This window comes from Pantoea agglomerans NBRC 102470, assembly GCF_001598475.1.
Lineage (GTDB): Bacteria > Pseudomonadota > Gammaproteobacteria > Enterobacterales > Enterobacteriaceae > Pantoea > Pantoea agglomerans.
Map to the genome: position 1 here is coordinate 1 of NZ_BCZA01000006.1, position 57,671 is coordinate 57,671.

The window sequence follows — 57,671 nt, forward strand, 5'->3', positions numbered from 1 at the left end:
AGCTGCATTGGGTATTGATTCTGCCGGGTGTGGTTCCTCACTTCTTCTGTGGCGCTACGGCTGGCGTGTTTGGTAATGCGACCGGCGGCAAGCGTGGTGCGATTTGCGGTGCCTTTGCTCATGGCCTGTTAATCACCTTCCTGCCTGTCGCCCTGCTGCCGGTACTCGGACAGATAGGGCTGACCAACACCACCTTCTCGGATACCGACTTCGGCGTCACCGGCATCCTGCTGGGTAATATGGCTCACTTTATGGATAAGGGAACCATTACTATGATTATCACCGGCATTTTTGGCTTGTTAGTGATTTATAACTTTACGGCTAAAAAGAAGGTGCCTGTAGAAACGAATGCAGGGTAATAGTAACGCTTAATGGCAACCAGAAAGGGCAATGAGCGCTTTCTGGTTGTTTGCGGAATACCTTCATCATTCAGTTTCCAGAAAAAAAACCGCACTCATATAAGTTCAGGCTAAGTTATTCAGCGAATGCTTCAAACGGCAGGTTAAAACGCGCTGCCAGTCGGGCTTTATGTTTATCCGTCAAAGGACGATCACCACGCAGGATACGACTGACATAAGAGCGCTGCCCTATTTCATCCGCAAAAGAGGATTGAGTCAGGCCGTGCTGATCCATGATGACTCGCAAAAGTGCTACTCCGCGCGGAATAGCATCAGTACGCGCGTTAAACGCAGCGAACTCAGGGGCGCTGTTTTCGTATCGGGCGACTTTATCAGACAGTATCTCTACTAACGGGCTGTCCGGCTGGTGCTCAACCAGATATTCAACCAGTTCCAGCGCCTGCTCGTAGTCCCTTTTATCGGTACTGCCTCCCAGAAAGGGAACAATTCTGACCAGGTCATTGGTCGCCTGGATTGCTTCGGTAATCATTCTTTACTCTCCCGGTACTTCTTCACCAGCTTGTCATATTCCGCATGCGTCACGATGTGTTTGATAAAAATTTTGCCGCGATCAAAGTCAGCATAAAACATGATTCTCAGGCTGTTTCCGCCCACATCGATTACCCACCACTTTTCCCGGTACTTCATGCGGTCAAGGCTCTGAAAGCGAATTTTCAGCGCATCTGGCGTGGCAAAGTTTTCGTCCCTTAGGACCAGATAAGCCGCATCCAGTGCGGAGGCATGATTTGGATAAATTATTGCCGCTTCCCTGAACGGCCCTCTTGAGATGATATGCATTTTTCTCTCAAACTTTCCATGTTGGAAACATTCTAACCCACAAAGCTAATGTTTCCAACATAGAACACATGCAGATGAGTTCTGAATGAATTGCTGGCGCTAAACCTAGTAAAAAAAGGACTATTCCGATCCAGAAAAGTGATCAACATCACATTTTCAACATTAGACATACTAATAAATAAAATTTAACAACAAAACATTTGAATGATAATGATTAACATTTACACTCTCATCCGCATATAACAAAGCGTTTAACGCTGCCAAATCCACAAATAATATGCGGTATTTACTCTTTTTAAGGTGAAAACACTAATCCATTTAATGGTCAGGGTTTTTATCTGGTTAGTTAGTTTTATGTTTACTGGAGTTGTTGAGCGGACATCCAACGCTGCTGACCTTACGTCGGCAGGGTCACTGGTATTAACGCACAGGAACTGAACATGCTTTTACGCTCATCCACTCAGGCGGCACAGGATCTCGCGCCAGCATCCAATGCCAGCGGTGCCGAAACGGCTATTTTTAACGATCAGCAACTGGCGGCCTGGTCGCAGCAGACTCAGGAGGTGCTGGCGCTGATGACCCGTTCCGTTACCGGCGTTGAGAAGCCTTTCAGCGGTATCCTGCCCCATGAACTGGCGGCGGAATTCAGTGAGGTCGATCTCGATCGTCCGCTGGGTAACAACGATGACGCCCTGACAGAGCTGAGTCAGCTCTATCTGCGTGACGCCGTCTGGTTTCACCACCCTAAATATCTGGCGCACCTGAACTGCCCGGTCGTGCTGCCCTCTCTGATGGCTGAGCAGATTATGGCGGCAGTGAATAGCTCGGTCGACACCTGGGATCAGAGCGCAGGCGGTACGCTGATTGAGCAGAAGGTGATCGACTGGACGCTTGGCCGCATCGGCCTGCCTGCCGGATCTGATGGGATTTTCACCAGCGGCGGCACCCAATCCAACCTGATGGCAATGCTGCTGGCGCGTGATAGCTGGTGCGCGGCACATCATCCGGGGCATCTGATTAAGCATCGCGGCCTGCCTGAGACCGCGTCGAAATGGCGAGTGTTTACCTCAAAACTCAGCCACTTCAGCATCCAGAAATCGATGGCGATTTTAGGGCTGGGCTATGACGCAGTTATCGCCGTTGATCACGACGCCCACTACCGTATGGATGCAGCGTGCCTGGCGCAGGAGATCGAAAAATGTCGCAGTGAAGGGCTGATCCCGATTGCTGTGGTTGCCACCAGCGGCACCACGGACTTTGGCAGCATCGATCCGCTGCCGGAGATTGCCCGTCTCTGTGACAATTATGGTTTGTGGATGCACGTTGACGCCGCTTACGGCTGTGGGCTGCTGGTCTCTGAGAATCATCGCTCACGCCTGAATGGCATTGAACGGGCTGATTCCGTCACCGTCGATTATCACAAATCTTTCTTCCAGACCGTCAGCTGCGGTGCGTTCTTTGTGCGGGACAGCCACAACCTGAAGCATGTCACGCACCATGCAGATTACCTGAATCCGCTCAGTGCCCAGCAGGAAGGCACACCGAATCTGGTCAACAAAAGCATTCAGACCACCCGCCGATTTGATGCGTTGAAAATGTGGCTGACCCTGCGCGTGATGGGTCCGGCGGCGCTGGGTGACGCTTTCGATACGCTGATAGAGCTGACACAGGCGGCTCATGAGCGGTTAACTGCGCATTCTGCTATCGAAGTGCTGCACGCGCCTGAGCTGACCACCCAGATTTTCCGCTACGTGCCCGGCAAAAACGCCAGCGACGCACAGATCGACGAAATCAACGCCGCTATCCGTAAAGCGCTCTTCCGCTCCGGCAACGCAGTGATTGCCGGAACCAAAGTCGATGGGCGTCAGTACCTGAAATTCACCCTGTTAAATCCCACCACGACCATCGCCGACATCGAAGATGTGCTGAGCCTGATCGCGCACTATGGCCGCGAGCAGGTACGTGCGTCTGCGCTGAACGCGGCGAAACAGTGAGAGCTCTGAAATGAATAATTCCGTTTACGATTTTATTGGTATCGGTATCGGCCCTTTCAACCTGAGTCTGGCCTGTCTGAGTGAGCCGGTTGAGGGACTGAACGGTCTTTTCCTGGATGAGAACCCGGGCTTTGACTGGCACACCGGCATGATGCTGGAAAATGCCCATCTGCAGACGCCGTTTATGGCCGATCTGGTGACGCTCGCCGATCCGACCAGCCCTTACAGCCTGCTTAACTACATGAAGGAAAAGGGGAAATTATACTCTTTTTATATCCGTGAAGACTTCTTCCTGATGCGCAAAGAGTATAATCAGTACTGCCAGTGGGCCAGTTCGCGGCTCTCTAATCTGCGCTGGAACAGCCACGTTGAGTATGTCAGCTACGATGAGGCGGCTGGCGTCTATCACCTTCAGGTGACCGACATCCGGAATGGTCAGAAACAGAACTATCTGGCACGACATCTGATCCTCGGCACCGGGCCTAAAGCCTGGATGCCGGAGTGCAGCCAGCCGCACCGCCAGCGCCTGACGCACTCAAGCCACTATCTGGTCAACAAAGCGGAACTGCAGCAGAAGCGTTCCATCTCCGTGCTGGGCAGCGGCCAGAGCGCGGCAGAAATCTATTACGACCTGCTGACCGATATCGACCGCTTTGGCTATCAGCTCAACTGGATCACCCGCGCGCCGCGCTTCTATCCGCTGGAGTACACCAAGCTCACGCTGGAGATGACTTCGCCGGAGTGGGTCGACTATTTCCACGCGCTGCCCGCCAGCACCCGCGACGAACTGAATGCGCGCCACAAGAATCTCTACAAAGGCATCAACAGCAGCCTGATTAACGACATTTATGACCTGATGTATGTCAAACAGCTCGACGGCGATCTGAACGTTAACCTGTTTACTCACTCGGCGCTGACCGCTATGCGCTGGCTGCCGCAGGGAGAGTTTGAGCTGACGCTGCATCAGGAGGAGCAGGATTGCACCTTCACCCGTCGCACCGAAGGACTGGTGATGGCGACCGGCTATCACTACCAGCCACCGATGTTTTTAGAGGGCATAAACGCCCGCCTGCGCTGGGATGACAAAGGCCGCTACGACGTGCAGCGCAACTACAGCATCGATTATCACAATCAGATCTTCGTGCAGAACGCCGAACTGCACACCCACGGCTTTGTTACGCCGGATCTCGGCATGGCCTGCTACCGCAACTCGGTGCTGCTGCGCGAACTGACCGGACGCGAGGTCTACCCGATCGAGCGTCAGATTGCCTTCCAGACCTTCCCGGCTAAATCGGAGCACTGAGATGAGTTCACAAACACTGTTCAGCGCCGCCCGCCCCGCAGGCCAGTTCACCCTGAGGCCCATGCTCGCCAGCGATGCGCCGCTGATTCATAGCTGGGTCACCCGCGATTACGCCCGCTTCTGGGGTATGCAGCAGCAGAGCCTGAATCAGGTCGCTGAGTTCTATCAGACGCTGAGTGCAGCCGATCCCCATGCTGCGCTGATTGGTTGCTGCAACGACCAGCCGGTCTGCCTGATTGAGTGCTATCGCGCCTGCGACGATGAGGTCGGCAAATTTTATCCTGCCGCACCCGATGATTACGGCATGCATATTCTGATTGCCCCCGCCAGCCAGCCGATCAGAGCCTTCAGCTGGCAGGTCTTCACGCTGGTGATGGACTACATGTTCAGCCGCCCCGAGGTGCGCCGCGTGGTGGTAGAGCCAGATGTGTGCAATGAGAAGATTCACGTGCTGAATAAGCGTGCCGGGTTCCGCTATCAGCACACCATCGACATGGGTCATAAAACCGCCTGGCTGGCCTTTTGCCAGCGGAAAAATTATCAACACGCGTTACTGCAGGAGTCGCAGACTATGAACACCCCCTCTTCGCTGATGAACGGTACACATCTGACGGGCGACCACTGGGCGCAGGCAAACCGCATGCTAATCCGTAAAGCGATTGCCGAGTTCGCGCATGAGAAAATCATTACGCCACAGGAGTCGGGCAACGGCAGCTATCAGCTTGCGGTGCCAGGCGGTGAAGCGAGCTACCATTTCCGGGCGTCGCGGCTGGCGCTGGATCACTGGGAAATCGACGCCGACTCACTGCGCAAGCAGGAGAACGGTCGTGATCTGCCGCTGGATGCGCTGAAATTTATCGTGGAGTTTAACGGGGAGATCGGTATTACACAGGCACTGCTGGCGACCTACATGGAAGAGATCAGCAGCACGCTGTGCAGCAGCGTTTATAAGCTGCAGAAGAATAATCCTGACAGCCAGGCGCTGGTCTCAGCCGATTTCCAGACGGTGGAAGCGGCGATGACCGAAGGCCATCCCTGCTTTGTTGCCAACAACGGGCGTATTGGCTTCGATGCCCATGATTATCTGGCGTATGCGCCCGAGGCCGCCGCGCCCGTTCACCTCATCTGGGTCGCGGTCCATCGCCGCAACGCCCATTTCTCCAGCCTCAGCGAGCTGAGCTATGAGCAGTTGATGCGTGATGAACTGGGCGACACCACCCTGGAGCAGTTTACTGCGCAGCTGGTGAATAAAGGGCTGGCGGTTGAGGAGTATATCCTGATGCCGGTGCATCCGTGGCAGTGGCAGAACAAGCTGCTGACCGTGTTTGCGGCAGACATCGCCAGTCACGATATTGTTTATCTCGGCACCGGAGACGATGCTTACCAGGCGCAGCAGTCGATCCGCACCTTCTTTAACCGCAGCCAGCCCGCGAAGCGCTACGTGAAAACCGCCCTGTCGGTGCTGAACATGGGCTTTATGCGCGGACTGTCCCCCTACTATATGGCGACAACGCCTGCGATAAACGGCTGGCTGGAACAACTGGTTGCTGGCGATGCGTGGCTGAATCGCTGTGATTTCCGCATCCTGCGCGAAGTCGCGGCGGTCGGCTATCACAACCGCTACTATGAGCAGGCGATCAAAGGCGACTCCGCCTATAAAAAGATGTTCGCTGCGCTGTGGCGGGATAATCCTGCGGCCAGCCTGCAACCCGGCCAGCGTCTGATGACCATGGCCTCTTTCCTGCACGTCGATCATCATCAGCAGGCACTGCTGCCAGCGCTGATAGCGGATTCTGGTTTGCCCGCGAAGCAGTGGATAGAACGCTACCTGACCTGCTATCTCAGCCCGCTGCTGCACTGCTTCTATCAGCATGACCTGGTGTTTATGCCGCACGGTGAAAACCTCATCATGCTGCTGGAGAACAACGTGCCGGTCAGTGCATACATGAAGGATATCGGCGAAGAGATCGCCGTGATGAATCCGGATGCGGTGCTGCCGGAAGGCGTGCAGCGTCTGGCCGTGGATGTGCCGGAGAACCTGAAGCTGCTCTCAATCTTCACCGATGTGTTTGACTGCATCTTCCGCTTTATCAGCGCGATTCTGCATCAGTCAGGAACGCTGCCGGAGGAAGAGTTCTGGCAGGCGGTGGCGCAGTGCGTGAAGGATTACCAGCAGGCGCACCCGGAGCATGCCACTAAGTTCGCGCGCTATGACATGTTCGCGCCGGAGTTTACCCGCTCCTGTCTGAACCGCCTGCAGCTGGCGAATAACCAGCAGATGATAAACCTCGCCGATCCCGCTGAGAACCTCAAGTTCGCCGGAACGCTGAATAACCCGATCGCCCGCTGGCGATAAGCGTTACACCGTCACGCTGAAATTATGCGGTCACCCTGGTGGCCGCTTTTTTAATGGCTTTATCGCAGGTATCCGTAATGGTTTCTTTTGAACCGGTCGCGCAACTGACCCGACGACATCTGATCTTCCCGCTGTCGCTGGTGTTGTTTGAGTTCGCTACCTATATCGCTCACGACATGATCCAGCCCGGCATGCTGCTGGTGACTCAGGAATTTAAGGTTGGGCCGGAGTGGGTCTCTACTTCGCTCACCGCCTATCTGGCCGGTGGCATTATGCTGCAATGGCTGCTTGGCCCCCTCTCTGACCGTATCGGGCGGCGTCCGGTGCTGCTCAGCGGCGTGGCCTTTTTTATGCTCTCGTGTGTGGCGACGCACTGGGTGCAAAGCATTGAGCAGTTCGTCCTGCTGCGTTTTCTGCAGGGCGTCAGCCTCTGTTTTATTGGCGCGGTAGGCTACGCGGCGGTGCAGGAGGCGTTTACGGAATCGCTCAGCATCAAAATGATGGCGCTGATGGCCAACGTCGCCCTGCTGGCCCCGCTGGCCGGTCCGCTGGCGGGCGCGGCTTTTCTTACCGTGGGTGAATGGCGCACCCTGTTCTGGCTGATTGGCGCTATTGCGGCGCTGGCGCTGGCAGGTCTGTGGTATGCGATGCCCGAAACCGCAGGTGACCGGCAGAAACCGCTGTCGCTGCGATCGATTATCAGCGGTTACGCGGCATTGCTGAAGGATCGTCAGGTGATGCGCGGCTCGCTGGCCATCGGACTGGTCACTGTGCCCTGCATCGCCTGGGTCGCATTGTCGCCGGTGATATTAATCCACGATGCGGGACTCAGCCGCATCGACTATGCGTTATTACAGCTGCCGGTCTTCGCCGCCATGATTGCGGGCAACCTGACGCTGGGACGCTTATCCAGCCGTCTGCCCATTGAACAGCCGTTACGGCTCGGGGCCTGGCCGGTGGTCTGCGGGCTGGCAATCGCAGTAACCGCTACCGTGCTAAATCCGCAAAGCTATCTGTGGCTGACTGCCGGAATTAGCCTCTACGGCTTCGGCGCCGGGCTGGTCAGCGCCGGACTCTATCGCATGACGCTTTTTTCCAGCAGCGCCGGAAAAGGCAGCGTGGCAGCGATGCTCGGCATGGTGAGTATTCTGATCATCGCGCTGGGCATTGAAGCAGCCAAAACCGCCTATTTTAGTTACGGCACCGGCGGCTTCAGTGTGGTGAACCTGATCTGCGGTCTGCTGTGGCTGGTTCTGGTCAGCGCTTTTCTACGAGCAGACCAGCGGAAATTGTGCACGGAATAATCGAATATATTTAGCAGTGCGATATAGTACTTGCCCGCACTGCTAACCATAAAGAATCCGATTACGGCATCATTAAAGCGTGATCGCCGCACCATACCCTTACAATATCCATGGTTATAATCTTTCTGATTTGAGGATTCTTAAGAGTGCTTCCTGGTTTTTATAACAGGAATGCCACTTTTGTGACATCGGTGTCAGAAGCATTGTCTCGCTAAGCTGTTGAGCGGTAAGTATGACCAGAAAAATGACAAAACAACTATCGGCCTTCTGAACCGCCCATTTCAGATCTGGAATTTTTAACATCAATAAGGAGAAGTAATGCGACAGAGAGTCATTGTGTGCCCGGTCATTCAAAATGAGGGTAAATATTTGCTATGTAAAATGGCATCTGACAGGGGTGTTTTTCCTGGACAGTGGGCTTTGCCAGGCGGCGGAATGGAGCCAGGTGAAACAATCGAAGAAGCATTAAAGCGGGAAATCAGGGAAGAATTAGGCGAGGCGCTCAAGATAACAAATATCACACCCTGGACGTTTCGGGATGATGTCAGAATCAAAACCTATTCTGATGGAATGACTGAAGAAATTTATATGATCTATCTTATCTTTGATTGTCTGAGCGCAAACCGAACAATAACCTTCAATGAAGAGTTTCAGGAGATTATCTGGGTAGAACCTGAGGCTTTAAAAAACATTGATCTGAATGAAGCCACCCGGATTACGTTTAGCCAAAAAGGACTTATCTGAATATGCATTGCAGGATCTCCTTAAAAGTCTATCGATAACTTAAGTACGATTTTAGCTAAACGGGGCAGTGCTTATGCAATGGAAAACTTCAGCGTTTTCTGGCATGTCCAGTGTTTCAACACTGCCTCATCTTACACTCTATTCATGGGCTCCCTGCTCTGGCAATGGATGCCGATTTACACTTTGAACGTTTATCTTAGGTCATCCCATTCAGACTAATATCAACCACCCAATCCCGCATTTATTTTTTTCAGATAAGCTTTGACCAAATCGTTACTTTATCTGTGTGTTGCGTCATTCGATGATGATTCCGCCTGCTGAGGCAATTGATAACAAAGGAATTCACCATGAAGACGTTATTTCCCCTTAAACCACGCGCACAAACGCTGGTTTTTACTTTACTTGCCGGGACTCTGACCTTTAACGCGGTGGCTGCACCGGTCAAAGGCGGTACGCTGATTTATCTTGAACAGCAGGCACATACCAACCTCTATCCGCCTGCCGGTGGCTTTTACCCTAATGGCGGCATTCTCAATCAGATCACCGATAAATTAACCTGGCAGAATCCCGAAACGCTGCAGGTTGAACCCTGGATTGCAGAAAGCTGGACTACCAACGCCGACAAAACCGAATACACATTTAAATTACGGCCTGGCGTGACTTTTTCCGATGGCACACCATTAGATGCGAACGCGGTGGCGAAAAACTTTGATACCTACGGGCTGGGAAATAAAGCGCTGCGCCTGCCGGTATCGGAAGTGATTAATAACTATGAACGCAGCGAAGTGATCGACCCGCTGACGGTGAAATTCTATTTTAAAAAACCCTCGCCCGGATTTTTACAGGGCACCGCCACCATTGGCTCTGGCCTGGTCTCGCTGAGTACCCTGGCGCGCAGTTTCGATCAGCTGGGCGATGCGCGTCACATTGTCGGCTCCGGCCCGTTTGTGGTCAGTGATGAGAAGCTCGGTCGGGAGGTGGATCTGGTAGCGCGTAAAGATTATCAGTGGGGACCGAAAAACATTCAGCAGCAAGGTCCGGCCAATCTGGATGCGATAAAAGTGATCGTGACGCCGGAAGACAGCGTGCGTATCGGTGCACTGCTGGCGGGCCAGGCAGGCCTGATCCGTCAGGTGCAGGCCTACGACGAGAAGCAGGCTAAAGATCAGAACTTCCCGGTTTATGCCGCGCCGACCCGTGGTGTAAACGACAGCCTCAGCTTCCGTCCGGATAATCCGCTGGTCAGCGATATCCGGGTGCGTCAGGCGCTGCTGCACGCCACCAATGCGAAACAGGTGGTTGATACGCTCTTCTCGCCGAACTATCCGCAGGCAACCTCGGTCGTGGCCACCACCGCCGCCGGCTACGTCAATCTGGCGGACAAACTCACTTTTGATCTGACAAAAGCGAAGGCACTGCTGGACCAGGCGGGCTGGCAACCGGGTGCCGATGGCATCCGTGAAAAAGCAGGCCAGCGACTGGCGCTAACCGTCTATGAATCACTGCCGCAGCCGCAAAACAAAGAGGTGCTGCAACTGGTGGCACAGCAGTGGCGCCAGGCGGGCGTCGCCCTCAGCGTTAAAGCGGGCGATGCCGGCAGCAAAACGCTGGATAATCTCGACCCCCTTAAGACCCCGCTGAACGTCACCGAAGTCGGCCGCGCCGATCCCGACGTGATCAAAAGCAGTTTCTATCCGGCTAACCGCGACAACCTGCTGCAGAAAGGCGGCTCCAGCGACAAAGTGAAAAACTTCCGTGATGACAAGCTGAACCAGCTGCTGGTCGCCATCTCCGCTGAAGTTGACCCGGCAAAACGATTACAGCTGACCGGTGACGTTCAGCGGTATCTGCTGGACCAGGCCTATGTGATTCCGATCTTTGAAGAGCCGCAGGTCTATGCCGGTGCGCCCTGGCTGAAAGGGGTCAGTTTTGAAGCGGTGGGCCGTCCGGCACTCTATGGCGCCTGGCTGGAAAAACAGTAACCGGAGGTGAGGATGCGTCATTATCTGCTGCAACGCGCTGGCCTGGGGGTATTGGTCCTGTGGGCCGCGTTTACCCTGTCGTTTGTGCTGCTGCAGGTGCTGCCAGGCGATGCGGTCCTGATCAAATTTCAGAATCCGGATCTCGGCCTGAGTCCGCAGCAGATTGCTGAGATGCGTCAGGCCTATGGCGCGGACAGCCCGCTGTGGCAGCAATATCTGCACACGCTGGTGGCGATGCTGCACGGCGACTTCGGCTATTCGGTGCAGGCGGGCGTGCCGGTCAGTGAACTGCTGACCAGCAATCTGCCTGGCACGCTGCGACTGGCCCTGTGCGGCTTTTTGCTGGCGACACTGCTGGCATTCGTGCTGGCGACACTGTCGCGGCTGCCTGCCCTGCGCGGCCTGCGTAATCTGCTGCAGTCACTGCCCGCGCTGTTTATCTCAGTGCCGACCTTCTGGCTCGGCATAGCCCTGATTCAGCTCTTCTCATTCCAGCTGCGCTGGATCCCGGTAATCAATCCCTCACCGTGGCAGGGACTGATTCTGCCCATTATTACGGTCGCCGTTCCGATCTCAGCGCCGCTGGCTCAGATTCTGTTGCGCAGCATCGATGAGGTTTCAACCCGGCCTTTTGTGGCGGTGGCGCGCGCCAAAGGAGCCAGCGAGCACTATGTGCTGTGGCGGCACATCCTGCGCAACGCCATGCTGCCGGTGCTCACCGTGGCGGGCCTGCTGCTGGGAGAACTGATTGCCGGTGCGCTGATTACCGAAACGGTGTTTGGCCTGGGCGGTCTCGGTCAGCTGACGCAGCAGGCGGTGAACAATCAGGATGTGGCGGTGTTGCAGGCGGTAGTGATGATCTCCGCGCTGGGTTTTGTGGTGATCAACCTGCTGGTGGATCTGCTGATGCCGCTGTTTGACCCGCGCTTACAGCTGTTACGAGGTGCAACATGAGTCTGGTTGATTACGCTGCCGCGCGGCAACCCGTGGCGGCAAAGAGGCGCACTTTACAGTTTTCGCCGGGCCTGTGGCTTGCCGTTTCAGTCATGCTGCTGGCCGTACTGGCGGCCCTGTTCCCGGCCCTCTTTACCCAGGCCAGCCCGATTGAAGGCGTTGCGGGTGCACAGCGACTCGCACCGCAGGCCGGACACTGGCTCGGCACCGATCAGCTCGGCCGCGATCTCTTTGCCCGCATCGTTTACGGCGCGTCCCATTCGCTCTCCGCCGCCGTCATGGCGGTGGCGATCGGACTGCTGGCAGGTACCGCGCTGGGTCTGGTGGCAGGGTCTATCGGTGGCAAAACTGAATCAATTGTGATGCGCGCAGTGGATGTCCTGCTGGCGATTCCGGCGCTGCTGCTCTCTCTGAGCGTGCTGATTTTACTCGGCTTCGGCACCCTGAATGCCGCATTAGCAGTGGGCATCGCCTCCATCGCCAGCTTCGCCCGACTGGCACGCGCCGAAGTGGTGCGCATCCGTCACAGCGAGTATGTCGAAGCGGCTTACGGCAGCGGCGGCCGCTTTTTCAGCGTGCTGTGGCGTCACATTCTGCCCAATGCGCTGACGCCGGTGATCGCCTATGCCGCCCTGCAATTTGGTCAGGCGATTCTGGCGCTGTCGACTCTGAGCTTCCTCGGCTACGGCACCCCACCGCCGGTGCCGGAATGGGGTCTGTTAATCGCTGAAGGGCGTAATTATCTGGCTACCGCCTGGTGGCTGACCACTTTTCCTGGTGTGGTGGTGGTCGCTGTGGTGCTCGCAGCCAACCGCATCAGCCAGCAACTTTCTGGAGGACGCCGATGAGCGCTCAGCCGTTACTCGCGGTCAATAATCTGACGCTAAGCTATCACAGCGGCAACCGTTGGCAGCCGGTGGTACATAACGTCAGCTTCGAGCTGCAGCCCGGTGAGATGGTGGCGCTGGTCGGGGAGTCCGGCTCCGGTAAAACCACTACCGCACAGGCGATAATGGGTCTGATGGCGGAAAATGGCCGCCGCGAAGGGGGCGAAATCCTGCTCAACGGCGTGGATATCAGCCAGTGGTCGCAAAAGCGCTTCGATACCCTGCGCGGTGCGCGCATCAGTCTGGTACCGCAGGATCCCGGTAATTCCCTGAATCCGGTGAAAACGGTCGGCGAACAGGTGGAAGAGATCCTGCGACTGCACCTGAAATTACCGTCAGCGCAGCGCCAGCAGCGGGTGGTTGACCTGCTGAATCGCGTCGGCCTTAGCCATCCGGAACAGCGGGTTAAGCAGTATCCGCATCAGCTGTCGGGTGGCATGAAGCAGCGGGTATTGATCGCCATTGCTCTCGCCCTGCAGCCGGAGATCATTATTGCGGATGAGCCGACCAGCGCGCTGGATGTCACGGTGCAAAAGCGCATTCTCGATCTGCTGGACAACCTGCGGCAGGAATCCCGCACCGCCGTGCTGTTTGTCACCCACGACCTGGCGCTGGCGGCGCAACGCGCAGATCGTATTATCGTGTTTCGTCACGGCGAGATTCAGGAATCGGGCCGCACTGAACAGGTTATCAGCGCGCCTGCTCATCCTTATACCCGTCAGTTACTGAATGATGCGGCACCACAGCGACCCGCCAGAGTTAAATCTGCAACCGCCCGTTTTTCTGCCCCCGCCATCCGGGCAACCGGCGTGATGAAAAGCTTTTCGCTGGGCAAACAGCAGCGTTTGCAGGCGCTGAACCAGGTCAGCTTTCAGGTTGCGCGCGGCACTACGCATGCACTGGTAGGCGAATCCGGCTCAGGCAAAACCACGCTGGCGCGCATCGTTATGGGTTTTGAAACCGCAGACAGCGGCGAGGTGACGCTGGATGGCATCGTGGTCAACGGATTACGCGGCGAGGCGCTGCGTCAGCTGCGGCGGAAGATCCAGTTTGTCTATCAGAACCCATTTGCCTCGCTCGATCCGCGTCAGACGCTATATGCAATTATTGAAGAGCCACTGCGTAATTTTGAGCGACTGAGCCGCAGTCAGCGCCGTGAGCGCGTAGAAGGGATGACCACGCGGGTGGCGCTGCCGCTCTCTCTTCTGTCACGTCATCCTCACGAACTTTCCGGCGGACAGCGGCAGCGTGTGGCGCTTGCGCGGGCACTGATCTGCAAGCCGGAGATTCTGGTACTGGATGAGGCGACCTCGGCGCTGGATGTCACGGTGCAGGCGCAAATCCTCGACCTGTTGCAGCAGCTCCAGGCCGAACTGGGTCTGACCTATCTGTTTATCACGCACGACCTGGCGACGGTGCGGCAGATTGCCGACAGCGTCACGGTGTTAAAAGCGGGCGAAGTCGCAGAGCAAGGTGACGTTGTCACTATTTTCAGTGCGCCACAGCATCCTTATACCCGGGAATTAATGGCTGCCATTCCTCCGCTTATTCCCTTAACCCACAAGGAGTCAGCATGAGCCGACGTCTCGGATTTTTTACCCGACTGCTGGATAAGGTGCCGGCGAAACAGCGCTATCAGCTGGCCACCGAACAGATTCAGCATGCCGAACGCTGCGGATTTGATAATGCGTGGATTGCTCAGCACCATTTTCATCAGGATGAGGGGGGTCTGCCGTCGCCGCTGCTCTTCCTGGCGCATGTCGCCGCGCAGACCCGCACCATCCGGCTCGGCACCGCCATCATCACCCTGCCGATGGAAAATGCGCTGCGGGTGGCTGAAGATGCCGCAGTACTGGATCTGCTGGCAGATGGGCGGCTGGAGATCGGGCTGGGCTCCGGTGGCACGCCGGATTCGTTTTTGCCGTTTGGTCTGACCTTTGCCGAGCGCGGTGCCGCTTTTGCCGACCATCTGCATACGCTGCTCAGTGCCTGGCGCGGGGATTCACTGGGGCATCCTGATAATCATCTCTATCCCGCCGCGCCGCAGCTTGCCGGACGGGTGTGGATCGCCACCTTCTCGGTTGAGGGCGCGATCCGTGCCGCTCAGGGCGGCCATGGCCTGATGCTGTCCCGCACCCAGCCGCGTCCGGCGGGCCAGCCTGAGCTGCCGCTGGATGCATTGCAGAATCCGCTGATCGATGCCTATCTTGCGGCACTTCCTGCGGGAACCACTCCGCGCATCCTCGCCTCCCGTACCGCATTCGTGGCCGATTCTGACCGCTATGCCCGTCAGGTAGCTGAACCGGGAATTCGTCAGCAGGCTGCGCAGTATCGTGGCGAATTACGCGGTGAACGCTTTGATGACCTGCTGGCGCAGTTTGATGCCCATGTTGGCGGCATCGATCAGGTGCAGCACTCGCTGGCGCAGGATAGCGCACTGGCGCGCGTCACCGACATCTCATTTCAGGTGCATTCGGTTGAGCCTTCGCATGCCGACACGCTGCGCTCGATTGAACTGATTGCCCAACATCTTGCGCCCGCGCTTCGTGCCGCTGGCGAACCTCACAGGAGAATTTCATGAATCAACCTGACGATTTGATCGCCACACTGGCAGATATCAATCCCGATTCCGAACTGGCCCATGCGCGCCAGACACGTCACGCCGCCACACAACATGCTCAGGGTAGCTACACCCTGTTGTTTAGCCAGGGTGATGAAGATTTTCCGCTGGCGGAGCGCCGTCTGCTGGCCGCTCAGGTTGCCGGCTGGCATGCACAACCCGGCCTGCAGGCGCACTACCAGCCACAGGAGAGTCTGGCCGGGAGTGATCGGATCAACGCGGCACAGGCTTTTGCCCATCGCCTGACCTTTGAGCCGGTTACTGCTGCTCCCGCGCATCTGGAGCCTTTGAAACAGGCGGGCTGGAGCCTGCGCGGCATTGTCACACTGGCACAGCTGGTGGCGTTTGTCAGTTTTCAGAGCCGGTTGCTGGCGGGTCTGCGCAGCTTACAGGGCGATGAGGCGTCGGGTGAGGTTGCCCCGGTAGTCGCCGGTCACTGGCACGAGGCCTTACATACCGCCAGCGGCAAAACTGCCCTGACCGCGTTTACGCAACAGGAACTCGGCTGGGAGCCCTGGCTGCCGGCAAAACCGCTGTCGGAATTCAGCGAGGAAGAGCAGGCGACACTGGCAAAATTCGGTCACACCCACTCCGACTATTTTCGCCTGCTGGCGCGCAATCTGCCGTTGCTGGAGCAGCGCACCCTGACCGATAAAGGCATTTTTTATACCGCAGGAGGGCTGCCACGCGCCGAGCGCGAACTGGCTGCCACCGTGGTGAGTAAGGTCAACGGCTGCATTTACTGCGCCTCAGTCCATGCGCGTAAAGCCAGCCAGCTCTCAAAGCAGGATGAAGCGGTACAGAAGCTGCTGAATGTCGCACCCGGCGCGGTGTTATCTCACGGACACACCGCGCGCTGGCAGGCGATCATCGCATTCTCAGCAGCACTGTCGCTGACACCTGCCCAGCCGACACAGTCGCAGCTCTCTGCACTGCGTGAACAGGGTCTGGATACGCTCGCCCTGCTCGATCTGATTCAATCAACCGCCTTTTTTGCCTGGGCTAATCGCCTGATGCTGACGCTGGGCGAACCTTTTCTGCCGGAACAACAGGGATAATCATGACTTTGCCTTTAACCGACCAACTGGTGCAGTGGCGTCGCGAACTGCATCAGCATCCGGAACTTTCGAATCATGAATTTGCCACCACGGAACGTATTACCCGCTGGCTGGAGCAGGCCGGGATCCGGCTGTTGCCGCTGGGGCTGAAAACCGGCGTCGTGGCAGAAATCGGTCATGGCGAACCCCTGATCGCCCTGCGCGCGGATATCGATGCGTTACCGATTGAAGAAACCACCGAACGCCCGTGGCGATCACAGCAGCCGGGCGTTATGCACGCCTGTGGTCACGACGTTCACAGCGCCGTGATGCTCGGCGTGGCGTTGCAGCTGAAACAGCAGGAAGACACGCTGCAAGGCCGGGTACGGATTCTGTTTCAGCCCGCTGAAGAGACCTTTAATGGCGCACGTCAGCTGATTGATGCCGGTGCGCTGGAAGGCGTTCAGGCGATATTCGGCCTGCACAACGCGCCCGACCTGCCGCTGGGCACGCTGCGTAGTCGGGCGGGTGCGTTTTATGCCAACGTAGACCGCTTTGTTATCCGCATTGAGGGCAAAGGCGCCCATGCCGCACGACCGCAGGAGGGCATCGATTCGATTGTGATTGCCAGCCATATCGTAACGGCTCTGCAGACCCTGCCGAGCCGGGTATTCAGCTCGCTGGAAACGGTGGTGCTGAGCGTGACGCGCTTTACCGCCGGAAATACCTGGAACGTGCTGCCACAAAGCGTTGAGCTGGAGGGCACCGTGCGCACCCACAACGGCGAAATTCGGGCGCAGATCCCGCACCGAATGCGATCCCTGATTCAGGGTATTGCCGCCGGGTTTGGTGCGACCGCCGAACTGGAGTGGACTGAAGGACCGCCGGCCCTGATTAACACGCCAGGCTGGGTGGATGTTGCGCTGGACGTTGCCCAACAGAGTGGCTATCTCGCGGAGCACGTTGAGTCGCCGCAGATGGGCGGAGAAGATTTTGCCTTCTATCTGCAGCAGGTGCCGGGGGCGTTTGTCAGCATCGGCAGTGCCAGCGAGTTTGGTCTGCATCACGCCGCCTTCGATCCTGATGAAGCGTTAATTGGCCCGGCGGTGGACTACTTCACGCAGCTGGTGCCGCGCGCGTTGCAGATTGTGGCGGCGCAATGACGAAAAAAAGGAGTGCTGCTATGTCAGTTCAGGTTCCACAACCGATTCTTGATCATGCTGTGATTAACGTGGCCGACCAGCTCGACAGCGCCAGCGCGCGCTTCCGAAGGCTCGGCTTTCAGCTCACTGAACGGGGTCATCACTCGCTGGGATCGAGTAATCACCTGGCTATTTTTGGTGAGAACTACCTGGAACTGCTGGGCTATGAGACGGGCAAAGGGAGCCAGCGCGCCGATCTCTGGCAATCGCCGCTGGGATTGAGCGGTCTGGTGTGGAAAAGCAGCGATGCAGAGAGTGAGTTTCAGCATCTGCAACGGCAGGATCTGGATGGCGATCCGCCAGCGGCTTTTCATCGTCCGGTTACCCTGCCCGACGGTTCGGTGAGTGAAGCGCACTTTAGGACCGTACGGATTCGCCCTTCGCTGGTACCCAATGGCCGCAGCTTTTTTTGCCAGCATCTGACGCCCGAAGCAGTATGGCAGCCGGCATGGCAGCGTCACCCCAATGGCGTGCGTAATATCAGTGAGTTTGTGATTGTCGCGCAGGATCCGGCGCTTTCAGCGCTGGTCTATAGCCGCCTGTTTGGGGCCGCTAAAGTGCTCGCCTGTCCCGAAGGCGCCTTTGTCCTGCGCGCGGGTGCTGCCACGGTTCGTTTTGCTTCGGCAGACTATGCGCAGCAGCGATTTGGCCCGCTGCCGGAAGACTATGATGGCAGCGCCCGGATGGTCGCGCTGGGTTTTGAGACGGAGGATCTCGGCCTGGTTAAACGCGCGCTGGTGACGGGGGAAATTGCCTTTCATGAGCAGCCCGAGGCGATTGTGGTGGAGTCGGCAGAAGGTTTTAACCTGGCACTGCGTTTTACCTGAGTGCAGATTCAGGAGGTGATGAAAAACGCCTCAACTGAGGCGTTTTTCACAGGCTTTACAACGACACAAATCAGAAGGTGTAGCTGGCGGTCACTGAGAAATTACGCGGTTCGCCGTAGACTACAGAGCTGGCCACGTTAGTGTCATACTCTTTGTCGAACAGGTTATTGAGGTTGCCCTGCAGCGACAGATTTTTGTTCACCTGATAACGGGCGAAGAGATCAACCAGCGCATAGCTGCCCTGACGGGCACGCCAGGTGCCATTGCCTTCCGGGCCACCGACATCATTCCAGATATGTGTCTGCCAGTTCACACCGCCACCCAGCGTCAGCTGCTGCAACGTCGGCAGGCGATAGCTGCTGAACAGGTTAAAGCTGGTCTGCGGCAGTTGCGGGTTAAAGGTGCTGCCATCGCGGTTTTCCGCAATGTAGCGCGTGCCGCCCAGGGTCATCTGCCAGTTGTCGGTTAATGCGCCGTTGACTTCAAACTCCACGCCACGACTCACCACGCCTTTACGGCCAATGTACGCGACATCACCTGACCCCTGAACCGTCTGAGTAGTTGCTTCACCGACATTATTCAGCTCGGTGCGGAACACCGAAATCGAGGTGGTGAAGCGACTATCCATCCAGTCAGATTTCAGGCCTGCCTCGTAGTTTTTGCCGATAACGGGCGACAGGAAAGCGCCGCTGGCATTGCGATAGTCCTGTGGCTGGAACACCGAGGTATAGCTGGCGTAAGCCGACCAGTTTTCAGCGAAGTCATAAATCAATCCGCCGTAAGGGGTGGTGTTATTTTCTTCCATTTCACCACCAGGCGTTTCACGGTTCCAGTTGGTGTAACGGGCACCGATAATCAGGTGCAGCGGATCGGCGAGCGACAGACGGGTCGCCATATAAGTCGATTTCTGGCGAACCAGTTGGGTATCGCTGGCAGGCAGACGCGGCGTCCAGGCTGATTCCGGATACTGACCGTTAAACTCGTTGTAGTTGCCCAGCGACTCCGATGAGATATTCTCAAAGGTACTGAAGTACTTGTTATCCTGGCGGGTGTAATTGACGCCGACCATCAGCTCATGCTGACGACCCAGCAGTTCATAAGGACCGCTGGCGAAGGCATCAACGGCATCCACTTTGCGTTTACCGGTGTTGTAACCAGTCCCGCCTACCACCGGATAGTTGGCATAGGAAGAGACGCCCGCCCCGGTGTTACGATCGAAATAGCCATCAAGATAGATCTGCTTACTGTCGAGGCGCATCTCGTTGTGCGCGCCGTTCAGTGTGATGTTCCAGCCGTTGTCGAAGTCCTGTTTCAGGTTCACAAAGACTTTACGGTTCTCTTTATCGTTGTAGGCCCAGTCAGGTGCGGTGTTGTAGCCGCGTCGGGTATGTATCTGCGTGCCGTCTGTGTACCAGCGCGGCGCGCCACCCCACATGGTGGAGTCCGTATTGACCTGGCTGAATTCATAGCCGACCGAAAGCGTGGCAGAGTCGGTCAGGTCAGCGTCAACCACGCCATAGATGAACTGTTTTTTGGCGCCATAGCGCTCTATGAAGCTGTTGTTATCCTGCCAGCCCGCGATCAGCCGGCCACGAACATTGCCGGAGTCACTGAGCGGAGCAGAGAGATCGGCCACGTAACGCTGCTTATTCCAGCTGCCGTAACTGGCGGAGACGGTGCCGCCGAACTCTTTGCTGTCGGCGTGTTTGCGCACCATATTGATGGCAGCTGATGGATTGCCCGGTCCGGTTAACAGACCGGTCGCTCCGCGCACCACTTCAACGCGCTCATACATTGCCATATCGGTCTGCGCATCACCCAGGTTCCAGCGAGCGGCAAAGGCAGTAGGGATACCATCGACCATGTAGTTGTCGATCATAAAGCCGCGAGCATAGTAGTTGGTGCGATCCATATCACCACTGATACCGCGAATACCGGTGGTATTTGCGAGCACATCATTCAGCGACTGGAGTTGCTGATCGGCCATACGCTGTTTACTGACAATGCTGACTGACTGCGGGACATCACGCACGGTGCCCAGCATTTTAGTGCCCGCACGGGTAACCGGTACGCTGTAATCAGTGGCGGGCGAAGCGGCTACGGCATCATCGGCTGACGCGCTGACCGTCATAGTCTGGTTATCGCTGGCAGCGGGTGCGCCGGTCTCTGCGGCATGAGCAGCGTTATGCGCCAGCGACGAGGCGACGATGACAGCCAGCAAGGAGAAGCGGAATGGACGTTGCAGAGCAGAAGTGTCCGTTGCCCTGGGGTGTTGAAGATCGAAAGCGTTCATTAATTCCTCAATTATCTTTATGTTTTTATGCTGCCACTGTCACGACCATGCTTCCTGCGGACATCGCTGCCCTGCTTATGGTTTGAGGAACCAGAAACCTTTCCCTGAGCGCCTGCGCGCGGGTGTGATGAACTTCTAAAACAAATGAGAAATATACGCATTGCGATTATCATTGCAAGATTTTGTTAGCAAACAATACGAATTTTTTCAGGGAATTGTCTGCGTGTGAAAGACGGCTGGAAGATGATAAAGACAGGGAGGCGTTTATAGGGTCAGCACGCCTGCTGACTTGTCAGAGCAACAGGGCTGCTGCATCATTATTTGTTAAAGATAAAATCCTGTAATGGCCGTTCATTGAACTGTAGTTGTCACTCCTGATGCCACAATATCTGCCTTAAATCTTTTATCACCTTATTTAACACCAGATATTGCAGGAATTCGTACGTGCGCAAAATTTCAACTCTTAAAGCGCTGATAACGACCACCGTTTTCAGTGTTTTTTCAGTCCACTCCGCCACACTTGTAGAGAGCGTGAGTGCGGGCTGGGATAATTTCAGTGATAAAGTCGCCACAACCTGGCAGCAGCCTGAAGGTTACGACTTTTATCTGCCCGCGATTACCTGGCACAACCGTGCCACTTACGATCGTGAACACATCAATAAATATAATGAAAGACCCTGGGGCGCGGGCGGAGGTATCTCCCGCTACGATGAAAAAGGGAACTGGAACGGCATCTACTTAATGGCGTTTAAGGACTCCTTTAATAAATGGGAACCCTTTGGTGGCTATGGCTGGGTGGCAACCTGGCGTCCGCTGGCCGACCAGAATTTTCACTGGGGTGCGGGTTACACGGCGGGCTTTACCGCACGGCACAACTGGGATTATATTCCGGTGCCAGCGATACTGCCGCTGGCCTCTGTCGGCTATGGCGATCTCGATTTCCAGATGACCTATATTCCCGGCACCCATAACAACGGTAACGTCTATTTTGCCTGGCTGCGCTACCACTTCTGACAGTTGCCGATATAAGCGTTAGCGTGACATCGCCATGAGCGAGAGATCGTCCAGCGTGAGGGTTTCGCCATCATAGCGATGACGCAGCAGATGGTAGCTTTCGCATTCAATAATCTGCTCTACCGCGTCCGAAAAGATAGTCATGGCGCTGCGCATCTGGCTCAGATAGTCATGGGTGTCATAGACCCGATCGATGCCTTCAAGCGCATGGTTCATGATTTTTCGGGCGACGTCATTAGGCGTGTCGAGTGCTGAGAGTTTTGAACGTGCGGTGCGGCGCAGATCGCGAGGGGTAAATGCCTCCAGTCCCAGCCCACGGGGAGCGCGGATCATCCGGCGAAGTGCCTGATTCAGCGCGCCTTTTGACAGCGGCTGTTGCGGATCGCGTGGCGCGGGCACCAGCCAGGGTGAGGCTGGTTCGGCGGCGCGCAGCAATGCTTCGATGCATTGACGCATCAGCGGTGAAATGGGCAGCACATGCTCCCGCTGCGATTTATTGCGCGTACCCTGCATCCACAATCCTAATTGCAGATCGAACTCCGCTTTCTGCGCCTGCACAATTTCATCCGGCCGCCGGGCGCTGACCAGGCATAAACGCAGCGCCCAGCGCGCCTGTTCCGAGAGCGCCCAGTTATCCAGCCCGTGCCAGAACACCCAGATTTCTGCATCGGTGAGTTGCCGACTGCGCGGCGGCGTAGCGCGACCCGCGACATCACGCTTTTTCATTGAAGCAATGGGTGAATGATCGAGATAGCCCTGCATCTCGGCCCAGCCAAGAAATTGTTTGGTCAGCGCGAACACCCGCCGCGCCTCCTCTTTTTTACCGTCGGCGATCAGAATGTTATAGAGCCGGTTAAGGCGTAAGCGGTTCAGCGTTTTGAGTGGCTGCGAACCGATGTTCGGCAGGACATGTTTCAGCAATGAGGAGATGGCGATCTCAGGACGACGCCGGCTGATCAGCAGCGAGAGTTTTACCCAGACCTTCATCACCTGCTCCACCGAGCCTTCATCGCCAAAATTATCCAGCTCGCTGAGTGAAGCCTTTTTAACCTGCTCCAGCCAGATCAATACATGGCGGCCTACGTGGGCTGAACGCGCAGGGATCTGTGTCAGATCTGGGGTCACATTTATACCTGTTAGTCACTGCAGAGCGGGCCATTCTATCCATTGTTTATTTATGACTCCAGACCTAATAAGTCTGGAGTCATAAAGACGCGTTCTGATGGAATCTGAGGAACTTTTCGGGTGATGACCAACAAGTAAAACTAACGTCACTTCTCCCTTCTGGTCATGGTTATGGCGAATAAATAGCCCATTGTTATGGAATGTAAAGGTCTCTTACCGCGATATACAATGATAACTATTATCATTATCATACGCATTTGCTTACATGCCTTAATACTTCAGGGAGATTTCCTAAGTGAATGTAACCATGCGTGTCCATAAGCGCCCTGTTGCGCTACTGCTGGCCGGTTTATTGAGTACCTCTGCTAACGGCGCTAATCAGGAAGAGACAGAAAAGCTGGCTGATGATGAGACGATGCTGGTCACTGCTGAACAGGAGCTGAAACAGCAGCCTGGCGTTTCGGTGATCACCTCGCAGGACATTGAGAAAAACCCGCCGGTCAACGACCTTTCTGACATTATCCGTAAAATGCCAGGCGTTAACCTTACCGGCAACAGCGCCAACGGCGTACGCGGTAACAATCGTCAGATCGATATTCGCGGCATGGGGCCGGAAAATACGCTGATTCTGATCGATGGTGTGCCGACCACCTCGCGCAATTCGGTGCGTTATAGCTGGCGCGGCGAGCGCGATTCCCGCGGTGACTCAAACTGGGTACCACCAGAAATGGTTGAACGGATTGAAGTGATTCGTGGACCGGCGGCAGCGCGTTACGGTTCCGGCGCGGCCGGTGGCGTGGTTAATATCATTACCAAACGTCCGACCAATGACTGGAGCGGATCGCTGTCGCTCTACACTAACCAGCCGGAAGATGATAAAGAAGGCGCAACCCGCCGCGCTAACTTTAACCTGAGTGGTCCGCTGGCGGGCGATGCCCTGACCATGCGGCTCTATGGCAACATCAACAAAACCGACAGCGATGCTTTCGACATTAACCAGTCACAAAATGGTTCTGCCGCCGCCGGTCGTGAAGGCGTCCGCAACAAAGACATCAATAGCGTGCTGTCGTGGAAGATCACGCCATTACAGGTGCTGGATTTCAGCTACGGATACAGCCGTCAGGGCAACATTTACACCGGGGATACCCAGTACAGCAACGGTGCCGGTAATGCCTTGATCGAATCTCTCGATGGTTCGGAAACCAACCGTCTGTATCGTCAGACCTGGGGCCTTGCGCATAATGGCATCTGGGACTGGGGACAATCTAAGCTCACCTTTAACTATGAAAAAACCAATAACACCCGCCTGAATGAAGGCACGGCGGGTGCGGGTGAAGGCCGGATCAACAGCAACACGTTCTCAACCAGTCGCTTTGAAAGTTACCGGGCAGGAGGCGAAGTCAGCTTCCCGCTGGAACTGCTGCGTGAACAGACCGTTACGCTGGGAGCCGAGTGGAACCGAGATGAGCTGAACGATCCAAATTCAATGAACGGCACCAGTGCGCCTGGCGTATCCATCGACGGTGTCAGTGGTGATGCGGGCAGCCGCAACAGTAAAAACAGCGCAACGCTGAGCTCACTCTATTTTGAAGATAATATTGCTGCGACCGATAGCACTGAAGTGATCCCCGGTCTGCGTTTTGATTATCACGACACCTTTGGTGCGAACTGGAGTCCGTCGCTCAATATTTCTCAGGCTCTGGGAGAAAGTTTTACCCTGAAAGCGGGTATCGCCCGTGCGTTTAAAGCCCCTAACCTTTATCAGTCCAGCGAAGGCTATTTACTGGCGACGCGGGGAAATGGCTGTCCGATCAACGTTACCCGTGGCAGTTGTTATCTGCTGGGTAATGAAAATCTCGATCCTGAAGTCAGCGTAAATAAAGAGCTGGGTATCGAGTTCAGTCAGGATGGCTATATTGCGGGTATCACCTGGTTCCGCAATGACTATAAAAACAAAATCGTCTCAGGGACGGAAGTATTGGGTTACGCCTCAAATGGCAACAATATCCTGCAATGGAGTAACGGCGGCAAAGCGGTAGTCGAAGGTCTGGAAGGCAATTTCACTATCCCGCTGGTCAGTGACGAGCTGGAGTGGCGGACTAACGCAACTTATATGATCGAGTCGAAGGATAAAAAGACCGGCAATCCGCTGTCGATTATTCCTGAATACACGATCAATACAATGCTGGACTGGCAGGTGACGCAGGATTTCTCCACTAATCTGAACTGGACGATGTATGGCCGTCAGAAACCACGCCAGTATGCGGAATCCCGCACAGAAAACAATTCAATGTCGAATCGCGAAGTTGGTGCTTATTCAGTATTTGGGGTCAATTTTAATTATGACATCACCAAAAATCTGCGTGCCAATGCCGGGATTAATAACCTGCTGGATAAACAGCTATATCGCGAGGCTGATGGCGCATCGACCTATAACGAACCGGGACGCGCTTATTATGCCGGGCTGACAATGTCCTTCTGATCTGCAGCAGCGCTTCCCGGTGGAGGCGCTGTTTTATCTTCATCGACTAACCTCCGGTTTACACTCTCCCCGTTTTATCTTCTCAATGCTGATCTCTGGCTGCCGCTTAACGAGCCGGAAAGTATCTGACTCACGGGTATGGCATTAAATACTTACATTCCCTCTGGAAAGCGTAACGACAGGTAACTAATGTCGTGATTCCTGTATCCCGGCCAGCGAAACACCCCAGAGTGCGGCTATGCTCTGTCGGGTTCAACCTGCAACTATAACTAACTATCAGGATATTAAGTGATGAAAAAATTATCAGTTATCGTTATTGCTACCGGACTGTTTTTGTCGGTGAATTTACAGGCTAATGCCCAGGGCTGTCTTAAGGGAGCCGCAGTAGGCGGCGTCGCAGGTCATGTTGCTCATCATGGTGTGGCCGGTGCCGCAGCGGGCTGCGCAGTCGGTCATCATATGGCGAAGAAAAAACAGAAAGAGGCTGAGCAAAATCAGCAGTCTCAAAAATAAGCTGAGGTTGTAGCATCGATGTAAATCAGCCGATTACCGGGCAATGATGATGTCCGGTGATCGCTGAGTGATAACTATTCTGAGTCTGTTGCATCGCTAAAGTACGGCGCATTAAGGGCAGCCGGTTATGGTAATTATGTTTATTTGAACTCGATGTCTTTAAAGGTGCAGTGATTTAGGTGAGTGACCAGAAATTTGAATAAGGTACGCCTATTTTTAATTCAGACAGTGGAAAACGCCTTTTAAAAAAACGTCCTTTATCGACCCATCCGCACAATGCCATACCATCTGCATATTCAATTACCACCATTATTCTTCTTCTTTTTCTTCGCCGAACAATGGTGCCCACTTCAATCATGCGGATGCCTTAATTGCACTATTGCCGGTTACGTCATGGTTGTCTGAAAGTATCGTTCTGACAATGAAGTCATTACTTTTTCTCAGATCTCCAATCGCTGGCTGGAGTTTTCCATATATCCGCATACCTTCCAGCATCATGAAAATGCTTTGAGCCATGACTCGCGCATCTTCATCCTTGCGAAATACCCGCTCATCCTGGCCTCTTTTTAAGATGTTCTCTAACTCGTTAATTAAACGGTTAAATTTACAGGAAACTTTGCCTTTAACCTCTTCGTCTCCGGGTAAAAGCTCGCTGGCTGCCGCAATAGTGAAGCACCCTTTCTCTCCGGCAGGAGCTGATGATAACTGAGCCACAAATTCCAGCGTTTCTCGCAATGCAGCTTCTGGCGACATTTCTGCATTTCGTTTCACTGTCCTTGAAATGCCTTCATCCATGTATCGCTGCAAAGCAGCCAGGTAGATAGCGCGCTTATCGGGATAAAGTTTATAGATGCTGGCACTTGCCAGACCTGATGCTTTCATAAGATCAGCCATAGATGTTGCCTGATATCCCTTCTGCCAGAAGCATTCAAGTGCGGTGTTGAGGAAGGTCTCTGGATCGAATTCTCTGGGTCTGCCTGCTGATGCTTTCATAAGGTTCTCCTGTGCTGACGATTGATTGTAGATCGATCAATCTACAATTAAAAGGCTTTATCTAAACCTTGTGTTAAAAGTCATGCTTTTCGCCTGGTAAAATTTTATGCTGAGTCAGCGGACAGGTTCAGGTGAGTCATTGGCCGCCTTCTGGCGGCGGCAGGCAAATACTTATAATGGGATTACAGTCTGGACGTGATGCTGAAAAACGTAGGGATCTGATAGCAACTCATATTCTTCATCGTCCGGATAGGTAACGGCAATTTGATACTGTTCGCCTGCAAAGGCTTTTATGGCTTCTAAATCTTCCCAGTACGTCGCAAGGAAGAAATGCTCCCACTCACCCTGCGTTTCTCTGCGTACATAGGCTCCCAGATTCCCTGGCGTCGCTTCTGAATGTTCAACACCGGTCTTCTGCAAGTGAGTTGCAAAACCTTCGGCGTGCCTGGCCGGTACGCATCCGTGCCATGTTCTGACAATCATGTTGCTATCCTCATGTTGTTGAAGGGTTTTAACCATAACATGACAATGCAGGAACAACGATTCGTTTTCTGGGGGTGTAAGATGGAATATTAATAAATTACTTACCGGCTAGTTGACCATAAACAGAGCGTCGGGCATACAAACAATCGCCCATTTTGACCATCATAAAGCTCATGCTTTTTGTCTTAAGAAAGACCGACGTGATAACCTTCGAACATACGATAATTTCGCCTGACGTTTGGTTTACCATGAGAACTAACCGGTTCAGGGAACTGCCGCTTATCAGCGCCAAATACTTAAGACTCAGGGAGAGAGCTGCCAATGAATACCTATTCAACCCGCCGTTTCGCGCTGTTAATTACCGGAGTGCTTGGCTGCTTATTTACTTTTTTTGTGTGGCGCAATGAAATTGACCGTAATACCTTTCTGACTCAACCTGTGCTCGACGCATTATGGTGTGCCGTCCTGCCGCTGGGACTGGCTCTTTTTTTTATTATTAAAAAATGGGGTAAAGGTGAGGCTGTCAACGGCATAATGAATAACATCAAACTTTTCGCAGGGTCCGTTCTGCTGATGGCCTTTTTTAGCTATATGCTGCTGACCACGGTTATCTGGCTTCTTCCGGGCACCCTCAGCAAGTATACCGCTTATAGCGAGTTTTCGGGCGGCGGGCGTCACGACTGTTCGGGTGTTGAGGTTAACGACCCGGACCTGCAAAGACGGATAAAGGTCTGTGAACCCGTGGGCAATTATTTTGCCGGCGGAACGGTTCGCGTGACTAAACGAAGCAATGCGGCAGGCATGAGCATTGTTAACGCTAAAATCAAAGAGTAAACGTCATTACGCAGCTCGGGGCCTGAGTACCTTCAGGCCCACACATAAACAGCATGATTTCTTTATACAACAGCCGTCATTCTTTTGTTAAAACTCAGAACTCGATATCTTCCAGGCTGAAGATTTCAGTCTGATCATTGTAGGAAAAAATTATGCCAGAATCACAATCACCATCGTGAGCAATACCCAGCCTATGGCGTGAATATCTTTATGCATGATAGCCTGAGCCAGATAGCCGCCTACGCCGGGCAGCGTATAAGCGTTATTGCCCACGGTGATCGCTTCGGAGGCCACGAAAAAGAACCAGCCACCAGACATTGACATCATCATGTTCCAGATCAGCCCCGGAACGGCAAAAGGCACGTCCAGTTTCCAGAAACATTGCCATGCTGTCAGATGGAAACTGCGGGAAACCTCCACCAAATCCGCAGATACGGTGCGTAACGATTGATAGAAGCTAAAGGTCATGTTCCATGCCTGGCTGGTGAACAATGCGAAGATCGCCGCCAGCTCTACGCCCAGTACCTGTCCAGGAAACAGCGCAATAAAGAACGTCACGGTAAAAGAGATTTAGCCTAGCACCGGAACGGATTGCAGAATATCGAGTGTGTATGAGTAAATCCCTCAAACATTTTTTTATACCCGCGCCATGAATTTATAAAAATTATAGGCTGATGTCAGCTGATGTATCTTTATTGCAACGGCTGAATACTGTGATGACTGAATCAATTCACTTAAACCAGGGATACTCGTTTGTGTTAAAACAATGTTTCAAGGCAACCAGGCCTGAAACATGACGGAGCATAAATGAGAACGCAGAAGCGATGTATGGGATATGTGGCCATCGTGGTTGATGACTATGATCGGGCAATTGAGTATTACACCGAAAAGCTGGGTTTTACCCTTGTTGAGGATACACCGCAGCCAGGTAAACGCTGGGTTGTAGTTACACCTGACCCTGAAAGCGATTGCAATCTTCTTCTGGCTCGCGCTTCAAATGACAGACAGGAAGGTTTTATCGGCAATCAGTGCGGCGGAAGAGTATTCCTTTTTCTGCAGACGGATGACTTCTGGCGAGACTATAAAGCCATGAAATCGAAAGGCGTTACATTCTCCCAGGAGCCTCGTGAAGAGGAGTACGGAACCGTGGTGGTTTTTGAAGATCTGTACGGCAACCGCTGGGACCTTTATCAGAACAGGCAGAATTAAAAACCAAAGCCAGTTGTGTATCAGGCATCCAGATGAACAATAAAAGTACGAACCCTGCCGGGATACTTCAGATCAGCGGGGAGTGTTTTTGAAGCATCCCCTGAGCACTCTGCTATCAATTAAGCGCTCGCGAGCAACAGAGCGCCGTGTGATAGCAGACTTACTTTCCTCACCAGCTATAACCTTCAGATCCGCCAATCAGTTTCGCTAATCCAGCGATCTATCCGATATTTTTAGCTGCGCCCTGGCATTATAAAAACGACGATAGGATAAATAGACAGCAATGATCGTTGACAGACTGGCAGTTCCTATCAGCATAAACGTAACCATAATCTGATACTTAATCGCCTTGAGCGGATCTATTCCGGCGAAAATCAGTCCGGACATCATCCCTGGCAGGCTGACCAGTCCGACGGTTTTGGCAGCGTCCACCGTCGGCATCATGGCTGTACGAATGCTGTCGGCAATGATGCGGCCCGATGCCAGCTTCACCGATGCGCCAAGGCTCAGCATCTCCATAATTTTCTGCTGGTTGTCGCTGAAGCGCTGGTTCAGGTTGCTGTAACAGAGCCCTACTGCGACCATGGCATTACCGGCGATCATGCCCGTGATGGGGATGACCTGCATCGGAACAAACGCTATCGCCCCGCTCAGCACCAGAATCGTCAGCGTGATAACGGTGCCACTAAAAATAGCAACAAACGATATCGTAAAAGCGTTATCAATATTTCGACCGCGTTTACGGGCGTTGATCGCGGCATTAACGCAGATAAACAGCACCATCAGTACCGTCAGCCAGCTGTTATTAACATCGAAGATCGACTTCAATACAAAGCCGACAATCACCAGCTGAATTATCGCCCGGAATACACTCCAGAGAATATCTTTGCTCATGCCGAGCTTTTCTTTCTGGCTGATAAGCAGCGCTATAGCCACCAGCGTCAGTGACAGCAATAGAGAGGTGTCACTGATATTATGCTGATTCACGCTTATTCTCCTTTTCTGGCGGCTCAAGCCGAAGCACCTGCTCAGCCTGCTGGATATCGTTAACGTCATGGCTAATCCGCACCACGGCTACCTTTTCTTCAGCTGAGATCCGGTTAATCAGTGAAAGTACTGATAGTCTGTTCTCTTCATCAAGTGCGCTGGTGACTTCATCCAGTAACAGTACCTCAGGCATAAACTGCAGATTGCGCAGTAGTCCGACACGCTGCTTTTCTCCGCCTGATAGTTGTTCAACAGGTTTATTCAGCATATCCGGAGAGAGATTTACGCTTTCCAGCGCAGCAACAAGTTTGTCCCGCTGAGGTTTCTGACGTCGAATCTGCCATGGCAGCGCCAGGTTGTCATATACCGTCTGACCAAACAGTTGCGGCGTCTGAAAACAGTACGAGACCTGCTGGCGATAGGCCTCTGCTCTCAGCGTGGTGATATCACTGTTCCTGAAGAAAAGTTGCCCGGAGGTGGGGGTAATCAGCGAAGCAAGGATTTTGAGGAAGGTACTTTTTCCGCTTCCGGATGGGCCGGTCAGCAAGACGCAATCACCCTGATATAACTGCAGGGAGACCGGTTTCAGTAGCTGCCTATCCCCGACTGAAAAAGCGACATCCTGCACATCCAGCAGGAGTGAAACTCTGTCCATATTTGCGCCTCAGGACCTGACAAATTGAGTGTTGGCAGTATCAAAAAAAGCAGGAGTTACCCTTCACAGGCAGATTACCGGTACTGCATGTTGCAGCGCACTCACACTGCTGGCGTGGGCGCTGCAAGGCAAATGTACATCAGGCTATGAAATATAAGGCATTTAATTGCGGCTATGCATCTTCTGAGTAAAAAATCAGTGTGTGGAGGTGTCCGCCAGCCAAAACTCAATATGATCCTGCACGAGGAACGTGGCAGGCATCGGGTTTAAATCAGAGTGGCAGACACGCTGCCACCCGACAATTATTTGTTTTTCCAGCTGGTAGAGACCGGGTTGGTTACGGTGTTTTTTTCCTGAGTATAGGTGCCGTTCTGCTGCGCAATGGCTTCACCGGTATCCACAATGGCATTCTGAATAAAGACGTTCTGCTCGTCACCCCTGATAAAAGTTAACTGATGAAAAGCCGTTTTATTGCCCCAGTCAGCAGAAGGCAGAGAGATAAAACGCACCGTGAAAGTTTCATCATCAAACTTGCCCTGCATGACGTAAACACCGTAGTGGTTTTCGCCCTGAGAAATGATTTTATAGGTACCGTTGTCGTAATAATAAATCTCCGCATCCGGAAACGGCTTTTTGTCATACATTTTTCGGTAGTGCAGCACCTGTTTGATGGTGGGCTGGCCGAAGCTGACGGCGAGGTTTTTACCATCTGCTGACGTCGTCAGACCTTCAGCGTGAACACTGCTCATCAGCATTAACAGACTTGTAGCGGCCATTGCGGTTGCTTTCACTCTCTTTCTCCTCAGCGGATTACGGGGACAACAAGCGTATGAGACCCCAGAACTTACACGGTGGTGAGTATCTGTTGAAGAGGCAGATAACATATTATTACACAATGTTATAATCACGCCCTGCAACCTGGCGACTTGAGCCGTAGTTGACCGGGTTGCCCGATATCGAAAGCGCTCGGATGCAGAAGGAAGCGGTTATCGCATTGAAAATAAAAAATAAACGCCAGGCTGACGTTTAAAGTTCGCCAGTGACGCTTAATGCCGCAACCCGGTGGAAAGCTGTTTAACTGCTTAAACGAATATCGGTCTGCTGCCGGCCGCTATAACAAAACGGCGCAGACCGATCTTTCGCTGGCAAATCCGGGCTGAATCCTGCTCTTTTACAGAAAATCAGGCACTAAGCGCAGACAGCCCAGGGCAAGGGGAACGTTTATTTCAGCGGTTCCGGCAGCGTTACGATCCACAACTCGCTGTCCGACTCCGGTTTCTTCAGCGGCTTCACGCCGATCGTCGTTGCAACCGGCTCACCCTCTACAGTAAGTTCCCCCTTTTCGTTCAGCCGATAATCCTTGCGCTTCTTACCTTCCACCGGATTTTGCATGACCGTTTTCACGCCGAAGTCATTGTCATTGGCGACCGCCAGGGTTTTACTGTCGATAAGCGCCAGTCCTTCGGCCTTCTCCTGCTGCCAGCCGAGTTGACGTAAATCGACCACCAGCGTTTTAGCTGCGAGCTTAATGCCTCGCTGCGCCAGCGCTTTCTCGTCGTCCGACTCCGGATACTCACCAGGCTTATCGAATGCGGCAAGATCGGTAGCCGCACTGAGATCCACCTTATAGATAAGGTTGCGCATCGCGTCGTTTTTATCGCTGCCTTGTTCAATCAAGAGAATATGCTGATTATCGAGCGCCACGATATCGCCAATTTTGGCGTCGCTGTTTTTACTATAAGCCTCGCTGTCGATAGGGTATCCATACATCGCGGTTTTCCCGGTCGCCGGATCGAAGCTCACCAGCCGGGTAAAGCGCGCCTGCTTTTTACTTTTACCGTTGATATCCAGCGTACTCTGCACCGCGGCGATGATGCGCCCGTCCGGCATACGGGTAAGCCCTTCAAAACCACGATTAGGCTGACGCCACTTAAGAATATTAGGCAGTCCGCCCGCAATGGATTTTTCCCCTGCCATGGCCTGCGGCCCGTGAATCGCCAGAATCTTTCCGCGTTGATCAACGTTAATCAGAAACGGTCCATATTCGTCGCACAACCAGTACCCGCCCTTCCCGTCCGGCGTAATGCCTTCCGTATCCAGACCACGGTTATCGCCCTTCAGCACTTTCAGTGTGTCGCTTAACGCGACTTCATTGGTTGAGCCGATGACACCATCCTGTAGCGGCAATCCGTTAATATTGCCCTTGTCGTCATGTAGTGGTCTGGCGTCCGTGGCTTCTGCTTTGCCGTTCTGCACCCGAATATTCATCAGCAGCGGAGCGAAGTCTGGCGTGACGAAAATTTTTGACTCATGTTTGCCCACATCGGGTGAGTCGGCATTCGGCCCACGATCGGTGACGGTCGCGAAGGTGAGCGCATCCCCCTGCTTACCGGTAAACAGCAAACCGGAGCCGATTCCCACCGGCAAACCATCCGGAAACGTACTGGCGAACGCGCCGCTGTAGCTGACGCGCGTACCTTCCGGAAAACTGACGATATAGTGCTCAGCCTGAGGTTGCGCCGCAAGACCAGAAAACGAGAGCGCACAACTGATAACCAAAGAAATCGTTTTTATTTTCATAATATTAAATCCATGAGAGAAAGCTGACAGCGTAAAGAACATAAATGACAGGAAAATGAAATTTGCGGTAAAAACGGACAGCTAACAGGTTGATTTTGCCACCGTTAAGGCGCCGACTGGTGAGGTGGTGAACGTTGAGTGAACGTTGATTTGTGCGCAACGCTGTCTGCTCAGTGCCAGGATCTGACATTGGCAGAAAAATGATTGTTATTCATCACCATATTGCTATCGTTATGCACTTCCGGATGTGAACCACAGATGAGAAAGCTTGCGGGCTACTCACTTTTCAAAAAAAGGATTTGATATGTTTATGCGCCGTGCTTCTCTGTTTTTAATGTCAATGATGGCTATATCCCAGGCCCAGGCTGCTAACCTGCGGGCTGCCGATGTAATCACCTTTGATGTTGCCGGGGTAAAAACCGGTATGGATTATGATGAGGCCGTAAAAGCCATGACTGAGCACTTTCATGTGCCAGCATCATCGTTAGACGTTGATAAATACCCGGCTCTAAATGTGGTAACAGGAGATAAGCAGCCACAGTATATTGCTTACGAAAAAAACGGCGTCAAACTGCTTGTACATTTTGAAGGCCGTGTTCCTGCAGATCCGAAACATGCGCTGGCTGTGTCTCAGATTTCTTACGAGCTCCCATACTCCACTGAAAATAAAAATGCCATGGCCAAAGCCGCCGTTGAAAAATATGGTGTCCAGTCAAATGCACCTTACACACCGATGGTTTGGTGTAAAGCGCCCGGCAAGATGGCAACCATGGCATGCGGCCCGGATCCTGAGCAGCCGGTACTGAAATTATCAGGTACATCCCTGGAGATGAATGACCCATCGTGGACGAATGCCCGTATTAAAATGATGGACAGTAAACAAACCCGCACACCTGGTTTCTAAAGTGACTGATGCCGCCAGATGATCTTCTGGCGGCTAAGTGCCAGACGCTGATCATGGTTTTATGACAAAGGCTGAAGAGCAGCAGGTGATATTCAGGCGAGATGATTATCAAACGTGATGCGGGACAGTTCTGCACAAAGCCAGCTCAGATAAGCTTTCAGTCCTTATTGAAAATTTTTATACACACAGAGCCTCAGCCACCAGCAGGCTGGCATTTTCTAATGACTTTAATCTGACTCAACGTCTCCCTTCCGCCCATAACAAACCTCTATCAGACACATGATTTCTTAAAGCCCAGGCTGATAAAAGATGACAAGGCCATACTCTCTGCTCTGAGGTGGTGAGTAACTCCCAGAGCCAGTTTGCATACGGAAATGTGTACTCGCTCCGGGAGAATTTTCATAGGTTGAAACTGCGAACTGAACTGATGTTCTGGTTAGAGTAAATCAGAGACAGGCTGTCGTATCTCATCACCAGAACATCCCTGTATTTACCTGAGATAAGCGTTCATCAATGTGTGATGTTTATTATTCAGGCGATTTTTCTATGCCGCTAGCCGAATTACTTATTCGCATCTGAAGACGAGAAATGTGCCCGGTGATATCTGCAGTTCTTTCTGCTAATCCCCGGATAGCACTGGCGATGACAGAAAACCCACGGCCATGTACACCTGCTCTCGCGGCTTCGATACTGGCGTTCAGTGAAATGAGTTTGATCTGCGCAGCAATAATCCCGTTTTCAGAGACGAGTTCGGCAATTTCTTTTGCGGTTTCGGCGGTCTGAATGTTTCGCCTGACTTCGCTTTCCTCATGTCTGCCACGGTCTTTACGGCCCTGAATATCAATAAGCGCACCGACGGCACGCAAAGGGGTACCATCAGGTGCACGTTTAGTCTGCCCGCGGGCCTGAAACCACCGGTATTCACCACTTCGCAGTTTAAGACGATATTCAATATCAAAACCGGTTTTACCACTGAAGTCCATCAGGTGGCTGACGAAAGCATCGAGCGCATTCTGTTTGTCATCCGGGTGAAGGCGTGATGCCCAACTGTCCATCACATCAGGAAACTCTTCAATGGTTTCAAAACCCAACAGCTTCCTGAACTGCGGTGACCACCAGAATACGTTGTCGGGATTCAGGGGATTTCCGCCAATAATATCCAGATCCCAGAGGCCGTCATTAAGCATTTCGCGCGACAGGTCAAAACGGGTGGAGACAATATCAAACTTGCGGGACTGTGACGTTTCTTCTTCTGTATTCTCTATAACGGCAACCAGGCGCGGCGGCGTAAATTCACGACTGTATGATGCACGGATGCAAAACCACTGAAAGGTATTTGCGCCAGTTTTGATCAGGCAGCGTAACAGCTTTTCATCACCGCTATGTTTGAGTGTATGACTTATCAAACCTTTGAACGCTTCCCGGAAATCCGCATGGATCATCTGGATCAGCGAAGAGAGCCCGACCTCCTTCTGCAGAGGCAATCCCATAAGCTGGCGTGCTTCAGGTGAAACAAATGCAGGCGCGTCACTTTTAAGATCGGTCGTCTCAACATACCAATAGCCTTTCTGGCTGAGGTTCATAATACATTTCAGCAGCGTGGCATCACTATGATCCACATCCATCGTTTCATCGATAAATTTCTCAGCGATATCCATCGTTGTCGGCTCTTTGGCGGACTGTTTCCGGAATAAATTCAGCATTATTTCTCCTGGTGAGCATATACAGGCATAAAAATATGCCTGAAAGGGTTATCGGCAGAACTTTCTGGATATTAAGTTAAAGGTCGCTGGTTTGAATTAATACCGTAACAAGATGCTATAGATAGCTCGCCAGCGACAACTACCGGAGCTGAGGTGATGGATGAGCCTCACCGCCAGCGGGCTAAATTTATTTTTTTGAAATCCTGTGGCGCAAAATTATCTTTGGTCTATGATATCTGGAAAATTTCAGGCCTTATAATCCCGACGCTCCGATTCCCAACGAAATTTACGTTGAAATGTTACTCTTAGTTTTGACACGCGATTGTGGATTTATACTAGCTGGCTATCGCGGATATTAAATGAGTGGTTTAGCTGTGGCATGTCACTTCTGCTGACAGGCGAAAACCCGCACATTACTTATTGATATCCATAGGTATACTTCAGCAATTCATAAGAGAAACTGGCTGCTGATCATATTGGATGTATTAACAGGGTTTATTATTTAACTTAAGCGATATTTTTATGGGATTGGTTTCAATTTGTTTCTGGTTTACCATACCAGATACCATCAGCCTCATGCAGACCCGTGAGTTAAATAAGTATGGTATTTTATGTTCATGAACTTTCCCCGCTCACTGACATCATAGCTATGTGTATCGCACTTAATAACCATAGACAATTTAAGGCCTCCGCAAAATGACGTTTGCAAAAGATTAATTTTTCCGCCGCAAACAAAACAGGGTTTTAAAAAAGGTTTTCTATTCCGTTCCCGCTCAGGTCATTAATGCCTTACAGAAATACGTTTCAGGATATTTAAATGAATGAAAGATTGAAAGATACTGATTCTCGTGCAGCCTATCAGCAGCTAATTAAGTCGGGCGAGTTTAAACCTTTTTTTCAGCCGATAGTCTCACTTGAGGATCAGCGCGTAGTGGGTTTTGAATTGCTGGCACGGCGTATTTTGCCCGAAGGGATTATCGTATCTCCGGCTGAGTTCATTCCGGCTATGGAACATCATGGGTTACTCAATGAGCTGATGACAAGTCTGGCCGCTCAGGGATTCATGACAGCGAGCACCTGGCCAGAACACCAGTTTCTGTCTATAAACGTTTCTCCTTCACAACTGAACGGTAAGCACCTTCCCGAAATTTTAAGAAAACTGGCTGAACGTTATCAGTTCAGCCTTTCACGGCTCAGGATTGAAATCACCGAGACAGCATTGATCGATGATATAGAGACGGCTCATGCAGAACTCGAAGCATTGTCTGAAATGGGTTGTATGATTGCTATGGATGACTTTGGCACCGGCTGTTCAAGCCTTGCCTGGCTTATCCAGCTTCCCGCCAGCACGATTAAGATTGATGGCAGTTTTATTCGTTCAATGCTTCAGAAAAAGGATAGCCGGAAAATTATCTCCAGCGTAGTCGGTTTGGGCCGCAGCCTGGATATGGACGTCATTGCTGAGGGTGTTGAAACAGAGGAACAGGCTGAGATGTTGCGGGGTATCGGCTGCGCTTATGCACAAGGCTACTTATTCAGCAGGCCGATCCCGGCTGAAGAAACACATAATTTTCTCACCGCTGGCTCTGGCCGTAAATTTCATAGTCGTGTGGCACGAATGTCTCTTGAGCAGCGCGCGCATCAGATTTCATCGATGTATGCTGCGCCTGACACCTCTATCTGTTTTCTAAGCCCTGAACTGATGATTGTTGACGCAAGTGATACCTTTGCAGCGCGGGTTGGCTGGCCAATGCAGGACATTACCCATCGCCATATTTTTGAAGTGATACCGTCTCAAGCTGAGAAGCTGCTTTGGTTGCAGGATTTCAGGACAAAAGGTCTTCCTTACCCTCCGTTTGAGGTAAAGCTGCCCGGCGGTAGCACCGATTTGGTTATGATTACGCGGGTGGAGGATGAGGCAAAAGATTTACTGGGGTTTTGTGTGTTTGGCTTTAACATTGACCGTCAGAACAACCTTGTTCAGCCTTAGTGCCAGTTTACGACATCAGATGATACTTCCCTGTCGCTAAAATAACCTTAACGGTGCAGGCTTCAGTTTCAGGTTGTTAGCTGAAGATGGGGAAAATGTCCGCCTGGTCGGAAGCGGACATTATTAACAACGCCTCTTTTCATCAACTAATTGCAGCCACTTCACTTTCAATCTTTATGCATCAGCCTGGTCAGCATCTCGCAGAAGGCCTCGCTTGCTGGATTAACGCGGTGTTTATTCAGGCGTAGCAGGCAATCGACCGACGGCAGAGGCATCAATTTCTCAAGTTCAGACACGCTACAAATCGCTTTATCAACGCTGTATTGATTGAGTATTCCCACCCCCAGCCCCGTGGTTATCGCCGCAAGCATACCTGCTACTGAAGGACACTCCAGCATCACAGCAAATGGAATGTTTGCCTGGCGAAGTTTCTCCTCAGCCAGGTTACGGTAATAGCAATCCGGTCCCCAGGTAATAAGCTTCAGGCTCTTATCCGAGTCATGTCGCCAGGCAGGCGTTGCGTACCAGTATAAATTTTCACTCCACAATACCTTATCTTCCATCGATGCCGTGCCAGTGAAATCCTGATGTAAAATGATCTCCAGACTTCCTTCAGAAAAATGCTGACGCAGGAGATGACTTTGCTCCACCACCAGTTGTATATCCACCTCTGGATGGTGGTGAGTGAAGGTTGAAATCACCCCGCATATTTCAGTCATTGAGATGTGTTCAGTGACCCCGATTCGCAGCTTGCCACGCAGCGCCGAAGGCGAAAAATAGGCTACGGCTTGATCGTGTTCAGTGAGTATTTTTTCCGCATGTTGCAGCAGAACGCTGCCCTTTTCTGTCGGAACGGCTTTTCCGGCGATGCGCGTTAATAGCTGGCATTGAAGTTGATCTTCAAGCCGTCTGAGCTTCCAGCTTACAGCGGACTGGCTCAGGTTGAGTAGTAATGCGGCCTTACTCATATTGCCCGTTTGCAGCACGGTCCGGAACACTCTGAGTGAGTCAACGGAGAGTCGTTTGTTCATTTTTGTATGACAAAAGTAGGATTACAGCGGGAAAGAATGTCACTGGTGTCATATTCAGTCAACGGATAGCCTGACTGAAACAAACATAACGGAGAAAGCCGATGCCCGCTAATAACCCATTACTGAATGACGACGTTCTGATAAATGGTTGTCGCATTGCGACCGGAGTCCATGGTTCAGGAAGACCTCTGGTGCTGGTTCATGGCACGCCCGCACACTCAGTAATCTGGCAGTCACTGGTGCCGGTATTTGTCGATGCGGGTTTTCATGTTCATCTGTATGACCTGGCTGGGTTTGGCGCGTCAGAGCGCCCTTTGACGGCTGATACCTCGGTTGCCGCTCAAGTCGGTTTTCTGCTGAAACTGCTTGAACACTGGCAGCTCAAAAAAACAGATCTTTTTGGTCACGATATCGGTGGGGCCATTTCACTCAGACTGGCGTTCGACAACCCATCCCTTGTGAAGACGCTTACGATTGCGGATATTCCGAGCTACGATTCCTGGCCTTCGCCCACATGGAAAGATATGCGGGATCACTATGCGGATTATGCGCTGATCCCCGCCACTGAGCATTACCGCGCGATGTGTCGCCAGTTAAAGATGGCTGTTTTTAATAAGGATCGTATGACAGAGCAGCGGCTGGATAGTTATCTTGCACCGCTTTGTGGTGTGGTAGCGCAACCTTCATTTTATCAGCATCAGGTTGCGCACTATAATGAGTGTTACACCAGTGACTTTGCAGAAAAATTGCCGCAACTCCGGCTGTCAGTACAGATTTTATGGGGCGCCGAAGATGAATGGCAACCCGTTGAGTATGCAAGGCGTTTGCAGCGCGACATCGTCTCTTCCACGCTGCATATCTTTGAACAGGCCGGACACTTTTTAATGGAAGATGCCCCCTTGCCAGTCGCCGCACAGGTAATTGATTTTGTTAATCAACATAATATGAGGTAGAGCCATGATCCTTATCGGAATGCTGGATTCACCCTATGTCAGACGGGTTGCTATTTACATGAAAGTATTGGGTATTCAATTCGAGCATCGCCCGCTTTCGGTATTCGGCGATTTTGATGCCTTAACGAAAATTAACCCGGCCGTTAAAGTTCCAACGCTTATCACAGATGATAATCAGGTGCTGATCGATTCCACACTAATCATTCATTACCTTGAGAAATATTGCGGTCATTCGCCTGCACCTACATCAGCGTCCGGCGTGGAAGAGTTCCGGGATCTGCATCTTACCGGCTTCGCCTTGGCCGCCTGCGAAAAAGCGGTGCAGATTGTGTACGAACAGCGTCTCAGGCCGGAAGAAAAACAGCATCAGCCCTGGGTGGATCGCGTAACTCAACAACTGCATGGTGCCTGGCAGACGCTGGAGAACGGGCTGCGGGAAAGTCATCCTGACATGCTGTCCGTGGCCGGTATCAGCATCGCAGTGGCCTGGAGTTTTACAGAATTGATGCTGCCGGATACCGTCAGCCGTGCGCTGTACCCGGAATTGGCCGGGTTTACATTGCTAGCCGAACAGCGACCGGAATTTCTGGCAACGCCTTTGATTTAATGAGGATGGGTTTTGTATATAAGAGCCCAATGATGCCTTACCTAATGTATAAAGAACTTATAGCTTTAGAATTAGTCGATAGCAAAAGGTGACTCAATGAGCACCAATTGAATATCTTCATACAATATAAATAACTCTTAATAATCTAATAAAGGCAAATAAACGTAACATCCGCTTTTTGCATATAACGGGCAATGCTCTGCTCTATGCCAGAAACGGACGTTTATGATTTTGAATTAAGCATAAAAGTGCATACGATTTCAGAAAGCATTAACTTCCCGATACGGATTACAGAGACAGGCCTGACTCAGCAATAAAAACGATAAAGCAGCGTATTCTCGATGAGAGATATCGGCTGGCCGGCCAGAGTGCCGAGAAATACCCCTGCCTGGTACAGTAACCGGGCAATACCTCTTTCAGTTGCCCCGAATCCAAAGATTCACGTACGACAAAATCGGGCACATAGCTGATACCCATACTGACTGGTCTGCTACACGGATAACAACAATATATGAGTCAGCACCTGATGTCATACTGATGGCTTACGGTTAAACGTGACGGCCGGATTGAGAAATGAGCGATTGAAGAGCGCGAAAAATCTTAAACTTAATCTGATGTTCATCCTGTTAAGTGGCTGAAACACACAGCTAACGCGTTGCGCATATAGATAAATACATTCCCCACTGGAACGATTAACCTGCCACCTGCTGGCCTTTCCTTAAGTCAAATCCGCACCCCACCGCCATGATCGGGTTACACGTCAGTTATTGATAGTACCAGCGAAAACTGGAGTGAAAATAACGCGCGTTATCGTAACCTTAGAACTCTACATTTTTCATTCAAAAACAGTAACTTCTCCTCTGATTACAGTTCGCCTATGCTGGCTGCTCATTAAATTTCACTTCAGAAGGATCTGTTATGTTTGTTGTGCCCGCATCCTACAGTGCAGAGACTGTTGAGTGCCTTTATGAAGTCATCGGCATACTCAACCTGAACGGCGTACGCTGCCACGTTATCTTTGACAGTCAGGCATCCCGCGCCGCAGTGATCCAGGCGGATGCGACAGAGGAACATGGCGAAATGCGCCATCCTGTGCTGGCCGTGCTGGAAATGGAACGCGTAACGAGTATCAACACTATACTGCGCATCAAATCGTTCTGGACCGATTCCGAGGGCGCTCAATCAGGTGTGGAACCAGGCACGCTGGCAAAAGCGTTGTATAAAGCGCTGACAATAAAGAAACATATCACGCTGGTGGGATTGTAGGCATTCTGAAGCCCGTGAAGTACGGGCTGTAACAGTCAGGTATTGAGAGAGATACACGCCGGGGATGAGAATGATAATTCTACAGGTGAACAAGAGTACTTAATGCTGCTCCGCGCATCCTGCCCGATTGGGCGTCCGATGACAGTGTGAAGATTCCGCTTTATTATTGACGTGTTGATACTGCTCTGTGTGAAGAAACAGAGAATGCCTTGCTGAAGTCCCGGATGCGTTCCTCACGTCCCACGGCAAGGGCAAACAGCACGCCACCCACAATAGAGAACAGCCCCAGAACACCCCATGCCAGCGTCATATCACTACCACCACCCAGATGCTTGAGGTATCCGGCAACAAGGGGGCCGCCAGACTGTCCAATGAAGTTACTGCATGCGCCGACAAAAGCCACCGCAGGAACTGCTTTCTTTGTCGGGAGAATTTCAGTCAGCCTGACGTAAACCAGTGGCACCAGCATCTTCATTGTCAGGCCGACAAACATGAACAAACCTATCTGAGCCCAGTAATATGACAGCGGCACAAAAGCGGCAGCCAGTAATGCCACACCACAGAGGACGGTGGGAATAGCGGCATGCAGTCGTCGCTCCTGGTTGTACTTATCTGAACGCCGGGTGATATACCAGATGCCCAGCATCGTCATCAGGAATGGCATCCCACTGATGAGACCGACCATAAATTCACTGAGCGTGCCATACCCTTTGAGAGCTGTCGGCAGCCAGAGCGTAAAACCGTAAGCGAGCATGCTATGCAGGGAGTAGCCGATCAGCATCAGCCAGAGGGCCGGTATTTTGAGAATGGTCCACCAGGGATCGGATTTCTCATTCCTGTAGTTTGACTGCTCAGCGGCCAGGTCTTTCTGGATATAATCCCGATCTTCGGCATTCAGCCAGCTAGCGGCCTGAATACTTTTAGGAACCAGATAAAACCAGATGATGCAGAACAGCCAGGCCGGAGCACCTTCAATTACCATCATCATGCGCCAGTTATGATGTGCAAGGATCCAGCCAGATATCGGACCGGCCAGAAACGCGCCCGCACCCAGGCTAAGATTCCAGATTCCGAATGCACGCCCCCGCTCAGGCTTCATAAACCACTGGGCCAGGAACATGGCCGTGGCGGCCTGAATTGGACCTTCAGCGATGCCCAGTAAGAAACGGATCGCAATCAGTTCACCGAAGTTACGCGTCAGGCCGGTAAGCATTGCGCTGGCCCCAAACAGAAACAGGCTGATGCCGATTATTTTCCGTGATCCAAAACGGAGAGCCAGCCATCCTGCGGTAAATTGCGTGGCGACATAACCCCAGGCAAATGCGCCGCCAAGCCAGCCGGCTTCAACAGGACTCAGGCCCATTTCAGCTGTTATATGGGGCAGCGCCATGCCTATATTCACCCGATCAAAAAATGAAATGGTATACATGATGAATACGGCAGGTAATATGATTGTCCAGCGTTTATTTCCGATAAGCGCATGACCCTTGAGAGTTTTCTCACTCATGATAACTTCCTCATTTAACACTGTGGCAGGGGGAGGAAATGCTGATTTCAGATTCTTTTAAATATCAGTCAAAATTTTTTATTCATTACCCGTAGGATGTAACGGAGAAATGAGCGATCTGAAAGCAAAAGGCGCGGATAAACAGGCCGGGCGCCAGGGTTAATGAGTGGTTCGAAATGCCTGATATTTCTCAAAATTTCCAGTGCATATCTAATCCAAAAATAATATCTGAACGCCGATAATTCAATGGATGGCTGATATACCTACAAGAAGATGTTGTGCCTGAATCAAAGCCAGCCCTTCAACCCGAAATTATTAACAATGCTACCGTTAGCCAGTTCAATAACGCCCTCTCCTCTCAGATTCAGATAAATTTATTCTTCCTGAGGCGTCAGGTTAATTAAGAGATTGATATTTTCCCGCAGCCCCTCAACTTAACGAGGGGCGCAGTGACATTAAACATGCCGTAATGTAAGCGGAAACTTATTCAGCCAGCGCCCGCATTTCTTTAATGAGGTCTGATTTGCCTTCGAAACCGATACCCGGCAGTTCAGGCATAATAATATGGCCATCTTCAACTTTTACCGAGTCCGGGAAACCGCCGTAAGGCTGGAAAAGATCGGGATAGCTTTCGTTACCACCCAGACCGAGGCCGGCGGCGATATTCAGGGACATCTGATGGCCGCCATGAGGTATGCAGCGTGACGGTGACCAGCCAAACTGCTCCAGCACATCCAGTGTGCGCAGATACTCAACCAGCCCATAGGAGAGCGCGCAGTCAAATTGCAGATAGTCGCGATCCGGACGCATACCGCCATAACGCAGCAGGTTTCGCGCGTCCTGATGTGAAAAGAGGTTTTCGCCCGTTGCCATTGCGCCTGGATAGAACTCCGACAGGGCTGCCTGCAGAGAATAATCGAGCGGATCGCCAACCTCTTCGTACCAAAAGAGCGGATATTCACGCAGCATTTTTGCGTAGGCAATACCGGTTTCCAGATCAAAGCGACCATTAGCATCAACGGCGAGGCGCGCTTCGCTGCCGATTTCTTCGAGTACGGCCTCAATACGGCGGCGGTCTTCGTCCAGAGAGGCACCACCGATTTTCATTTTCACAACGTTATAGCCGCGGTTCAGGTAGCCGCGCATTTCCTGTCGCAGTGCGCCAAGGTCTTTACCCGGATAGTAGTAACCCCCAGCCGCATAGACGAAGACGCGCAGATTAGCCTCAACGCCCTTCATTTCGGCCAGCAGGCGGAACAGCGGCTTGTTTGCAATTTTTGCCGTTGCATCCCAGATGGCCATGTCCAGGGTTCCCACTGCAACTGAACGCTCGCCATGACCGCCAGGCTTTTCGTTGCTCATCATCACAGCCCAGACTTTATGCGGATCCAGGTTGTTACCTTTGCCATTCAGCAGGCTTTCGGGATCGGCTTCCAGGATGCGGTCACGGAAGCGTTCCCGGATCAGGCCACCCTGGCCATAACGGCCGTTAGAGTTAAATCCGTATCCCACTACACGGTGCCCGTCGACTTCAACATCGGTCACAACGGCGACCAGGCTTGTCGTCATCTTGCTGAAATCGATGTACGCATTACGAATAGGGGAAGCAATGGGTTTGGTAATTTCTACAACATCAAGGATGCGCATGATCTCTCCGGTAGTTCTCAGTCAAAGACTGTTTTACTAAAATACCTACGCAATCAGTTATGTCATGCCATCTGTTTATCGGCATTCATCGGCACAATGAAGTAGCGTAGTGTTAAGGGACCTGATTGTTCTGTCTGCTATTATCCTAAGCAGTACATGGGTTCCGTTCTAATGCCAAAGAGGCAGCCTGTAATGCAAAATCGGCATCACCTGGAGTTAACCTGGCTTGAAGACTGTATTGCGCTGGCGCAATCACTCAATTTTTCCCGTGCGGCAGCTTCACGATATGTGACACAGCCTGCATTCAGCCGCAGAATCGTCTCGCTAGAAGAGTGGCTTGGCACGCCAATTTTTGAAAGAAATCGTCGGGGCGTCAGCCTGACCCGCGCCGGAGAGGTTTTCGTCAAGCAGGTGCCGGAACTTATTCGTGCGCTTTATACCCTGAGAAGTGAATCTATCGAGGCCGCAGGAGAAGCCCGACCGGATGTTATTTTTTCCGCCACGCATGCCCTGTCATTTTCTTTTTTTCCGGCACTGATGCGTAACAACGAAAAAATTGCCCGCTTCGGATCTTTTCGACTGTTATCAGACTCATTAAGTGCCTGCGAACGCATGATTGAGAAAGGTGACGCGCAATTTCTGCTTTCTTATTACCATCCTCATATGCACATTCATCTCGATCAGTCGAAATATCTCAGCGTCCGGCTTGGACAGGAAATTTTACAGCCGTATTCACGATGCGATCCGACAACGCGTGAGCCTCTATTCCATGCGTCAGGCGGTAAGAAGTTTCCTTTCCTCTCCTATTCTGCTGAATCCGGCCTGGGCCGCATCCTGTCTAATACCTCACAGGTTAACCGGGCCAGACGCGGAATGGATATTGCCTTCACGGCCGATCTTGCTGCCACCTTACTCGCCATGGTCAAAGCCGGAGACGGCATCGCATGGCTGCCGGAAACACTGGCAGCGCCGGATGTTGATGCTGGCTCGATTGCCGTAGCAGCTAATAACGAGAGCGCACTCTGGATACCCATAGAGATCCGGCTGTTCAGACCCGCAGCGAGGATGTCCCGAGCGGTAGAAGCGTTGTGGGAAATTTTCTTAGATGGCCAGATCTGAGCGGCAAACCATTTTGCGCCGATCGCGACAACATCTGAAAGGGATAAAGCGAGAACACATCAGAACCACAAGCTGACGCTCTAAGTGGCCTGACAAGCAGAGTAGCACAAACTACCCATATCAATATAAACACCGCTTGCCTTAATGCGACCGACCGGAGATTAACTAGCTTGCGCTGCGGTTTCCCGGTTTTCACGCATGACATCGACTGGGTAAGACGTCCCAGGCACTATAAGCAGGTAATCGGGATAACCGATGATGGGAATGAAATCGGGTATTAAATCAAGTGGGTTAAACAGTATAGGCTGCGACAGTCAACGCCAGCACTTCAGCGAGCATCGGCGTGCGGAGATCGCGGGCGGCAAGCCATACCGCGTGCAGTCCCGTTTGATGTCTCACACCCATTGTCTGGTGTCAGCAATAAGTTTGATACTCACTAACAGGCATTAACTTATTGAGACGTGCTTACTTTACGCTTCCGCACAGTTGCTCTCTGACAGGCACAAGCTTCGTGCTGAAACTAAGCGCCGTTCTCTGTCACTCAACAACGTTCAGTGCATTAGCATCCCAGGCTTTCATCGCGGTTGATACCGCCGAATCGAGTTCATTGCCGGTTGCGCCATCACGGGCTTCAGTCGACAGGCCGATCTCAAAACTGTGAAGGGTCGTGGCCAGCGCGCGCACGTCGGTATCGAAAGCCAGGAGTCCCGCCTCTTTCGCTCTTGTGACACATCGCAAAAATCCCGCCCTGGTCCGATCGCGCTGCGCTGCCAGAATCTCACGAATGTGCTCGTTCGCTGGCGAACAGGTATTAACGGATAGCGCAATCAGGCAACCACTGGGATGCCCCTGTTCTGTCTGCATTTTTGCAGAACGACGCAACGCCAGTTCAATAGCGTCACGGGGTTCAAGCGTGTCATCCCATAGGCAATCGTTAACCTGACCAAAAGTCGTCATATAACAATCGACAACCTCCTCAAACAGCGCTTCTTTTGAACCAAACGCGGCGTAGAAACTTGGGGCGGTGATGCCGTTGCCGAGGTTTGACTTGAGCATGGCAAGCGAAGTGGACTCGTAACCATGCTGCCAGAAAAGGGTCATCGCCTGACGAATTGCCTCGTTCCGGTCAAATGTCCGTGGGCGTCCCATCTGAGCCATATCCGCTCCTTTTTCGCTTATCGTATATAAATACTAATCGATACATATATACTTGACAAGCCTCAGTGTAGCCTATACTTTCTGATATATACCGATCGGTATATATATTGTAAAACCCGTTATCCGGAGGGTTTCGCAATTTTTAGTCGTTACAAACTAAAAAAGGGGCCAACGTGCACGCCAATACAGTATTCAGTGAGACCACAACACAACGGGGTCTGCCACTGGCTTCCCTGCTGGCATTTGCCATGACAGGCTTTATTGCCATCCTGACCGAGACCCTTCCGGCGGGTTTACTTCCGGAAATTGGAATGGGTCTTGACGTATCTCAGGTGATGGCGGGTCAGCTGGTCAGCATTTATGCGCTGGGTTCGCTACTCGCGGCAATCCCTCTGACGGTTCTGACCAGTGGCTGGCGTCGTAAAAAGGTACTATTACTCGCCGTAGGTACCTTCCTGATTTTCAACACTATTACCACCCTTTCGTTCAGTTACTGGCTGACGATGGCAGCCCGATTCATGTCGGGTGTGGCTGCAGGACTTGCATGGGGAATTCTGGCGGGCTATGCGCGACGCCTCGTTCCTGCTGAAATGCAGGGCCGCGCTCTCGCTATTGCTATGGTTGGAATACCGGTTGCCCTGTCCCTTGGAACCCCGGCTGGCGCATGGCTTGGCAGCATGATGGGATGGAGAGTCCCCTTTGGTATCATGGCAGCATTGGCAGTCATTCTGTTCATCTGGACATGGGTGGCGGTTCCTGACCTGCCGGGACAGCAGGCCGACCGCCGACTACCGGTATGGCAAGTTTTCCAGATGCCCGGAGTCAGACCTGTTCTGGCGGTTATCTTTCTATGGATGACGGCACACAATATTCTTTATACATTCATCGGACCGTTCCTGCAGTTGTCGGGGCTGACCGGAAATGTCGGGCTTATCTTGCTGATTTTTGGCATTGCGGCACTTATCGGCATCTGGATAACCGGGATGCTGGTGGATCGCCATCTGCGCAATCTGGTTCTGCTCAGTCTGGTGGCACTGGCGGCGGTTTCTGTGGCACTCGCCGCAGGCATGCGGGAACAGATTGTGGTCTTTGTGGCCGTCATCGTATGGGGATGGTCGTTTGGCGGCGCGTCAACTCAGATGCAGACGGCTGCCGCTGATGCGGCAGGCAATCATGTCGATGTCGTTCAGGCAATGGTTACAACTGCCTGGAATCTGGCTATCGCAAGCGGCGGCGTCATTGGTGGTCTGCTTCTCAATAATGCCGGTGCGGTATCTTTCCCGTGGGCGCTACTGATCTTTATGGCTGTTGCGTTGATTATCGCCTGGTGCGCGAAAAAGCATGCTTTCAGGCCCGGTGCAAGAGAACCTTTAGTAAAATAGTGACTTCCAGGGACGTCCGGAACGGACGCCCCGTTTTGGCACCAACCGCCTGCTTTGAATATCTAAAAGAGACCTCAGTTATTTAAGTCGTCCATTTGGGCACTCTTTAAACAGAACTATCGGATTCGTTGCTTCCCGAAATATTCTTTTGTTTTTTGTCTGGAAGACAAGCCATTGAGATAATGCCAGTGAGTACGATGAGAGAACTCATGCCTGCAAAAACAACCATCAGACTCGCAGCGGCGGCCAGTCCGGAAAGGAGACCAGAAAGTGCTTCAGCAGTATTAGCCAGGGTAGAAAACGTGCCGAATGTCTTGCCTGTGTTCTCTGCAAAAGACCAGGACTGTATGAGTGTCACCAGAGAAATATCAACGAATGCACCACTCATACCAAGGACGAATGCTACCGGCAGCAGAGCCTCGAGCGAATAGAGGGCAATAAATGACATTAAAATCAGTAAAATTCCGTAAAAGAACCAATTGCGCATAACATTCAATGGTGAAATATTTATGGCAAACCGTCCGTAAATGAGACCCCCGGTAATTGTGCCTGCAGCCATTAGAGAAAATATCCAGCTGGTAAATATCTCCCCATTCCCCTGACTGACAGCTACAGCGGGAATAATAAAACGAAGTAATGATCCGGTAAAGAGAATGCAAACAGATGAACCAAAAATAGCAATAAATAAGCCAGGAGCTTCCTGAAATAAACTTTTAATGCAGGATAGATTCTCCTGATATACTTGTTTCAATCTGAACGCCGACGTTTTATTCTGTGAATTTTCTGAAAACGTACAAAGTATAACAATTGAAATTGCATACGTTAATGTATTGAACATCAGCATCCAGGGCTTGTCTGCCAATGAGAGTATAACTGAACATTTGATGCGCCAATTGTCTGCCATCCAGCCACCAGCGGAGCCGAAAAATAGAAAAGGAATAAAACGAAAAAAAATAGACGCAGCCGGCAAGAAGATAATTATTATGCGTGTTCTCGAGCACAATAAAAACAAAAACGACCTCATATACATGATCGCCCAACTTCGAGATGAAAAGAGAAGCAAGTAACGTGCGGAAATCTTTAATTTTCAGCCAGTTCATAGAAGTCTATTCCAAAATTAAAATCTGAAGCACCTGGTGCAGACACACCCTCTGCAAATTCGATTATGCTAACGTCCCTGAGCATGTAATGTGAGTTTATGTGGGCAATAAACGACGAAGCAAAGCTGAGCGCTATGCCCATACCAATACACATATGCATGCCCGTGCCGAATGATAGTGGCTTTTCTTTTCGCCCCGCAATAAAACGGAATGGGTTATCGAAGACTTTTTCATCGAAGTTAGCCAGTGCCGTGTAAAACATGACCCTGTCACCTTCTTTAAGGTTCTGGCCTCGGAAAATCAGGTCCTGCGCTATTACTCTACCTACAGAAAGAACGGGACTGTATAAGCGAGAAGCTTCTACAACGATATCCCGAACATTGACTGTATTCACCTTCAGGTTGAAGTGAGAAATGGCCCAGAGCGCAGCGACAATGAGTGGCATAACGCTGTCGACTTTATCAGCCCCATAACCTCATTGATTACTAATCTGTACGGCAACGCTCTGGCCCCTCTTACAGAGAAGCCTCTAAACTAAAAGACATTATTCAATTTGTTAATATTGAAGCGCCGCCTGTTAACTTACATCAAAATTTTTCTCCCTGATATTATTACGTTTTTTAGTTAAAAACCTACTGCCCAAGCTGCGTGGTGTAATTAGCGGGCACCCAGCGATAAGCGTTACCTTCATGCTGCACATGGCCCAGGCCAGGGAAGGCGATATGCGCCGCTGCCACCCAGTAGCCCTGATCTGCAGCCTGTTTCAGTACCCTTTCACGTGTAGTGATAGCCTGTTTCTGATCGACATCAAAATGGATGGCCACTTCAGGATCGGGCAATTGCACCGCTTTGGCATGGATGATATCTCCCCACAGCACCAGGGTCTGACCTTCACTCTCTACGCGATAAAGTACGCTACCCGGCGTGTGCCCAGCTGTCGACTCTGCACGGATTCCCCCCGTTAATGTGGCTGGTGCCATAAACGTTTTAAGCAGGCCAGCATTGATGACTGGGCGAAGAGTCCGTTCAGATTCTGCAAAGGTATGGGCCTGACTGGTCTCTACCCTGCTGACGTTAGCCGGATTAAGCCAGAAATCGACATCCCGTTTATCCACGAAAACTTCGGCATTTGGAAAAGCAGGCTTGCCCGCGCGTGATACACCGCCTGAATGATCGGCATGAATATGGGTTAAGAGTACGGCATCGATCGACTCTGCCGGATAGCCAGCGGCGGCCAGATTAGTCAGCAGATGTCCGCCATTGTGTCCAAAAAGCTCACCGGCCCCGGTGTCGATTAAAATGCGCTTTTTACCATCATCGATAACGAAGGCATTGATTGATGTTTCGGCCTGCGGCGTCATCGAATCTCTGGCCAGTGCATGGTTTAGTTTTTCAGGCGAAATGTTAGTCAGTAATTTATTCAGGGGAACGGTCACCGTGCCGTCGGAAACCGCGGTAATGCGTAATTTCCCCAATGTCATCCGGTAAAAACCCGGAGCTTGCTGATCCCGTACAGAGGTCTGTTCGGCAGCATAGACCGGACTGAACGCGATAAGAGAAGCCACCAGCATCAGTAAAATTTTCATAAATATCTCTCCAGAAAGTTTCATCACAACGTGGTGGGCAGTATCATTACGCAACCTGTATCACTCAAATTGATTAAACTGATGCTCACTATCAGAGAAAATGATTTTCATCGAATCGACCTGAATTTACTGACGGTGTTGTTGGTTCTGAAGCGGGAAGGCAGCGTGTCGCGTGCGGCAGAAAAGCTGCATCTGGGTCAGCCAGCAGTCAGTAATGCACTGGCCCGATTGCGGCTAATGTTCAGCGATCCACTGTTTGTGCGCACGGCGAAAGGCATGGAGCCTACCCCGCGTGCTGAAGCGCTGATCGCTGAGCTGGGCCCGTTAATGGCACAGATGCAGAACGTATTGTTTCAGCCAGCATCCTTCACGCCTTCTGAGGCGACACATGTTTTTCGGCTGGGGATGAGCGACTGGGTTGAACGCTGGCTGATGCCGGGACTATATGCGCGCATCACACGTACCGCTCCCGGCGTGACGCTTCAGGTTACGGCCAGCGATCCCTTCCGGGATGCGGAGCTGGTCGCGCGCGGAGAGATCGATCTTGCCATTTCGGTTGGCGAGAGCACACCCGCCACGCTCCAGCGCGAGAAAATTGTGTCACACAACTTTTGTACGTTGTGGCACCCGGAACAGCTTTCGTTGCGTGCACCGCTGACGCTGGAGGATTATGTGGCGCATGATCATCTGCTGGTTTCCTATCGAGGGGCGAACTGGAGCGCCATCGATGACCAGCTTGCGGCATCAGGAAAGGCCCGTTCGATTCGCTACGTGACGCCGCATTTTTCCTCTCTGCCTCCGCTGCTGGCGCGCGCACCCGCGTTAGCCACCGTTCCCGCTGGGCTGTCGGATGAGTGGGTGACGCATTACGGCTTATGCTGTAGCCCGGTACCCATTGAAACACCGGAAATAGCCCTGTCACTGCTCTGGCATAAACGGCTTGATAACGATTTGTCACTGCGCTGGCTCAGGGAAGAACTGCGTAGCGTGATGACAGAACGAACCTGAATAGCTGCTCTCATGTGAAGCTAAGACCTGTAGTGACACCTTCGTTCGATGAGGACCTTAACCTCATGTTATTGAGCGCAAACTCAAAGAGCCCATGAATAAGCAGGTAAAAGTTTTACCTGCCCTGTTCTCTATCCGCGTGATGCTGTTTGACGTCCACACCATCCCTTTTAAATCGCCGTTTTAACCTATAAAACTCAGTACCTCGCCCGGCTACTGCTCAGGTGCGGAAAAAAGGCAGGCGACGGCAAGGCTTCCGGGGCAGTTGGCTCAGCGTTCAGCATGCGCAAAAATGACTCAGCCCAGTGATGGCTGTTGTGCATATGCAGTCCCTTGATCAGACGGGCATGCAGAGACCGCCGTTCGTGTAACGGCATCTGCAATGCGCGATGTACCGCACTGGCCATTGCATCAGGATCATAAGGATTGACGATGATGGCACCCTCCATCTGCCCGGCTGCACCGGCAAACTGCGAGAGGATAAGCACCCCGGGATTTTTCGGGTCCTGTAAGGCGATATACATTTTGGCCATCAGGCTCATGCCTGCCATCAACGGCGTCACCAGCGCAACGCGTGAGGCACGATAGATACCAGCCTGCTCTTCCCGGCTGTAACCATGAGTCAGATAGTTCACCGGATACCAGTTCATTGTGCCATGCACGCCATTAAGTTCCCCGCACAACGCCTCCAGAGCGTGACCGAGTTCTGACGCATCATGTGCGTGTCCGGCTGCCGGAGGCGCCAGCTGCAACAGCGTGATATTTTTCTGGTAGCAATCATGTTTTCGCAGCAGCACCTCCAGGGTGCTGATTCGGTAAGGCAGCCCTGAGCTCTCATCAAGATGGCCGCCGCTTAGCACGGTATTTTCGGGCAGGCTTTCGCGGCACTGCATTTCCATGTAAGCACAGCTGTTGCTATCACGCAGAGACTGGACATCGTCAAGGTCAATTCCGACAGGAAACACACCCACCCTGATAATCCGGCCATGAACACGAAAGCTTTGCGCCTCCAGCCGTTCTATACGGAATTCGCTCTCCAGCCAGACCAGGAAGTTATTCATATCCTGCACGGTCTGAAAGCCAATCAGATCACAACATAACAGTGAGTCAGTGAACCAGCGCCATTCGGGTATGGTTTCAAACATTCTGCCAGCCGGGAAAGGCTGATGCAGAAAAATACCCACTAAGTTGGTCAATCCTTCTTCACGGATATAGGTGGCACAGCCTAGCAGATGGTAATCCTGAATCCAGATAACATCGTCGGGTGTGGCATTTTCGCAGATGGCGCGCGCATAGGCTTTATTGATGTTTTTATATTCCTGATAGCCGCTTGTAGAAAAACGGGCCATGTCCGGACGCTGATGAAAAACAGGCCAGAGCCCTTTGTGAATATAATTGTGGTACCCCTCATTAAGCTCGCCAGGCGTATAGGGGAAGGTCACGGTTTCATACTGGCCCATCTGCTGCACGGCGTAGGGTCTTGGCGCATCCGGAGGCATCACCCTGCTTTCACCATCCCAGCTAATCCAGACGCCTCCCTGACGGGAAAGGATGCCGTCATAAATTGCAGTAAGCGTCGAACGTTGACATTGATTATGCGAAACAAGAATAAGGCCTGACATGCTGTATTCCTTAAGAACCCGCTGCGGAGAGGCACCAGTGCCTGGCAGCGAGCCGCTATTAATAGGAGGTCGGAGAATAAACTGGAGAAAACCACTCATGAATGTGCACCCTGTCCACTTAATGCCTGCAGACGCTTTTTGCAAAATCGGGTTGTGACCGCCATCGTGTAACGTTGTCACGTAAACGCCCGGTGCCGTTAATTAAACCGAACGGCCTGTAAAAAAGGCGTAAAAAGAGTCTGATGAAGTGTAAAAACGCTGCAAATCACGCGCCCGATATAGCATTAGCGGGCAGCGATGGCGCAAAAAGTCAGTGAGTTGAAGACAGTGAATATACGCGGGTATAAATAAGGCGGGTTGGCCCGGTTCCGCTCACCCTCAAAGCTGGTTTGATAAATGCGTGGCCGGGCCGTTTTATTTCGGAAACAGAGAACTTAAAAATCTCTTTGTTAATTCAGAGCTGAGCGATCATTGTCTGGAATGATACGCCGTTAAAAAATTTGACCTCCCCGACTTTTTTAAATCCCCTTTTCTCATAAAAAGGGACGGCAAGGAGTGAAGACCGTACGCTGATTTCTGAACGCAGTTCGGGAATCGCCCGCTGCCAGAGTGCCCTCGCTACCCCTTTTCGCTGAAATTTCGGATGTACAAAAAGGTATTTAACTAAATTGCCTTCGAAAAGGGTGAGTACGCCTGTCACCTCACCTCTTTCCACGGCAATCAGCCAGAGATAGTCATCTGAAACAATCAACGGCTGAAGCACATCGGGCTTTGTGCTGTCGATGAACCATTGCGGACAGGGCTCTGTCTCTGAAAAATTACATTGCACAGACACAAGCTGTATCAGCTCACTGATGCCTGCCGCATCAGACTCCAACGCCGTTCTGATTTCCATTCTTTTGTCATTCCCCCTGATTAGGTTAAGGCAAGGGCATGGAGGCCTGCCATTCGAAAAGCCATCCACTCCCCTTTTCCGCTGAATCCCGGCCCGAGAACCCGCGTACTGAAGATTAAAGCAACGTGACTTTGCCCTGGAAAATCACCGGACCGGACGGCCCGCTGAGCGTAGATCCCCCCACCGGCTCCAGACTTACCGCCAGTACCGTCTGATTATCTAACTCGCCAGGCGGTAAGCGGAAAACATTACTGTCGCTATGATTGATCAATCCCAGAGATTGTGGTGGAGCACTGCCCCTGATCAGCCAGAGCTGCAGGTTTTTATTCTCTGGCAGCGTGATGTTCAGCGCCGAAACCTGAAGGAGTGAAGCTGACTTATCCAGATTCACCACAAACTGTGCATCGGGCTGTGCGCCGCTGAGTACCGCAATCAGCTGCATGGATTGTGGGGCATCAGGGTTGCTTAAATGGGTGAAAATGAGGATGCCAGCCATTGCCGCCGCCAGGCCCCAGCCGAGCCAGAAGCCAGGATGCTTGCGGATTGATGTCGTGCCAGAGACGCCTGCATTCCGGCCAAGATCCTGCTCAATCTGCTGCCAGACCGCAGAAGACGGGATAACGGCGTGTGTGAGCAGGTCAATGCCGCTGAACGCTTTCTGCCAGTGCAGCACCTCTGCAGCAAATACTGAATCGTCATTGAGCCGTTTATCCAGCCGATGACGGGTCTCATCGTCGGTAAGGCCAAGCACATATTCGGCCGCAGTGAGATCATGTTGTTCCTGACCAGTCATATGCCTATGCACTCCCGAAGATGGGTTAACGCGCGACGGATCCAGCTTTTCACCGTCCCTTCAGGCTGACTCATAGAGAGCGCAATCTCACTCTGTGACAGGCCACGATAATAGGCGAGCGAAATGCTTTGTCGCTGCTCAGAGGGTAAGTGCGCCATGCAGTGCTGAAGGCGACGCGCCTCCGCATGACTCGCATCGGCAGGAAGTGGCGTCTGGAAACCTGCTTCCGCTTCGCTGATCTCATCCACGGAACAGCTTCTGTTTTCATGTTTACGAAGGAAATCAATCGCCCGATTTCTGGCGATGTGACTGAGCCAGATATGCGGCTCACTGCGCTTATCGTCGTAATAGTTAGCCGACTGCCAGATTTGGATAAACGTATCGTGAAGGATCTCTTCTGCCCAGTCCCGGCGTCTCACCATTCGCAGAATGATCCCATAGAGTCGGGGCGACAGAACGCGATAAAGCTGCTCAAGAGCAGCTTTATCGCCGACGGCTATCTGATTCATTAAATCGGCCTGAATATGGGGCACATTTTTTGTCATCGGCTTCCCTGTGAAAGATGTAGCCACGCGATAAGTGGCTACACACAGTATAGGTAACGCCTTACGGCATCAGCACGGTATCAATAACGTCAATCACACCGTTACTCTGGTTCACATCATACGTGGTGATACTGGCAATATTGCCCTGAGCATCTTTAAGCTGAATATTGTGCGGGCCATTTGCCATCACCCACAGTGATTCGCCATTCACCGTTTTCAGCTCGGCTTTGCCTCCTCCCGCTTTGATTTTTTTCTCCAGCGCTTTCATGTCCAGTTTTCCTGCAACCACGTGATAGGTCAGGACACTGGTGAGTTTTTGTTTATTCTCTGACTTAAGCAGGGAGTCGACGGTGCCCTTAGGCAATTTATCAAAGGCGGCATTGGTGGGCGCGAAAACGGTAAACGGCCCCTTCCCTTCAAGTGTCTGGACCAGACCGGCGGCTTTAACAGCCGCGACCAGCGTGGTGTGGTCTTTCGAGTTAACAGCATTCTCAACAATATTTTTCGATGGGTACATAGCAGCACCGCCGACCATCACCGTGTCGCTGTCCATGCTCGCCGCGTAACTGGCGCCACTGAAGACTAATGCAGAAAAAATCAGAGTTGGCAGGAATGGTTTCATTTTCACTTCCCTCATTGAGTTAACGGACAGGGCGAGAGCGCCCTTATCTGTTAATACGAATGAGCAGCGAAAACGGATGCAAAAAAATTTAAATTTTTTTAGCGGGGGGTGTTCTGCTTCATGAGAATGCGGATTGACGGGTACAGAACAGCCCTGTTTATGTTGCTCATGCCTGACTTATCGGACTAACGATAAAGCCATGAAGGTAATTACTAAAACGGCTCCTTTCCTTCAAGCTGATACTGCCAATGCGGACATAACGGCGGTTAATGACCATATATTTGTTAAAATGACGGATAAGGTTTACTCCTTCACAAACTCTGCATTTTTCTACGATGGTAAGACGCCAGTGATGCCACGTGTTGATTTAAATTCAACCGCGCCCGACCCATGGAAGTAGAGGTTAATCTTGTGATTTATCATCATTTCCCTCATAAACAAACCTGTTTTTCAAAAGGCTAAAACTTACGGGCGAGGTCAATATGTTTACATTGAATATTTCAGTCTCTGAGCGTCCCGGAATGTCCGCCAAAAGAAAAGCCCTCCGATTGAACTGCACCCCAAAAGTTGGAAACCCGACTGATTAAGGTGCAGTTCAGTGAGCAGTCCTAAGTTTCCCCTTGAATTACGGCTCGCCGTTGTCACGCATTATCTCAACA

General features: G+C 52.1%; 52 protein-coding genes and 2 pseudogenes. 27 read left to right on the top strand and 27 right to left on the bottom strand.

Features of this window, described 5'->3' with window-relative positions; all coding sequences use genetic code 11:
• Positions 1-359 (top strand): PTS transporter subunit IIC (locus tag PAG01S_RS12560; RefSeq protein ID WP_303745181.1); only part of this gene is annotated, 359 nt, incomplete at its 5' end.
• A gap of 115 nt (positions 360-474) precedes the next feature.
• Here the strand turns inward: PAG01S_RS12560 and PAG01S_RS12565 are convergent.
• Entirely contained in the window at positions 475-888 is a 414-nt protein-coding gene (locus tag PAG01S_RS12565) for a helix-turn-helix domain-containing protein (RefSeq protein WP_010247064.1), read from the bottom strand.
• A complete protein-coding gene (locus PAG01S_RS12570; protein ID WP_010247063.1) occupies positions 885-1,196 on the bottom strand; it encodes a type II toxin-antitoxin system HigB family toxin in 312 nt (103 codons plus the stop codon). Before PAG01S_RS12570 ends, PAG01S_RS12565 begins: the two co-directional genes overlap by 4 nt.
• A gap of 440 nt (positions 1,197-1,636) precedes the next feature.
• Between PAG01S_RS12570 and PAG01S_RS12575 the strand changes: the two genes are divergently transcribed.
• The 13 genes from PAG01S_RS12575 (at position 1,637) to PAG01S_RS12635 (ending at position 18,406) form a co-directional block, all read left to right on the top strand.
• Positions 1,637-3,190: a pyridoxal phosphate-dependent decarboxylase family protein gene (locus PAG01S_RS12575; protein ID WP_062758874.1), complete on the top strand. Its 1,554-nt coding sequence runs from the start codon at positions 1,637-1,639 to the stop codon at positions 3,188-3,190.
• 10 nt (positions 3,191-3,200) lie between these two features.
• The gene (locus PAG01S_RS12580; protein ID WP_062758876.1) at positions 3,201-4,493 is read left to right on the top strand and encodes a lysine N(6)-hydroxylase/L-ornithine N(5)-oxygenase family protein; all 1,293 of its coding nucleotides are present in this window, start codon (positions 3,201-3,203) and stop codon (positions 4,491-4,493) included.
• A 1-nt stretch (position 4,494) separates the two neighbouring features.
• A complete protein-coding gene (locus tag PAG01S_RS12585) occupies positions 4,495-6,849 on the top strand; it encodes a GNAT family N-acetyltransferase (protein WP_062758877.1) in 2,355 nt (784 codons plus the stop codon).
• A 77-nt stretch (positions 6,850-6,926) separates the two neighbouring features.
• Complete coding sequence (locus tag PAG01S_RS12590) at positions 6,927-8,153, top strand: MFS transporter (protein ID WP_062758879.1); 1,227 nt, start codon at positions 6,927-6,929, stop codon at positions 8,151-8,153.
• Between the two features lie 318 nt (positions 8,154-8,471).
• Complete coding sequence (nudI, locus tag PAG01S_RS12595; RefSeq protein WP_022624355.1) at positions 8,472-8,897, top strand: nucleoside triphosphatase NudI; 426 nt, start codon at positions 8,472-8,474, stop codon at positions 8,895-8,897.
• 347 nt (positions 8,898-9,244) lie between these two features.
• Positions 9,245-10,879 (top strand): TIGR04028 family ABC transporter substrate-binding protein, encoded by a 1,635-nt coding sequence (locus tag PAG01S_RS12600; protein WP_062758880.1) that lies wholly within the window; start codon positions 9,245-9,247, stop codon positions 10,877-10,879.
• Between the two features lie 12 nt (positions 10,880-10,891).
• A complete protein-coding gene (locus PAG01S_RS12605) occupies positions 10,892-11,833 on the top strand; it encodes an ABC transporter permease (RefSeq protein WP_062758882.1) in 942 nt (313 codons plus the stop codon).
• Positions 11,830-12,681, top strand: a complete 852-nt coding sequence (locus tag PAG01S_RS12610) for an ABC transporter permease (RefSeq protein ID WP_062758884.1) — start codon at positions 11,830-11,832, stop codon at positions 12,679-12,681. The genes PAG01S_RS12605 and PAG01S_RS12610 overlap by 4 nt, the downstream gene beginning before the upstream one ends.
• Entirely contained in the window at positions 12,678-14,297 is a 1,620-nt protein-coding gene (locus tag PAG01S_RS12615) for a dipeptide ABC transporter ATP-binding protein (protein WP_062758885.1), read from the top strand. Before PAG01S_RS12610 ends, PAG01S_RS12615 begins: the two co-directional genes overlap by 4 nt.
• Complete coding sequence (locus PAG01S_RS12620; RefSeq protein WP_062758887.1) at positions 14,294-15,301, top strand: putative FMN-dependent luciferase-like monooxygenase; 1,008 nt, start codon at positions 14,294-14,296, stop codon at positions 15,299-15,301. Before PAG01S_RS12615 ends, PAG01S_RS12620 begins: the two co-directional genes overlap by 4 nt.
• Positions 15,298-16,398, top strand: coding sequence for an alkylhydroperoxidase domain protein (locus PAG01S_RS12625; protein ID WP_062758889.1), 1,101 nt, complete (start codon positions 15,298-15,300; stop codon positions 16,396-16,398). Before PAG01S_RS12620 ends, PAG01S_RS12625 begins: the two co-directional genes overlap by 4 nt.
• A 2-nt stretch (positions 16,399-16,400) precedes the next feature.
• Complete coding sequence (locus PAG01S_RS12630; protein ID WP_062758891.1) at positions 16,401-17,540, top strand: amidohydrolase; 1,140 nt, start codon at positions 16,401-16,403, stop codon at positions 17,538-17,540.
• Between the two features lie 20 nt (positions 17,541-17,560).
• Positions 17,561-18,406, top strand: a complete 846-nt coding sequence (locus PAG01S_RS12635; protein ID WP_033787068.1) for a VOC family protein — start codon at positions 17,561-17,563, stop codon at positions 18,404-18,406.
• A gap of 70 nt (positions 18,407-18,476) precedes the next feature.
• Here PAG01S_RS12635 and fhuE read toward each other — a convergent pair whose 3' ends face one another.
• Complete coding sequence (gene fhuE / locus PAG01S_RS12640; RefSeq protein WP_062758893.1) at positions 18,477-20,699, bottom strand: ferric-rhodotorulic acid/ferric-coprogen receptor FhuE; 2,223 nt, start codon at positions 20,697-20,699, stop codon at positions 18,477-18,479.
• 444 nt (positions 20,700-21,143) lie between these two features.
• Here fhuE and pagP point away from each other — a divergent pair, with 444 nt between their 5' ends.
• Positions 21,144-21,713, top strand: a complete 570-nt coding sequence (gene pagP, locus PAG01S_RS12645) for a lipid IV(A) palmitoyltransferase PagP (RefSeq protein WP_062758895.1) — start codon at positions 21,144-21,146, stop codon at positions 21,711-21,713.
• Positions 21,714-21,731: 18 nt separating this feature from the next.
• Here the strand turns inward: pagP and PAG01S_RS12650 are convergent, their stop codons facing one another.
• A complete protein-coding gene (locus PAG01S_RS12650) occupies positions 21,732-22,838 on the bottom strand; it encodes a tyrosine-type recombinase/integrase (protein WP_062758897.1) in 1,107 nt (368 codons plus the stop codon).
• 307 nt (positions 22,839-23,145) lie between these two features.
• Here PAG01S_RS12650 and PAG01S_RS12655 point away from each other — a divergent pair, with 307 nt between their 5' ends.
• Both PAG01S_RS12655 and PAG01S_RS12660 read left to right on the top strand, forming a co-directional pair.
• On the top strand, positions 23,146-25,320 hold the full coding sequence (locus tag PAG01S_RS12655; protein ID WP_111534217.1) for a TonB-dependent siderophore receptor: 2,175 nt from the start codon (positions 23,146-23,148) through the stop codon (positions 25,318-25,320).
• 291 nt (positions 25,321-25,611) lie between these two features.
• Complete coding sequence (locus PAG01S_RS12660; RefSeq protein ID WP_010247042.1) at positions 25,612-25,833, top strand: hypothetical protein; 222 nt, start codon at positions 25,612-25,614, stop codon at positions 25,831-25,833.
• A gap of 175 nt (positions 25,834-26,008) precedes the next feature.
• On the opposite strand, the gene PAG01S_RS21725 is transcribed toward PAG01S_RS12660, so the two are convergent.
• The 3 genes from PAG01S_RS21725 to PAG01S_RS12670 form a co-directional block, all read right to left on the bottom strand.
• The gene (locus PAG01S_RS21725) at positions 26,009-26,191 is read right to left on the bottom strand and encodes a hypothetical protein (protein ID WP_071778610.1); all 183 of its coding nucleotides are present in this window, start codon (positions 26,189-26,191) and stop codon (positions 26,009-26,011) included.
• The gene (locus PAG01S_RS12665; RefSeq protein ID WP_062758901.1) at positions 26,188-26,826 is read right to left on the bottom strand and encodes a TetR/AcrR family transcriptional regulator; all 639 of its coding nucleotides are present in this window, start codon (positions 26,824-26,826) and stop codon (positions 26,188-26,190) included. Before PAG01S_RS12665 ends, PAG01S_RS21725 begins: the two co-directional genes overlap by 4 nt.
• Before the next feature lie 171 nt (positions 26,827-26,997).
• On the bottom strand, positions 26,998-27,309 hold the full coding sequence (locus tag PAG01S_RS12670; RefSeq protein WP_010670399.1) for an antibiotic biosynthesis monooxygenase: 312 nt from the start codon (positions 27,307-27,309) through the stop codon (positions 26,998-27,000).
• Positions 27,310-27,630: 321 nt separating this feature from the next.
• Between PAG01S_RS12670 and PAG01S_RS12675 the strand changes: the two genes are divergently transcribed.
• Positions 27,631-28,143 carry a hypothetical protein gene (locus PAG01S_RS12675; RefSeq protein WP_010247039.1) on the top strand — a complete coding sequence of 171 codons (513 nt, stop codon included), beginning with the start codon at positions 27,631-27,633 and terminating at the stop codon, positions 28,141-28,143.
• Positions 28,144-28,296: 153 nt separating this feature from the next.
• Here PAG01S_RS12675 and PAG01S_RS12680 read toward each other — a convergent pair.
• Positions 28,297-28,749, bottom strand: a pseudogene (locus tag PAG01S_RS12680) (ABC transporter permease subunit); the annotation flags it as partial.
• A gap of 201 nt (positions 28,750-28,950) precedes the next feature.
• On the opposite strand from PAG01S_RS12680, the gene PAG01S_RS12685 reads away from it, so the two are divergent.
• Positions 28,951-29,352, top strand: coding sequence for a VOC family protein (locus PAG01S_RS12685; protein WP_010247037.1), 402 nt, complete (start codon positions 28,951-28,953; stop codon positions 29,350-29,352).
• Positions 29,353-29,559: 207 nt separating this feature from the next.
• Here the strand turns inward: PAG01S_RS12685 and fetB are convergent, their stop codons facing one another.
• The 4 genes from fetB to PAG01S_RS12705 all read right to left on the bottom strand — a co-directional run bounded on the left by fetB (position 29,560) and on the right by PAG01S_RS12705 (position 33,574).
• On the bottom strand, positions 29,560-30,339 hold the full coding sequence (gene fetB, locus PAG01S_RS12690) for an iron efflux ABC transporter permease subunit FetB (protein WP_033768913.1): 780 nt from the start codon (positions 30,337-30,339) through the stop codon (positions 29,560-29,562).
• The gene (gene fetA, locus PAG01S_RS12695) at positions 30,326-30,994 is read right to left on the bottom strand and encodes an iron efflux ABC transporter ATP-binding subunit FetA (RefSeq protein WP_033768911.1); all 669 of its coding nucleotides are present in this window, start codon (positions 30,992-30,994) and stop codon (positions 30,326-30,328) included. The genes fetB and fetA overlap by 14 nt, the downstream gene beginning before the upstream one ends.
• 302 nt (positions 30,995-31,296) lie before the next feature.
• Positions 31,297-31,785 carry a hypothetical protein gene (locus PAG01S_RS12700; RefSeq protein ID WP_010247034.1) on the bottom strand — a complete coding sequence of 163 codons (489 nt, stop codon included), beginning with the start codon at positions 31,783-31,785 and terminating at the stop codon, positions 31,297-31,299.
• A 430-nt stretch (positions 31,786-32,215) separates the two neighbouring features.
• Positions 32,216-33,574 carry an esterase-like activity of phytase family protein gene (locus PAG01S_RS12705; protein WP_062758903.1) on the bottom strand — a complete coding sequence of 453 codons (1,359 nt, stop codon included), beginning with the start codon at positions 33,572-33,574 and terminating at the stop codon, positions 32,216-32,218.
• 304 nt (positions 33,575-33,878) lie between these two features.
• Between PAG01S_RS12705 and PAG01S_RS12710 the strand changes: the two genes are divergently transcribed.
• Positions 33,879-34,478: a hypothetical protein gene (locus PAG01S_RS12710; protein WP_010670405.1), complete on the top strand. Its 600-nt coding sequence runs from the start codon at positions 33,879-33,881 to the stop codon at positions 34,476-34,478.
• Between the two features lie 527 nt (positions 34,479-35,005).
• Here the strand turns inward: PAG01S_RS12710 and PAG01S_RS22715 are convergent.
• On the bottom strand, positions 35,006-36,181 hold the full coding sequence (locus tag PAG01S_RS22715; protein WP_033768907.1) for a methyl-accepting chemotaxis protein: 1,176 nt from the start codon (positions 36,179-36,181) through the stop codon (positions 35,006-35,008).
• 817 nt (positions 36,182-36,998) lie between these two features.
• Between PAG01S_RS22715 and PAG01S_RS12720 the strand changes: the two genes are divergently transcribed.
• Positions 36,999-38,171: an EAL domain-containing protein gene (locus PAG01S_RS12720; protein WP_050679319.1), complete on the top strand. Its 1,173-nt coding sequence runs from the start codon at positions 36,999-37,001 to the stop codon at positions 38,169-38,171.
• A 167-nt stretch (positions 38,172-38,338) separates the two neighbouring features.
• Here the strand turns inward: PAG01S_RS12720 and PAG01S_RS12725 are convergent, their stop codons facing one another.
• On the bottom strand, positions 38,339-39,202 hold the full coding sequence (locus tag PAG01S_RS12725) for a LysR family transcriptional regulator (protein WP_033760582.1): 864 nt from the start codon (positions 39,200-39,202) through the stop codon (positions 38,339-38,341).
• 101 nt (positions 39,203-39,303) lie between these two features.
• Here PAG01S_RS12725 and PAG01S_RS12730 point away from each other — a divergent pair, with 101 nt between their 5' ends.
• Both PAG01S_RS12730 and PAG01S_RS12735 read left to right on the top strand, forming a co-directional pair.
• A complete protein-coding gene (locus PAG01S_RS12730; RefSeq protein WP_033760592.1) occupies positions 39,304-40,155 on the top strand; it encodes an alpha/beta fold hydrolase in 852 nt (283 codons plus the stop codon).
• Positions 40,156-40,159: 4 nt separating this feature from the next.
• Positions 40,160-40,762: a glutathione S-transferase gene (locus PAG01S_RS12735; RefSeq protein WP_033760594.1), complete on the top strand. Its 603-nt coding sequence runs from the start codon at positions 40,160-40,162 to the stop codon at positions 40,760-40,762.
• A 288-nt stretch (positions 40,763-41,050) separates the two neighbouring features.
• On the opposite strand, the pseudogene PAG01S_RS21730 reads toward PAG01S_RS12735, so the two are convergent.
• Positions 41,051-41,239 (bottom strand): annotated as a pseudogene (locus PAG01S_RS21730) (LysR substrate-binding domain-containing protein); the annotation flags it as partial.
• A gap of 441 nt (positions 41,240-41,680) precedes the next feature.
• On the opposite strand from PAG01S_RS21730, the gene PAG01S_RS12740 reads away from it, so the two are divergent.
• Positions 41,681-42,028: a hypothetical protein gene (locus tag PAG01S_RS12740; protein ID WP_062758905.1), complete on the top strand. Its 348-nt coding sequence runs from the start codon at positions 41,681-41,683 to the stop codon at positions 42,026-42,028.
• 163 nt (positions 42,029-42,191) lie between these two features.
• Here PAG01S_RS12740 and PAG01S_RS12745 read toward each other — a convergent pair whose 3' ends face one another.
• Together PAG01S_RS12745 and PAG01S_RS12750 are read right to left on the bottom strand one after the other, a co-directional pair.
• Complete coding sequence (locus tag PAG01S_RS12745) at positions 42,192-43,535, bottom strand: MFS transporter (RefSeq protein WP_062758907.1); 1,344 nt, start codon at positions 43,533-43,535, stop codon at positions 42,192-42,194.
• 483 nt (positions 43,536-44,018) lie between these two features.
• Positions 44,019-45,182, bottom strand: a complete 1,164-nt coding sequence (locus PAG01S_RS12750; RefSeq protein WP_062758909.1) for a mandelate racemase/muconate lactonizing enzyme family protein — start codon at positions 45,180-45,182, stop codon at positions 44,019-44,021.
• 192 nt (positions 45,183-45,374) lie between these two features.
• On the opposite strand from PAG01S_RS12750, the gene PAG01S_RS12755 reads away from it, so the two are divergent.
• Positions 45,375-46,301: a LysR family transcriptional regulator gene (locus tag PAG01S_RS12755; RefSeq protein ID WP_062758911.1), complete on the top strand. Its 927-nt coding sequence runs from the start codon at positions 45,375-45,377 to the stop codon at positions 46,299-46,301.
• A gap of 161 nt (positions 46,302-46,462) precedes the next feature.
• On the opposite strand, the gene PAG01S_RS22625 is transcribed toward PAG01S_RS12755, so the two are convergent.
• On the bottom strand, positions 46,463-46,615 hold the full coding sequence (locus PAG01S_RS22625; RefSeq protein ID WP_080701291.1) for a DUF1232 domain-containing protein: 153 nt from the start codon (positions 46,613-46,615) through the stop codon (positions 46,463-46,465).
• Positions 46,616-46,838: 223 nt separating this feature from the next.
• Complete coding sequence (locus PAG01S_RS12760; RefSeq protein WP_033773452.1) at positions 46,839-47,459, bottom strand: TetR/AcrR family transcriptional regulator; 621 nt, start codon at positions 47,457-47,459, stop codon at positions 46,839-46,841.
• A 173-nt stretch (positions 47,460-47,632) separates the two neighbouring features.
• Here PAG01S_RS12760 and PAG01S_RS12765 point away from each other — a divergent pair, with 173 nt between their 5' ends.
• On the top strand, positions 47,633-48,841 hold the full coding sequence (locus tag PAG01S_RS12765) for an MFS transporter (RefSeq protein ID WP_022624386.1): 1,209 nt from the start codon (positions 47,633-47,635) through the stop codon (positions 48,839-48,841).
• Positions 48,842-48,947: 106 nt separating this feature from the next.
• Here the strand turns inward: PAG01S_RS12765 and PAG01S_RS12770 are convergent, their stop codons facing one another.
• The 3 genes from PAG01S_RS12770 to PAG01S_RS12785 form a co-directional block, all read right to left on the bottom strand.
• Positions 48,948-49,745, bottom strand: a complete 798-nt coding sequence (locus tag PAG01S_RS12770; RefSeq protein ID WP_198426310.1) for an MFS transporter — start codon at positions 49,743-49,745, stop codon at positions 48,948-48,950.
• 176 nt (positions 49,746-49,921) lie between these two features.
• Complete coding sequence (locus PAG01S_RS12780; protein WP_233600731.1) at positions 49,922-50,386, bottom strand: cytochrome P450; 465 nt, start codon at positions 50,384-50,386, stop codon at positions 49,922-49,924.
• 187 nt (positions 50,387-50,573) lie between these two features.
• Positions 50,574-51,527 (bottom strand): MBL fold metallo-hydrolase, encoded by a 954-nt coding sequence (locus tag PAG01S_RS12785; protein ID WP_062758914.1) that lies wholly within the window; start codon positions 51,525-51,527, stop codon positions 50,574-50,576.
• A gap of 81 nt (positions 51,528-51,608) precedes the next feature.
• Between PAG01S_RS12785 and PAG01S_RS12790 the strand changes: the two genes are divergently transcribed.
• Complete coding sequence (locus PAG01S_RS12790; RefSeq protein ID WP_052271375.1) at positions 51,609-52,535, top strand: LysR family transcriptional regulator; 927 nt, start codon at positions 51,609-51,611, stop codon at positions 52,533-52,535.
• 197 nt (positions 52,536-52,732) lie between these two features.
• On the opposite strand, the gene PAG01S_RS12795 is transcribed toward PAG01S_RS12790, so the two are convergent.
• The 5 genes from PAG01S_RS12795 to PAG01S_RS12815 all read right to left on the bottom strand — a co-directional run bounded on the left by PAG01S_RS12795 (position 52,733) and on the right by PAG01S_RS12815 (position 57,012).
• Positions 52,733-54,157, bottom strand: a complete 1,425-nt coding sequence (locus PAG01S_RS12795) for an alpha,alpha-trehalose-phosphate synthase (UDP-forming) (protein ID WP_062758916.1) — start codon at positions 54,155-54,157, stop codon at positions 52,733-52,735.
• A 454-nt stretch (positions 54,158-54,611) separates the two neighbouring features.
• Entirely contained in the window at positions 54,612-55,052 is a 441-nt protein-coding gene (locus PAG01S_RS12800) for a GNAT family N-acetyltransferase (RefSeq protein WP_022624394.1), read from the bottom strand.
• Between the two features lie 115 nt (positions 55,053-55,167).
• The gene (locus PAG01S_RS12805) at positions 55,168-55,845 is read right to left on the bottom strand and encodes an anti-sigma factor (protein WP_033760611.1); all 678 of its coding nucleotides are present in this window, start codon (positions 55,843-55,845) and stop codon (positions 55,168-55,170) included.
• Positions 55,842-56,390, bottom strand: coding sequence for a sigma-70 family RNA polymerase sigma factor (locus PAG01S_RS12810; RefSeq protein ID WP_033760614.1), 549 nt, complete (start codon positions 56,388-56,390; stop codon positions 55,842-55,844). The genes PAG01S_RS12805 and PAG01S_RS12810 overlap by 4 nt, the downstream gene beginning before the upstream one ends.
• A 61-nt stretch (positions 56,391-56,451) precedes the next feature.
• Positions 56,452-57,012 (bottom strand): fasciclin domain-containing protein, encoded by a 561-nt coding sequence (locus tag PAG01S_RS12815; RefSeq protein ID WP_033760617.1) that lies wholly within the window; start codon positions 57,010-57,012, stop codon positions 56,452-56,454.
• Positions 57,013-57,671 lie beyond the last annotated feature (659 nt).

Bases quoted from the DNA above. Each gene is read 5' to 3' on its own strand.
- PAG01S_RS12565 (WP_010247064.1), bottom strand. From the start codon at position 888: ATGATTACCGAAGCAATCCAGGCGACCAATGACCTGGTCAGAATTGTT.
- PAG01S_RS12570 (WP_010247063.1), bottom strand. From the start codon at position 1,196: ATGCATATCATCTCAAGAGGGCCGTTCAGGGAAGCGGCAATAATTTAT.
- PAG01S_RS12575 (WP_062758874.1), top strand. From the start codon at position 1,637: ATGCTTTTACGCTCATCCACTCAGGCGGCACAGGATCTCGCGCCAGCA.
- PAG01S_RS12580 (WP_062758876.1), top strand. From the start codon at position 3,201: ATGAATAATTCCGTTTACGATTTTATTGGTATCGGTATCGGCCCTTTC.
- PAG01S_RS12585 (WP_062758877.1), top strand. From the start codon at position 4,495: ATGAGTTCACAAACACTGTTCAGCGCCGCCCGCCCCGCAGGCCAGTTC.
- PAG01S_RS12590 (WP_062758879.1), top strand. From the start codon at position 6,927: ATGGTTTCTTTTGAACCGGTCGCGCAACTGACCCGACGACATCTGATC.
- nudI (WP_022624355.1), top strand. From the start codon at position 8,472: ATGCGACAGAGAGTCATTGTGTGCCCGGTCATTCAAAATGAGGGTAAA.
- PAG01S_RS12600 (WP_062758880.1), top strand. From the start codon at position 9,245: ATGAAGACGTTATTTCCCCTTAAACCACGCGCACAAACGCTGGTTTTT.
- PAG01S_RS12605 (WP_062758882.1), top strand. From the start codon at position 10,892: ATGCGTCATTATCTGCTGCAACGCGCTGGCCTGGGGGTATTGGTCCTG.
- PAG01S_RS12610 (WP_062758884.1), top strand. From the start codon at position 11,830: ATGAGTCTGGTTGATTACGCTGCCGCGCGGCAACCCGTGGCGGCAAAG.
- PAG01S_RS12615 (WP_062758885.1), top strand. From the start codon at position 12,678: ATGAGCGCTCAGCCGTTACTCGCGGTCAATAATCTGACGCTAAGCTAT.
- PAG01S_RS12620 (WP_062758887.1), top strand. From the start codon at position 14,294: ATGAGCCGACGTCTCGGATTTTTTACCCGACTGCTGGATAAGGTGCCG.
- PAG01S_RS12625 (WP_062758889.1), top strand. From the start codon at position 15,298: ATGAATCAACCTGACGATTTGATCGCCACACTGGCAGATATCAATCCC.
- PAG01S_RS12630 (WP_062758891.1), top strand. From the start codon at position 16,401: ATGACTTTGCCTTTAACCGACCAACTGGTGCAGTGGCGTCGCGAACTG.
- PAG01S_RS12635 (WP_033787068.1), top strand. From the start codon at position 17,561: ATGTCAGTTCAGGTTCCACAACCGATTCTTGATCATGCTGTGATTAAC.
- fhuE (WP_062758893.1), bottom strand. From the start codon at position 20,699: ATGAACGCTTTCGATCTTCAACACCCCAGGGCAACGGACACTTCTGCT.
- PAG01S_RS12655 (WP_111534217.1), top strand. From the start codon at position 23,146: ATGCGTGTCCATAAGCGCCCTGTTGCGCTACTGCTGGCCGGTTTATTG.
- PAG01S_RS12660 (WP_010247042.1), top strand. From the start codon at position 25,612: ATGAAAAAATTATCAGTTATCGTTATTGCTACCGGACTGTTTTTGTCG.
- PAG01S_RS21725 (WP_071778610.1), bottom strand. From the start codon at position 26,191: ATGATTGAAGTGGGCACCATTGTTCGGCGAAGAAAAAGAAGAAGAATA.
- PAG01S_RS12665 (WP_062758901.1), bottom strand. From the start codon at position 26,826: ATGAAAGCATCAGCAGGCAGACCCAGAGAATTCGATCCAGAGACCTTC.
- PAG01S_RS12670 (WP_010670399.1), bottom strand. From the start codon at position 27,309: ATGATTGTCAGAACATGGCACGGATGCGTACCGGCCAGGCACGCCGAA.
- PAG01S_RS12675 (WP_010247039.1), top strand. From the start codon at position 27,631: ATGAATACCTATTCAACCCGCCGTTTCGCGCTGTTAATTACCGGAGTG.
- PAG01S_RS12685 (WP_010247037.1), top strand. From the start codon at position 28,951: ATGAGAACGCAGAAGCGATGTATGGGATATGTGGCCATCGTGGTTGAT.
- fetA (WP_033768911.1), bottom strand. From the start codon at position 30,994: ATGGACAGAGTTTCACTCCTGCTGGATGTGCAGGATGTCGCTTTTTCA.
- PAG01S_RS12705 (WP_062758903.1), bottom strand. From the start codon at position 33,574: ATGAAAATAAAAACGATTTCTTTGGTTATCAGTTGTGCGCTCTCGTTT.
- PAG01S_RS12710 (WP_010670405.1), top strand. From the start codon at position 33,879: ATGTTTATGCGCCGTGCTTCTCTGTTTTTAATGTCAATGATGGCTATA.
- PAG01S_RS22715 (WP_033768907.1), bottom strand. From the start codon at position 36,181: ATGCTGAATTTATTCCGGAAACAGTCCGCCAAAGAGCCGACAACGATG.
- PAG01S_RS12720 (WP_050679319.1), top strand. From the start codon at position 36,999: ATGAATGAAAGATTGAAAGATACTGATTCTCGTGCAGCCTATCAGCAG.
- PAG01S_RS12725 (WP_033760582.1), bottom strand. From the start codon at position 39,202: ATGAACAAACGACTCTCCGTTGACTCACTCAGAGTGTTCCGGACCGTG.
- PAG01S_RS12730 (WP_033760592.1), top strand. From the start codon at position 39,304: ATGCCCGCTAATAACCCATTACTGAATGACGACGTTCTGATAAATGGT.
- PAG01S_RS12735 (WP_033760594.1), top strand. From the start codon at position 40,160: ATGATCCTTATCGGAATGCTGGATTCACCCTATGTCAGACGGGTTGCT.
- PAG01S_RS12740 (WP_062758905.1), top strand. From the start codon at position 41,681: ATGTTTGTTGTGCCCGCATCCTACAGTGCAGAGACTGTTGAGTGCCTT.
- PAG01S_RS12745 (WP_062758907.1), bottom strand. From the start codon at position 43,535: ATGAGTGAGAAAACTCTCAAGGGTCATGCGCTTATCGGAAATAAACGC.
- PAG01S_RS12750 (WP_062758909.1), bottom strand. From the start codon at position 45,182: ATGCGCATCCTTGATGTTGTAGAAATTACCAAACCCATTGCTTCCCCT.
- PAG01S_RS12755 (WP_062758911.1), top strand. From the start codon at position 45,375: ATGCAAAATCGGCATCACCTGGAGTTAACCTGGCTTGAAGACTGTATT.
- PAG01S_RS12760 (WP_033773452.1), bottom strand. From the start codon at position 47,459: ATGGCTCAGATGGGACGCCCACGGACATTTGACCGGAACGAGGCAATT.
- PAG01S_RS12770 (WP_198426310.1), bottom strand. From the start codon at position 49,745: ATGGCAGACAATTGGCGCATCAAATGTTCAGTTATACTCTCATTGGCA.
- PAG01S_RS12780 (WP_233600731.1), bottom strand. From the start codon at position 50,386: ATGCCACTCATTGTCGCTGCGCTCTGGGCCATTTCTCACTTCAACCTG.
- PAG01S_RS12785 (WP_062758914.1), bottom strand. From the start codon at position 51,527: ATGAAAATTTTACTGATGCTGGTGGCTTCTCTTATCGCGTTCAGTCCG.
- PAG01S_RS12790 (WP_052271375.1), top strand. From the start codon at position 51,609: ATGCTCACTATCAGAGAAAATGATTTTCATCGAATCGACCTGAATTTA.
- PAG01S_RS12795 (WP_062758916.1), bottom strand. From the start codon at position 54,157: ATGTCAGGCCTTATTCTTGTTTCGCATAATCAATGTCAACGTTCGACG.
- PAG01S_RS12800 (WP_022624394.1), bottom strand. From the start codon at position 55,052: ATGGAAATCAGAACGGCGTTGGAGTCTGATGCGGCAGGCATCAGTGAG.
- PAG01S_RS12805 (WP_033760611.1), bottom strand. From the start codon at position 55,845: ATGACTGGTCAGGAACAACATGATCTCACTGCGGCCGAATATGTGCTT.
- PAG01S_RS12810 (WP_033760614.1), bottom strand. From the start codon at position 56,390: ATGACAAAAAATGTGCCCCATATTCAGGCCGATTTAATGAATCAGATA.
- PAG01S_RS12815 (WP_033760617.1), bottom strand. From the start codon at position 57,012: ATGAAACCATTCCTGCCAACTCTGATTTTTTCTGCATTAGTCTTCAGT.